Genomic DNA, 57,671 nt, shown 5'->3' on the forward strand with positions numbered 1-57,671 from the left:
TTTTCTATTGGAAAGTCCTTTAGAGAATAATCTCTTAATTTCCCTGTGCTTACACGTTTAATGAATTTTAAAAATGAAGGTAATTGCGGTCCTAGATCGTGATAGTGTAAAAAACCATCTTTCTCATACCCTACGTTAACAAACGCAGCGTTTAGACCAGGCATAACCTTGCGAATCTTGGCGATAAAAATATCACCGACCGCAAAGTCGTTATCCTCTTCGTCTTTGTGTAATTCAATAAGTTTTCCATCTTTTAATAAGGCAAAATCAACAATATCTGAACTCGATCTTACGATTAATTCTTTGTTCATAATGTTAATTTATATCTAGCTCTTCATTGAGTTAGATGGATTCTACTAAATTATTTGACACAGGATGTAATATCCAGCAAATCTAGACGCACTCTATTAAATACTCTAGATTCTATATCAAAGAACGTTTCTTTAAAACTGAAAAAAGTAGTTCTAAAACTACTTTTAACAATTTATTTCTTTTTGTGACGATTAGCGCGTCTACGTTTCTTACGCTTGTGCGTCGCTACCTTGTGTCTTTTTCTTTTCTTACCACTTGGCATAATAAATAATGCTTTTTAGTTAATATTTTCGTTTAAATGCTTTTAGTTTACTTCAACATTAGATTTCACTCCTTCTAAAAAGACTTTAGCAGGCTTAAAAGCTGGTATGTTGTGTGCTGGAATTTTTATTGTAGTATTTTTTGAAATATTACGACCTGTTTTTTCAGCTCTTGTTTTAATGATGAAACTTCCAAAACCTCTTAAATAAACGTTATCTCCGCTTTCTAAAGATGTTTTTACTTCTTCCATAAAGGTTTCTACAGTTGCTTGTACGTCTCCTTTTTCAATACCTAACTTGTCAGATATTTTTGCTACCAAATCGGCTTTTGTCATTATTACTAGTTTTAGGGTTACTATTCTTTTAAGGGTTTGCAAATATAGGTAATTTAATTTCAATTGTTCAAACGTAATTAATTAAAATTTAACACAATAAACAATTAATTTTGCTTTTTTACTTAAAACCTCAAATGGATTTCAAACATAAACTAATTAACTGGTATTCAGAACATAAAAGAGCATTACCTTGGAGATCAACCGAAAACCCATATTACATTTGGCTCTCAGAAATTATTTTACAGCAAACACAAGTAAAACAAGGCTTGCCTTATTACATGGCTTTTGTGAAGCAATATCCTACAGTATTTGACTTAGCAAATGCCTCTGAAGAATCTGTTTTAAAACTATGGCAAGGACTGGGTTATTACTCAAGAGCCAGAAACCTTCATACCACAGCAAAATACATAGCTACAGATCTTAATGGTATCTTTCCTAATACTTATAAAGATTTAATAAACCTAAAAGGTGTTGGTGATTATACCGCAAGTGCCATTGCCTCTTTTGCCTTTAATGAAGTTGCTGCAGTTGTTGATGGCAACGTTTATAGAGTGCTATCGCGTTTTTTCGGAATTAACACGCCTATCAACTCCACTTCTGGAATAAAAGAATTTAAAACTTTAGCTTCAAGCTTAATCGATAAAAAACAACCAGCCACTTACAATCAGGCCATTATGGAATTTGGTGCCATACAATGCAAACCGAAAAATCCGGATTGTAATATTTGTCCGCTCTCCACTGGCTGTGTTGCCCTTCAAAAGAATTTAGTAGATACACTGCCTGTAAAATTGAAGAAAACGAAAGTGACTAAAAAATACTTTAACTTTTTAGTGTGTATCGATCATAACAAACAAATTCTTTTTGAAAAACGGTCTGGTAAAGGCATCTGGCAAAATCTTTATCAATTCCCTTTAATTGAATCTGAAAGAAGTTTAAGCCATGATGAATTTCATCTACTCGATTTAAAGACTGTTATTCCAGAAACTACGACGTCCGATTACTCCTTATATAACGAGCAAGATATTGTACACAAATTATCGCACCAACACCTTAATACCAAATTCTGGATTATTGAAGTTGATGCACTTCCTGAAACAGCTATTTCTATTAAATCTCTTACAAAATATCCTGCTCCGATACTTATAAGCGATTTTATAGACCAATTCGGTTTTTAGAAGTTTAATAAAATCACATTTTTTTATTACTTTTAAAGTAGTAACTGGGCAAAAGACTAACTTTACCCTCTAAATATTAATATTATGTCTGGAACATTAAATAAAGTAATGCTTATAGGAAACTTAGGTGACGAAGTTAAAATGCATTATTTTGATGATAAGAACTGTGTTGGTCGTTTTCCAATTGCTACTAGTGAATCTTATGTAAGTAAGCAAACGAATGAGCGTATTACTAATACGGAATGGCATAATATTGTGGTAAGAAACAAAGCGGCTGAAATTTGTGAAAAATACCTATCTAAAGGTGATAAGGTTTATATTGAAGGACGCATAAAAAGTAGAAAATGGACGGATGATAAAGGAATGGAGCGTTATTCTACAGAAATACAGTGCGATGAATTTACGTTTTTAACACCAAAAACCGATCAACAAAAATCACAACAAACGCAACCACAGACACCAAAAGCTAATCCACAAACGCCAACAGCTGCACCTAATAATATGGTGAATGAAGGCGATGACGATTTGCCTTTTTAACTATTTAATCTCACCTTATTTTGGACCCAGAACCCACGGTTTTAATTTCAAATTTACTCATTACCAATACCTCATTCATCTCTAGTATTGTTGTACTCATTGTATTATTGCTGTGTTCTGCATTAATTTCTGGTGCTGAAGTGGCTGTATTTTCTTTAACGAAGTCTAATTTAGATGAAGGATTAGAAAGTAAATCTGCTGCCATACAGATTATTGCAACACTTTTAGAACGTCCTAAAAAATTATTGGCCACCATATTGGTTGCTAATAATTTTATAAATATTGCTATTGTTTTATTATTCGCTTACATCGGTGAAACCGTTTTTAGTAGTATTACAAACAGTCTTTTTAGATTTTTAGTTGAAGTGGTTTCGGCCACCTTTCTCATCTTGTTATTCGGAGAGATTATTCCTAAAATTTATGCGAGTAGAAATAGTGTAAAGTTTTCGTCATTTATGGCCAGACCGCTTAAAGTTTTAGATGTTTTGTTTTCACCGATAAGCTTGCCGATGCGTTTTGTAACGATTCAAATTCATAATAAATTTGGGAAACAACGGTCTAATCTAAGTGTCGATCAATTATCCCAGGCCTTAGAGCTTACCAATGATGAAGACACGACTAAAGAGGAACAAAAACTACTACAAGGCATCGTATCCTTCGGAAATACAGATACAAAACAAGTGATGCGACCACGAATGGATTTATTCGCCTTAAGCATCAATACTGCTTATGAAACGATTATAAAAGATATTATTAGCAATGGCTATTCTAGAATTCCGGTTTACGAAGAAAATATAGATACCATAAAAGGCGTGCTTTACGTCAAAGATTTATTACCACATTTAAACAAAAAAACATTCGATTGGACGACCATTTTACGTGAGCCGTTTTTTGTACCAGAAAACAAAAAGTTAGATGATTTAATGGTGGAATTTCAAACCAAAAAAGTACATCTCGCTGTAGTTGTTGACGAATATGGAGGCACCTCAGGCTTGGTATCTCTCGAAGATATAATTGAAGAAATTGTAGGTGATATTAGTGACGAGTATGACGATGAAGATTTAGTTTACACAAAATTAGATCATAATAACTATAGCTTTGAAGGCAAAACACCTTTAAAAGATGTTTATAAAATTGTTGGTATTACCGAAGATGCGGAACTTTTTGAAGCTAAGAAAGGAGAAGCCGAAACCTTAGCTGGTTTTGTTTTAGAAATTTCAGGAGGCTTTCCGAGAATCGGTAGTAAAATAAATTTTGAAAATTACGTTTTTACAGTAGAGGCTTTAGAACGTAAGCGCATCAAACAAATTAAATTAACCTTATTAGAAGTTTAAATTCGTTATATTTTAGACGCATAATTAAAAAGATTCTCACTTTTGTGGGAAATAGTTACTGAAATTAATTCATCCCAAGTAAATTGAGCATCAGATGAAAAAAATAATTCTACCAATTTTAAGTGTATTAATGTTAAGCTGTGGAGACGATCCGTTACCAAAACCAAAAGGATATTTAAGATTAGAATATCCGAGTCCTGTTTATACAAAAGCACCTGTTCCATTACCATTTTCTTTTGAAAAGAACCAACTTTCTGAACGTATAAAGTCTGTTACATCGTCTGCCGATATGAAAGGTGTTAACATTAATTATCCGTCATTAAAAGCAACAATTTATTTAACCTATAAAGAAGTTAAAGATGGTAATTTAAATGATTTGCTAAGAGACGCTCAAAACTTAACGCAAAAGCATACCATTAAGGCTGATGAAATTTTTAATATTCCTTTTGAAAATAAAGAAGCCAAGGTTTACGGCATGCTTTACGAAATAGGAGGCGACGCAGCATCACAATCGCAATTTTACGTTACAGATAGTATTAATCACTTTTTAAGTGGCTCTTTGTACTTCTATGCAAAACCGAATTACGATTCTATTTACCCAGCTTCAGAATACCTTAAAAAAGATATTAAGCGCATTATGGAAACGGTACGTTGGCAGGAATAATATATAATTTCATTTAAGCGTATAAAAAAATGCCTATCAAAAATTTTGATAGGCATTTTACATTTATGTGATATTACAAGTTTGTTTTAGAATGTATATCTTAAACCAACTTGCATTTGCCATCTTGATGATTGTAAACCAGAATCATCAATGATGTTTGTTGTTTCACCAGATCTTTCATCAAACGTAAATTCAGGTGTTGTACCGTCAGCTCCAAAACCTTCGAAATCTAACAACTGTACTTGACCAAAGTTAGCGAATGTTCTAACTCCCCATTCTTTATTTAAAAGATTAGTAAAGTTAAAAATGTCTGCTGTTACTTCAAATCTGTGTACTTTTTTACCAAAAGTAATACCAAATTCTTGAGCAAACTTTAAATCAATAATATGGCTCCAATCAGAACGGTCTGCATTTCTTTCTGCAAATTGACCTCTACGTGATCTTAAATAATCGTTTCCTTCAATATAAGCATCTAAAGCTGCCCATTGTGCTGCAGCAGTTACATCTCCGTTGTCCACTAATTGTGCTTGTGCTTCATTACTTGGTACAAAGATTAATGCAGAATCAGAACCTGTATCAGCTAATAAACCATCACCATTATAAACATAACTTAATGGAGAACCTTCTGCCCCTTCATAAAACAAACCAATTCTCGTTTTAATGTTTTCAGTCCATTTAAACTCAAATGTAGAGTTTGCTAAAATACGGTGTCCTGGAGAGAAATCAGATACAGATAAATCTGGAGCGTTAGAACCATTAACTGTTTCTAAATTTCTCCATTGCGAACTGTTTTGTGAACTTGTACCATCTAAAATACCATCTGCTTCACCATAAGAATAGGTTACTGCCGATCTAATATCAAATTTATTAGTAATAAAGTTTTTAGATAGCGTAGCTGCTATGTTATAAGAACTACCAGCACCAGTATTAGAGCCTAAATAAATATCGCTATATGTATTATCAATAGATTGGAAACCGTAATTTGGTCTAGATCCTGCACCTGTAGTATCAAACTGAGGACCAGCTACATTTAAGTTTTCATATATTACAGCTGTGATATTATCATTCCAAATAAAATCAGCTGATAATGTAAATCCACCAGGTAATTTCTGATCTACAGCAATATTCGTTTTGAATACTTGTGGTAACATAAAATCTTTAGCAAATAAATCGATCTGTCCACCTAAACTTCCACTGCCTTGAGCCGGATCTTGAAATTGCGTATTAGGGTTTGGATTAAATTCTGGTGCATTTGAACCAGTTAACTGTATAAACCCAGTTGTAACACCATTGTTATTGTAAGTTCCACCAGGCCATACTAAAGGCACTCTTGATGTGAAGATACCAAGACCACCACGAACTTGAGTCGATTTTTTACCATTAACATCCCAGTTGAAACCAACTCTTGGAGAAATATGAACATTAGCATCAATACCTTGTCCTACTCTAGCACCTTGTAAATCTTTACCTGCATTTTCTAAAAGCTCTACAGTACGTGTATTGAAATCTTCGTTTTCGGTACCATCTTCCCAATAAGGAATATCGATTCTTAAACCTGCAGTTAATTTAAAGTTTTCAGAAACGTTAACTTCATCTTGAACATATAATCCAAATTGAAATAAATCGAACTCAGCGGCTCCTTGAGAATCATCTCCACTTCCTCCTATTAATGAATACCCATGACGGTATCTATTTGGTGTACCTGCATAAAAAGCATCTAAATTATTAAATCTGTAATCTCCAAAATTTTGTCTAAAGAACACATTATTAGCAGATGAAAATTCATTATTAGTACCAATTGTAATGGTATGCTTTCCTGAATAAATCTCAAAATTGTTTGTTAACGTAATGACGCGTTGCTCTAATAAATTAGATGTTGAAAAAGGCTCAGAACCAAAGAATATTGATGTACCAGCGGCATCAAAAATTTGTACTGACGGAAATGGATTCCCCTCAGGACCTCTATCATCATTAACCGTAGTAAAACCAACTACTAAATTATTAGCAAACTTGTTTCCTATTCTTGTATTTAATTCTAAAGCCGTTGAGTTTGTAATAGACTCAAAGTTTATGGCTCTATTAAAGAAATTAATACTTCCTGTGTTAGACGCTCTTGCATTTAACTGAACAGCCTTTACATAACTATGCTTTAATGATAATGTATTGTTATCATTAATATTCCAATCTAATTTTGCAATTAATTTATCACTCACTAAAGAAGATGTGTTATTAGCAAATCCACCTGCATCATACCCATAATTTGTAGATAAAAAATTAGTTAAGGTACCTAGATCTTCAGCCGTAGCATCACCTCTATATGAGTCAATATTAAAAGGCTGTGGAGTTTCTTGATCTTCTCTTTCATAATTTACAAAGAAAAACAACTTGTTTTCAATAATTGGACCACCTAAACGGACACCATAAATGTTGGCTGCAAATTCATCTAATTTTTCTCTAGCATCTTCACCAGCTAAATCAACAGGTGTTTTTCCTGCTAAATCTTGATTTCTAAGAAACGTATAAGCAGATCCTGTAAATGTGTTCGTACCAGATTTTGTAATAGCACTAATACTACCACCAGCAAAACCAGATTGTCTTACATCAAAAGGTGCCACATTAACTTGAAAAGATTCAATAGCATCTAAAGATATTGGACTCACGCCTGTTTGCCCACCATTAGTTCCGTTACCTGCTAAACCAAAAACATCATTATTTACAGCACCATCAATATAAATAGCGTTGTATCTGTTGTTTTGACCTGCAATAGAAATGACATCATCACCAGTTATTTTTGCCTGTGGAGTTAATCTTGCAAAATCAGCAATGTTTCTAGATAAAGACGGTAAAGTATTTACTTGTCTTTGAGATACTCTCGTTTCTGCACCAGTTTTACCTGCATCAAAAATACTATTAGCTTGTGCTGTAATAACAACTTCATCAAGAACACTAGCATCCTCAGAAAGAGCGACACTTATTCTTTTAGATTCACCAAGACCAAGAAAAACAGCCTCGTCCTTAGATTCTTTAAATCCAACATAAGAAATTGTTACAGTGTAAGGACCACCTGTTCTCATGTTTGAAATTCTGTAGTAACCATCGAAATCCGTAACTGCACCATAAGTAGTACCCGACGGAGTGTGTACTGCTACTATGTTTGCACCTGGTAAAGCACTACCAGAAGCCTCTGTTACTTGCCCATTTATAGATGCTGTAGTCACACCCTGAGCAAACGCCACCATAGAGAACATCGTCAATACAGCTGCAAATAAAAATTGATTAAATTTTTTCATATAAAATTACAATTAATTGGTTTTATTTATTAATGCAAAATTACATATTACTACGGCTGTAGCATTACCTAAATGTTAAGATTCTTAACATATTAATAATAATTATGATTTTCATAAGATTTAGTTATAAATAACTAAATTATGAGAATAATTTTCACAATTTCTAGTTATTCTTCTTGTAGAATGCTATTAATTTTTCGGTAGATGCATCATGACTTGAATGTGGAGCCTCTTCTTTTAACTCTGTTAGTATGGATTTAGCTAATTGCTTTCCTAATTCAACACCAAATTGGTCGTAACTATAGATATTCCAAACAATCCCTTGTACAAAGATTTTATGCTCGTACATGGCAATGAGTTTTCCTAAACTTTCTGGAGTCAATTTTTGAATTAATAGTGACGTTGTAGGTTTGTTGCCTTCAAATACTTTGAATGGTACGAGCGTTTCAATAGCTTCTTTGGACAATTCCGATGCATTAAATTCTGACCTTACTTCAGCTTCCGTTTTACCATTCATTAAGGCTTCGGTTTGTGCAAAGTAATTAGACATTAGCTTATCGTGATGGTCTTTATTACCATACAAAGATTCTACATAACCAATAAAGTCCGTTGGAATCAATTTAGTACCTTGATGTATCAATTGAAAAAAAGCATGTTGTGAATTGGTACCTGGCTCTCCCCAAATTAAAGTTCCGGTTTGATAGTTTACTGAATTTCCATCTCTATCTACACTCTTTCCGTTACTTTCCATAATGCCTTGCTGCAAATAGGTCGCAAACTGATTTAAATATTGTGTATATGGAATGATGGCTTCACTTTCAGACTGGAAAAAATTGTTATACCAAACGGTTAACAAGGCTGAGATTACGGGAATATTTTCACTAAAATCTGCGGTTTTAAAATGGACATCCATTTTGTGCGCTCCATCTAGTAAACTTTCAAAATGTTTATAACCCAAAGCTAAACTTATAGAAAGACCTACAGCACTCCATAAAGAAAAACGACCTCCAACCCAATCTTTCATAGGAAAAATGTTGGTTTCATCAATACCAAAGTTTTTTACACTGTCAATATTGGTAGAAACCGCAACAAAATGTTTAGAAACGGCTTCCTTTGGTTGCGACTCTAAAAACCAGGCTCTTATAGAGTTGGCATTAGATAAGGTTTCTTGTGTGGTAAACGTTTTTGAAACAATGACAAAAAGGGTCGTTTCTGGATTTAATTTTTTTATCACTTCTTGATAGTGGTCACCATCCACATTACTCACAAAATGCGTATTTAAATGATTTTTGTAATACTGAAGTGCATCTACAACCATGGCAGGTCCAAGATCTGAACCTCCAATACCAATATTTACCACATCTGTAATGGCTTTGCCTGAATGCCCTTTGTGATCGCCATTAACAACTGAATTTGTAAAATTTTCGATTTTTTTCTTAACCTGATGTATTTCTGGAATGACATTTTCACCTTCAAAAAGAACCGCAGCATCTTTTGGAGCTCTTAAGGCCGTATGCAGAACAGCGCGTCCTTCAGTAGCATTAATGATATCACCTTCAAAATATTTTGAAATCGCATCTTTTAAATCGAGTTCACTAGCTAATTCAGTTAAAATGGCTAATGTTTCTTTGGTAATTCTGTTTTTAGAAAAATCGACATAAAAATCTTCCCATTTTACCGTTAAATCATTTGCACGTTGGGCATCTGACTGAAATAAATCTTTTAAATGCGCAGATTTTAAAGTTTCAAAATGTGCGTGTAATTTTTTCCACGCTGCTGTGGTCGTTGGGTTGGTTGCTTTTAATGCCATTATCTTATATCTCTATTTGGGTCTTCGGTTATTGTATTTTCTAATTCTTTAGGTTCTGCCTCTAAAAAGAAAATATTATCTAGTCTTTGTTTTATGGGCTTAATATGCTCTAAAAATTTCACTTTTAAACTATCGGAAATTGGTTTAGCTTCTGGTAATTTTTGCTTAAATGGATCTACTTGTCGTCCATTTTTCCAGAAACGATAACAGACGTGAGGTCCGCCTGTGTTGCCTGTCATGCCCACATAACCAATAATATCTCCTTGCTTTACAAACTGGCCTTTCTTTACCGCTTGTTTACTCATATGCAAGTACTGCGTGCTGTAAGTATCATTGTGCCTAATTTTTACATATTTGCCATTTCCTCCACGTCTTGTAGATTCGGTAACGGTTCCATTAGCCGTCGCCATAATTGGCGTATTTATTGGTGCGGCAAAATCAGTCCCTTTATGAGGACGTACCTTATAACCGTAAACTGCAATACGCCTTTTAAGGTTGTAACGCGACGAAATTCTACTAAATTGTACAGGTGCTTTTAAAAACGCACGTCTTAAGTTTTTAGCATCTTCGTTAAAGTAATCTTGTATTCTCTTGATGGAATCGGTTTCAAATTGAAACGCATATAATGAATCGCCATTATGTTCAAAATACGCTGCTTTTACATTGTGAACACCTGCATAAATAGAGTCATCAATGTATTTATCAGTGTATATTACTTTGAAACGGTCTCCTTTTTGCAGTCGTCTAAAATCAATCGTCCAAGCATAAATTTCATCAGCCATTTTATGAGCTAACTTTTGACTTAAGCCTTTATCTTGAAGCGTTTCAGAAATACTACTTTCTATAATTCCTGTAGCTGTTTTTTCTATATATGAAATAGGTTTTGTTCGGGTGTAAGCTTTAATAGAATCTTTAAAATTGATCACCACATAGTCTTCTAAATTATTTTGATAAATAAATGTGGTTGGTTTCTGAATGCTATCGCCTTGTCGTTCTTTAGGAAAAAGTAAGGTATATGGTTTACCTATTTGAAGTTTTCTAATATCGAAGGTATCTTTTGCTTTTTCTGCAATCTGATAAATTTTTGGATATCCTATATTATTTCGTTCTAAAATGACACCAAACGTATCACCTTTTTTAATGGTGTCTCGTTTAAATTCATAGTTGTCTAGATTAAAACCAAACTCAATTATTTTTTCTTCTTCAACAATTTCGGCAAGTTCTTTTTCGTAGGCGACTTCAGCCGAATTATCTTCTTTACAAGCCAAAATACTTACAGCAATTAGTATTGCTGCGACTAGTGGTTTTAAATGCATTAATTAAGCTAATTATAAATTATTTCCCCAATTTTCTAATTCTTCTGCACTCCATAATTCCGGAAAGAAAATACGTTTCTGGTATTTTGGATGCATGTATTTTTTCCAATCGCTACCTCCTGTGGCTTCACCATCTCCAATACCACTATCAATATAATGTTTTGCAGCATTGTAATGTGCCATAACCCAACTCACGTTAACCGTATAATCGTAATGACGCATGGCTTTTACAAGCTCTTTGTCTTTCTGATCTTTTTCGGGTAGCTCTTTAAAACGCGTCCAAAGATTTTTAGTATTGTAGGTTTCCATAAACCTTAAAAACTCATCCTTATAGCGTTTTTCAAAATTAACTAAAAGTGTGGATTTCTTTCCTGTTTTATGATCTTTTCCTGCGGCTTGCCAATACAAATGTTCAAAAGCATGCGTAAAAGGTGTGTCTCTATCAATATTTTTTCTGAAGCGATAATCGATAAGATTAATCAGTTCGGTAGATGCAAACTCAATAAAACGATACTGCGCACTTTGAAAACCACTTGCTGGAGTTAGCGTGTATCTAAACTTCATATACTGTTCCACATCCATGCCTTCTCTCATAATATTGAAAGAAGTGGATAACATATCGAAATAACGACTGATGCGCATGAGTTTACTTTCGAAAAACACAACATCTAAATTTTCCTTTTCAGCAACCTGAGACATTTCCCAAAGGATCATCTTAAAAAGTAACTCGTTAATTTGATGGTACGCAATAAATACCATTTCATCTGGAAGCGTGGTGCGTTGAATCTGTAAATTTAGAAGGGCATCTGTTTGTATATAATCCCAATATGTAATTGGCTTACTGTAAAGCAAGCCATATAAATGATCGTCTGTATCTTGGTCTATTTTTATGTATTTCTCTTCTAGAGATTTAATAATATCATCGTAGTTTGGTTGGTCTGACATATGGTGGTTACTCTTAGAATTCTATTTGAAAGGAATGTTTTAAGCCTTTAAACTCTACCAAATCTGCACGAAGTGAACCTACTGCTAAATCTGCTTTAATTCTTAAAGGAATTTTATTTTTATCTGCACTAACCCAAAGGGTTAAACTTTCTTCTTCTTTAAACACACGGCCAGCCATAACATAAGGTCTAAACTTAAGTGTTTTTACATTTACCTCTGATCCGTTGACATCGACTTCAATAGTTTCTCTACCTAAATATTTAAGTTTGAAACCATAGTTTTCTTCATCAAAAAACATTAATGTTTGTATTTCGTCACCTTGTTTTAAAGCTGAAATATCAATGTTGTTTCTTAAATGATAATACATAGAAACCATATCTTGAACCCCTTGCTCAGTAGCAATTGACTTTACCTCCTTGCGCTTTTTATCAGTAACCTCAGCGAGTTTTTTTTCGTGATCAAAATTAATTTCGATGTCTTTTGTATGTCCACCTTCATCTATTTTTCTAATAAATTTATAAGGTGCACCTGTTTCTTTATCAAAATAACTTTCGTAACGGTCCTTAACTTTAAACATCCATTTAATCGCGCCTGTGGTCCAACCTTTTCCTACCACATGGTACACTCCTTTTCCGTCTAAATTGGTTTCTTTTAGAGATAGTGTTGCGTTTCCTGCTTTTACAAGTCCGCTGTAACTCATTTCAAATTTAAACCACTCACCTTCCTGAAAAGCAGATTGCTTTTCAATGTTTGAAGATTGAAACCCTACAAAAAATAATATGGCGGTAAATAAATATTTCATAATCTGTTGTTGTAAATGTAAATAATGTAACGCATTTTTTGTGTTACAATTATCTTAAATACAATTACTATTCCAAAAATCTAAGACCTGTTGCTTTTTCAGTGAACCTGTATTTTTTTAAAGCGTTCCTCTTTTGGCTTGCTCGCGCTCAATAGATTCGAATAAGGCTTTAAAATTACCTGCGCCAAAACCTTGTGCTCCCATACGTTGAATAATTTCAAAGAATAGTGTTGGTCTGTCTTCTACTGGTTTTGTGAAAATTTGAAGCAAATAGCCTTCTTCATCTGCATCTATCATTATCGACAATTTTTGAAGCTCGCCAATATCTTCTTTCATCATATCCATGTGCACTCCGAGACGTTTCGGAATATCATCATAATACGCTTGTGGTGGAGGTGGTAAAAATTCAATACCTCTTGCTTTTAATTGGGCTACTGTTTTAATAATATCATCGGTTGCTACAGCAATATGTTGCACTCCAGAATCTTCATAGAAATCTAAATATTCTTCAATTTGCGATTTTTTAGCCGCTTTTGCAGGTTCGTTAATTGGAAATTTAATTCTACCATTACCGTTACTCATCACTTTACTCATTAGGGCAGAATATTCGGTATGGATTTGTTTGTCATCGAACGATAAAAAGTTAACGAAGCCCATAACGTCTTCGTACCATTTTACCCATTGGTTCATTTGTCCCCAACCCACATTACCAACCATATGATCTATATATTTAAGACCAACAGGTTCTGGATTGTAATCACTTTTCCACTCTACAAAACCTGGCATAAATGTACCAGTGTAATTTTTACGCTCTACAAACATGTGTACAGTTTCACCATAGGTGTAAATTCCTGCTCTTACCACTTCACCGAACTCATCTGTTTCTACGGTTGGCTCCATGTACGATTTTGCACCTCGCTTTGTAGTTTCTTCATACGATTTACGCGCATCTTCTACCCAAAGGGCAATTACCTTAACTCCATCACCATGTTTAACAATATGGTTGTTGATTTCAGATTTACTGTTTAAAGGAGTTGTAAGCACCAACCTAATTTTATCTTGTTTTAAAACGTAGCTTACAGAATCTCGTGAGCCCGTTTCTAAACCTCTATAGGCATAGGATTGAAAGCCAAATGCTGTTTTATAAAAATGAGCCGATTGCTTGGCGTTACCCACATAAAACTCTACATAGTCTGTTCCTAAAAGTGGGAGGAAATCTTGTGCTCCTTCGAATATTTTTTCTAAACCGTAGTTTACATTTTTTACTTCTTTCATATTAAAAGCCCATCCTAACCTTCCCAGAGGGAAGGGACTCTCACTATTGGGATAAACGAGTCTGTGTTATACTTAATGCTTATTTAAATGCTAACTAGATATTTAGTTGCTTAAGCTATCTATTTCTGTTTCTTCCGCTTGTTCAATTCCTGATTCTTCTTCAATAATATAGTCATCGTCCTCCCAAACTTCTAAGGAGTCTGACTCATATTCATCATAATAATCTTCTACTTTATAATCCGGATTATTTAATCCTTCTAAAAACGCAGATGAAATCATAGTCCCATAAAATGCAATGGCCAAAATAGAGACCAAAACAATAAGACCATTCATTACAATTGCTATAATGTTAATTATTTTTGCTGTATTAACATTACTTCGAGATTGTGGATCATAAGCTTCTGGGTTTTCAGCAAAAGCTCGTAAACTTTTATTAGCAGTGACCAAACCTATAATTGCCATAATTAATGGAATTATTGCTGTAATGCCATAACAACAGCAACCAGCAATACCGATGACTAAGGCTAATATTCCTAAAACAAGTGCTAAAGGATCTGCGGATAATTTATTGTAATTCATTTTAAATATATTCTCTTTTGTTTATTAGTGCTCTAACCATGACTTAAAATAATCTTCATCAGCAATTTTCAAGGCTTCTTCAGTTACTTTTAAAGGTTTAAATGTATCTACCATTACGGCCAATTCATCTGTTTTTACTTTACCAATGCTACGTTCCATAGCTCCTGGATGTGGACCATGCGGAATACCTGCTGGATGTAATGAAATATGACCAGCGTCGATATCATTTCTACTCATAAAATCACCATCTACATAATACAAGACCTCATCACTATCAATATTACTGTGATTGTATGGTGCAGGCACTGCTAGCGGATGATAATCATACAGTCTTGGTACAAAACTACAAATCACAAAAGCATCTGTTTCAAACGTTTGATGTACTGGAGGTGGCTGATGTACGCGACCTGTAATAGGTTCAAAGTCGTGAATTGAAAAGGCATAAGGATAATTATAACCATCATAACCGACCACATCAAAAGGGTGTGAAGCATAAACCATATCAAAAATATCGCCTTGCTTTTTTATTTTAATTAAAAACTCACCCGATTCGTTATGTGTTTCTAATTCTTGAGGTTGTCTAATATCGCGCTCACAAAACGGAGAATGTTCTAATAACTGACCAAAATAATTTCGGTAGCGTTTTGGTGTGTAAATTGGTCTGTAGGATTCTACTATAAAAAGTCGGTTATCTTCGGTATCAAAATCGAGCTTATAAATAACACCTCGTGGTACCAGCAGGTAATCTCCATATTTAAAATCTAAATTACCAAGATGTGTTCTTAATTTACCAGTACCTTTATGAATAAAAATTAACTCATCAGCATCTGTGTTTTTGTAAAAATAATCTTTGGTTGATGTTTTTGGCGCTGCTAGTATGATATTGCAATCGCTATTGGTTAAAACAATTTTTCTACTCTCTAAATAGTCATTTTCTGGTTTTACTTTAAATCCATGAAAACGATACGATTGCATATTATTTGCTTTAGCCACTTTTGGTGCAACACTGTATTGTTTTCTTATTTCCTTAACCTGAGTCGGTCGTTGCTCGTGGTAACTGTTGGTAGACATACCATCAAAACCAATGGTACCAAATAATTGCTCGTAATAAAATGTGCCATTTGGCTTTTTAAATTGTGTATGTCTTTTGGGCGGAATTTTCCCTAATTTGTGATAAAATGGCATGTTTTGAGTTTTAGGTTCTAGATTTAAAATTCAAAATCGGCTAATTATGAATTTAAACAATGGTACTAAAATAAGTAAAAAATAAGGAGATTCCCGCTTTCGCTGGAATTGATGCGTATTTATTCTGGATTCCTTTTGATAAGGAAATGGAGATATAATTTTATGTTTGCCCAGAATGGTTTCATGAGTTTATTCTATTATCTTTTAATGGTTACATGGTGCTCGCTGATTCATCATTTCCTTGGGTGATACAATTTTCAGCATGCTCGTTTCATGTGTTACAAAGATGGAGAATTTAAGTGAGACTTAAAAATAATTAATAGACTTCAACATCTTATACATTTAGTCTTATCAACAAAAGTCTGTAAAAACCCTAAACTAAATTGCTAATAAAGAAGTTATTACGAAATATTATTGTTAAAACACGAATAGACAACTGTTAAAGTTTAAACTATTTTGCATTTTCAATTACGGTTTTTCCACAGTTAACATTTCTTTAACAAATAAAGTATTTTTCAACTTGATTATTTGAGTTTTTATTTTTTAAGTTTACGATGTCGAAAGTGTCACTTTGATGATCGGAAGTCACGCAAAGTGATGCGGACGACAAAAATACTTGAGTATCTAGCTTGCGCAAGCTTTTTTATTTTTATCCCTTCAAACCCCTTTATTAGTAGCGCAAAACAAAAGACTTCCACTTTTAAATTGACTTCCAAATTTCATGACTTTGTTATAAAGTAAAAATGACTTCCATAATCAAAGACTTCCATTCCCTAATTGTTTAGGGTACAAAATTATTTATTAATCAACCTATCAAAAAAATGTGATAGGTTTAAAATCTTTAAATTATGAAGAAAAAAGTTTTTAGCCTTATGGCTGCGTTCTTACTTATGGGAGGTACAACTAGTATTTCTGCTGAATCAATTGCAACAAATGAAACAACTAATGAAGATTATGGTTGTGCGTCTGACTGTGTTAGAGCTGCTAGAGCAGTAATACAATTCGCGTCTGACGTATTAGGTGAAGATCCAAATGATCATATTGATGATTATTTGAACTTATACCATAGTTGTTATGCTCAAAATTGCGAATAAATAATCTAAATGAGATTGCCTAAAGTACTATTGTTCCTGCATGGCAATCTCATTTTAAATATGTACCTATGAAAACGATTTATAAAATATTTATAATTATATTATTAATGAATTTCAATGTTGGTTTTTCTCAAGACGGTATTAGAGGAAGAATCACATATACTGTGTCTTTAAATATTCCAAAAGAGCGACTTGACGATTATGAGAAATCAAATAAAGATAAAGGAGTAAGTTCAGAAGCTATAGCTATTTTAAAAAATTCAAAAAATGTTAATAGTATATTGGAGTTCAGTATGGGTGAGTCTAATTATTATGTGTTGGACGAATTAGACAATGATTCATCAAAAAATGAAATTGTTAATTTCGTTAAGACAAGAGCTGGAGGTAGTAAAGTATATTACACTGAAAACAATACTAACTCTATAGATATATTTGAGCAAGATTGTAAATTAGGTGACTGCTTTTTAATAGAAAATGAGATTTTTGACTGGAAGTTAACAAAAGAAACTAAAAAAATAAATATCTATACTTGTTATAAAGCAATTATAAATTACAAAAATAAAGATATTATTTTTTGGTACACACCTGAAATTCCTACCAGATTCGGTCCTAAAAATTTTTCTGGATTACCAGGAGCAATACTAGAGATTCAAGAGGGTTACTTTTCTTATAGTGCAATAAATATTGAATTAAACTTAAAGAGTGATGAACTTTCTATAGAAAAACCTAAAGGTGAGCTAGTTACGAAAGATGCATATGATAAAATGCTAAAAAAAGCATTTCCAGAGTTTTTCGATAAAAATTAAATAAAAGGTTCTAAATCAGTTAATTTTTGTGTCTCAAAAAAGTTTAAGGTTTTTATTCATAACAACTCTGTTTATCACTATAGGATTCTTCGCTTCTAGTCATGCGCAGCAGATTCTAGTTTTAGGTAAGGTGTCGGACACCTTACAAAACCCTTTAGCATATGCAAATATTTTAGCTCTTCCTCAAGCAGATGACCAAGATATAAAATTCGCAATTACAGAAAAAGATGGCAGCTACAAACTTGGCTTAGCTAAAAACCAAACCTACGAAATCACGGTAAGTTACATAGGCTATAAATCACAAACACTCAGCATAACCACCACAGACCAAGACCTCGTTAAAAACTTTGTCCTCAAAGAAAACCCAGACCAATTAGATGAGGTCAACATCAAATACACACCACCAATTACTGTAAAAAAAGATACGATTACCTACGATGTCACAAAATTCGTTACTGGTGAAGAGCGTAAACTAAGAGATGCTTTAAAAAAATTACCAGGTGTTGAAGTCGATCGCCAAGGTAATGTGATGGTTAACGGCAAAAAAGTGACAAAAGTTTTAGTAGAAAACAAAACCTTTTTTACGGGTAGCAGCAAACTCGCTGTAAATAATATACCAGCAGATGCTGTTGAAAAGGTAGAAATTTTAGATAATTACAATGAGGTTGCCATGCTAAAAGGCTTGCAAGACTCTGAGGATATGGCCATGAATATCTTATTAAAAGAAGACAAAAAGAAATTTGTGTTTGGTGATATTGAGGTTGGTGCTGGTGTTGAAGAACGTTATCTGTTGCATCCTAATCTGTTTTATTACAGCCCAAAAACCAACGTTAATTTTATTGGAGACCTCAATAACCAAGGTATAAAGAGTTTTAGTTTTAATGATTATTTAGAATTTGAAGGTGGTTTTGGCAAGCTTTTAGATGATGCTAGTAGTTACTTTAGTCTTTTTAATAGCGATTTTGCCCAATACCTCAATAACCAAGATTTTACGGATAATATTAACCAGTTTGGTGCACTAAATATTCGGCAGTCCGTTTCAGACCATACAGATATTAGTGGATACTTAATTACTTCTAATTCTAAAACAGAAACGGCAAGTACTACTTTAAATGCTTACCAAAATATTGCTGAACCCTTTATAGAAGATAGAACTGTTACCAACAATTTAAATAATTTTTTTACCATTGGTAAAGTGACCATAGATTACGACCCAAGTTTTAAAGAAGACTTTGCTTACAATGCCTTTGTAAAAGTAACTAATAACAACAGTAATGGTCTGGTAAATACCATAAGCCCAAATAGAACAAATACTATAAATACCTTAACGGATATTACATCTCTTAACTTAAAACAGAATGTGACCTATAGTCGTAAACTTTCTAAAGCACATACGGCTACTTTAGAGGCCACCTATAATTTTCAGAATGATAAGCCCATTACAGAATGGCTAACCAACCAACAGATTTTGCAAGGTTTAATACCTTTAGAAGATGATACGGTCTTTAATATTTTACAAACCAAAAAATCAAGATCGCATAACTTTAATGCCATCATTAAAGATTATTGGGTGCTTAATAACTTTAACCATCTTTATACAAGTGTGGGCATCAATACCTCTTTTAACAATTTTTTTAATGAAGATGTACAATTACTAAGTAATGGTAGTGTTAATAATTTCAATTCCGCTGGTTTTGGTAACGATTTTGGGTTTCAATTTATTAATTCTTATTTAGGCTTAGAATATAAATTTCAAATAGGTATTACCACTTTTAAACCTGCAATTTTTTATCATGGTTATTTGTGGCGCACGCAACAATTTGAAAACGCTGAAACGTTTTCTAAAAATCTGTTGTTACCTCAATTTACAACTAAAGTAGAATTTAACAATAGTGAGAAATTAAATTTTCGTTACCGCTTAAATGCGCGTTTTCCTGGTATTAATCAATTAGCTAATAACTTTATACTATCTAGTTTTAATAACGTGTTTAGAGGAAATAATCAATTAGAGAATCAATTGTATCATACAGCATCATTATCTTATTATAAATTCAGCTTATTTAGAAACCTTAATTTTAATCTCAATACCAGTTTTAATAAACGTACCCAAACTATAAAAACGGTGAGTGAACTTAATGGGATAGATGCGTTTAATACCACAATTATGTTTGATCAACCAGAACACAATTGGACCCTTAGTGGACGTATTTCAAAAAAGATTAATAAAATCCGTTATAACCTCAATTCTCGTTTTACTTACAGTGATTTTTTTCAAATTTTAAACGATGATATTAATCTTAATATTTCTAAATCTATTTCTTCTACAATAGGTGTTGAAACAGCATTTAAAAAACATCCAAATTTAGAAATCAATTACACTAAAGATTTTAGCAATTACCAAGCCACTGGCTTAAATAATGAATTTGAAAATGATCGTTTTGAAGTTATTTTAGAATACCACTTTTTAGATGATTTTATATTTAAAGCAGATTATACGTTTGATAATTATAACAATAAAAGTCAAGCTATAAATACCACTTTTGATACGGCAAACGCCTCTTTATTTTACCAAAAAGAAGATAGTCCTTGGGGATTTGAGGTTAATGCCACCAATATTTTTGATGTACGGTTTAGACAACAAAACTCATTTAATGCTTTTGTAATAAGCGATAGCAGAACTTTTATTTTACCGAGGATTGTGATGTTTAAGGTGAGTTATAAGTTGTAATTTACGAGATACTGAAACAAGTTCAGTATAACAAAACTTCGTTTTGTTAAAACCAAAACCCTAAATTAAAAAACCAATAGCTTCTACCTGTGTCTGGCGAAAACGTATATTTTGCTTCTAAAGGCCCTAAAAATGTTTCTAAAGAATAACCCATGGCATAGCCACTGAAGGTTGGTGAAGAGAAAAACTGACCTGTTTCAAAAAGGCCATCTCCAATATTTGCATAGTTAGCCGCTAGTATGATATGATGTTTTTTAAACACCTCATAATCTAAAGTCAATGTTGCTTTCACAAAACTATCTCCTGTAAGGCTCAAATAATCGTAACCGTAAAACGAATAAAAATTATTAATAAAATTGGCTCCATAACCTCCAAGAGCAAAGCCTAATGAGTTTGTAGATTTATCTCCTATTTTAAAGCCGCCATTAGTTTCTGTTTTTAGAGCCAACTTATCATTAAAACTAAAGGCATAACCCAAATCTGCTCTAGCAATGGAGAATTCATCAAAATCTGAGTTAAAATCAGACGCATTTAAGTATAAATGAAAGTTACCATTAAAATAAAATCCACTTTTGGGGAAATAGAAATTATCGTAATTATCAAATTTTAAATTGCCAAATACACTAAAATAATCGGTATTCTCAAAAGTAATTTCATCGGCCAAATCATCATCAATAATAGTTTCCGAAGTGATTTTTAAACGTTTGTGCTCTGCACCTAATTGTAATGCAAAATCGCGTCTAAAAATAGTTTGTAAATACACTTGATTGGTAAAATCTGAAACTTCAGCATCAATTTTATTTAAACCTACTAATAACGGAGAATCTTCTTCTAAGGCCAGCAATGGATTCACATTTTTGTTGAACTGATTGAAACGCGATTTTAAGCCAATACTGACATAGAATCCTTTATCAATAAAATAATCAAAATTATATCTGGTATTATCACCTAAAATGACGTCTAAAGACGCAATATCGTTATTAAATAGTAATTTCTTTTGAGTAAGATTCGCCAATATCGCGCTTTTGTACAAGCCATCGTAATGAATACCTAGTCGTAAAAAGGTACTAGTTTCAGATTCGGATAATTGGCCTTCTAGATTATATTCAGATGTGTTTTCCAAAGGTTCTAATTCATATCTAAACGTGTCAAAGTTATTAGTCGCTAAAAGATTACTGATGCCTTCTTTAAAATCCGTAAAACTGATTTTCTCGTTACCCTTCAATTTTAATTTACCCACAATATAAGATCTTGTATAACGCTCATTGCCTTCTATGGAAATATTATTGATGGTAAGACTATCTAAAATTTTAATTTTTGCTCGTTTAGTCAGCTCAGATTTCTGTTGATTTATGTCTTGTAATTTAGTGAGTTGCGCTCTGGTTGCAGCTTCACCGTTATGAATAATATTCTCGCCTTCATCAAAAGAAATAACGGAGTAATCTGTAATGTCTGGTTTAATATAAATATCAGTTAATTCTATTTTCCTTTTCATCAACTCAATACTGCTAAAACTTCCAGTTTGTATTAAAATATCTGGAGCAGATTTCAATGTCTTACGATCCTTGAGATCGTCTTGCACATCCACACCAATAATAATATCCATGCCTTTGGCACGCAATTCTTCCACAGGATAATTATTAGTGACTCCTCCATCAACCAGAATTCTTTCTCCCATTGTAACTGGCTGGAACAAGGATGGTAATGCACCACTTGCTGTAACGGATTCAGCCAAATTACCTTTGTCTAAGATTAAAGATTCACCTGTTTCTAAATCTGTGGCAACACAAAAGAAAGGAATTGGCAATTTGCTAAAGTCCTTAATATCATTAACAGGAAGCATTAAATGGTATAGTAAATTATAAACGTTTTGGCCTCTTGATAAAGCGGATGGCAGACTGACTTTAAATTTATCGAAAGGCAAGCTTACCGCATATTTTTCAGAATTTTCACGTTCATAAAACGACTTGGAAGATCGCGGAAATTTGTCATTGATTAACACATCAAAATCTTGCGCTTCAAACATCGCCTCCAACTCCTTACCTGAATAACCAGAGGCATACAACGAGCCAATCATAGCTCCCATACTTGTACCAGCAATATAGTCGACCTTTATTCCTAAACTATCAATAACCTTAAGCACACCAATATGCGCAAAACCCTTTGCTCCTCCTCCACTTAATACCAAACCTATTTTAGGCTCGTTTTGGGCCGTATTATTTTGTGCTTTTATTTGAAAAAGCGTTAGACAAAAAAGGATTACTATGAAATGTGTTTTATGCATTAATTTAAACTTACAAGGTTTTGGCTTCGCTCAGCTACTGTAAAACCTTGCTGATTATGATGATTATTTTTATTTTGATAAACCTGATGGGTTTTATGGTCACTGAGCGAAGTCGAAGTGAATCGACTTCAACACCTGTCAAGAAAATTATAATTTACTCTTTATGATAAAAATTATAAACTTTATTCGCTCTAGAGACACCAACGACTTCCTCTAACTCATCTAACTTAGCATTGGCAATACGTTTTACGGTTTTAAATTGCTTCATTAAATCGACTATCGTTTGCTCACCCACACCAGGAATATTTTCTAATTCTGTGGTTAAAGCACCTTTGCTTCTTCTGTTTCTGTGATGTTCTATCCCAAAACGGTGTGCTTCGTTTCTTAATTGTTGAATAATTTTTAAAGTTTCACTTTTCTTATCTAAATACAATGGAATAGGATCATCTGGATAAAACAATTCTTCCAAACGTTTAGCAATGCCAATGATAGCGATTTTTCCGCGCAATCCTAAAACATCTAAGCTTTTTAACGAAGATGATAATTGCCCTTTTCCACCATCAATGATAATGAGTTGTGGTAAGGGTTGGTCTTCATCTAACAAGCGTTTGTAACGTCTGTAAACGACTTCTTCCATAGATGCAAAATCGTCTGGACCTACTACTGTTTTAATATTAAAGTTGCGATAATCCTTCTTGCTTGGTTTTCCGTTTTTAAAAACGACACATGCTGCAACAGGATTTGTACCTTGAATATTTGAGTTATCAAAACATTCAATATGCCTTGGTTCTTCAGACAAGCGTAAATCCGCTTTCATTTGTGCCATAATTCTGTTGGCATGCCGATCTGGATCTACCAATTTTACCTGCTTAAATTTATCCATTCTAAAATATTTGGCATTTCTGATTGATAAATCTAGTATGCTTTTTTTATCTCCAAGTTGCGGAACGGTAATTTTTAAGTCGCCACCTAAATTCACTTTAAAAGGGACATAAATTTCTCTACTCATTGAGTTGAAACGTTGTCGTATCTCCGTTATTGCCAATTCTAATAATTCGGCATCAGATTCTTGTAATTTTTTCTTTAATTCTAGCGTATGCGACCTAATAATAGAACCGTAACTTAATTGTAAAAAGTTAACATAAGCATAGGTTTCATCGCTCACAATAGAAAACACATCTACATTACTAATCTTTGGGTTGACAATGGTAGATTTGGCTTGGTAGTTTTCTAAAACTTCTAATTTTTCTTTAATTTTCTGAGCGTCTTCAAATTGCATGGCTTCCGCACAATGCCGCATTTGTGTTTTAAATTGTTGCAAAGAATCTTTAAAATTACCTTTTAAAATTTCTCTAATGGCTGTGATATTCGCAAAGTATTCTTCTTCGGATTCGTAACCTTCGCATGCACCTAAGCAATTTCCTAAATGGTATTCTAAACACACCTTATACTTTCCGGCTTCAATTTTAGATTCCGACAAATCATAATTACAGGTTCGTAATTGGTATAAGCCTTTTATTAAACCTAAAAGGGTTTTTACCGTTTTCATACTGGTATAAGGTCCAAAATATTCCGAACCATCTTTAATAATGCGTCTTGTTGGGAATATTCTCGGGAAACGTTCTTTTTTAATACAAATCCAAGGATAGGATTTATCGTCCTTCAATAAAACGTTGTACTTCGGCTTGTATTTTTTTATGAGGTTGTTCTCAAGTAGCAAAGCGTCGTTTTCAGTTTCTACCACAATATGCTTTACTGAAGCAATGTTTTTAACCAAAACGCGTGTTTTACCATAATCATGATGCTTATTGAAATAACTACTAACACGTTTTTTTATATCTTTTGCTTTGCCAACATAGATTAAACGCTCGTCTGCATCAAAATATTGATACACACCAGGCTGATGTGGTAAGGTTTTAATTTGTATGTCTAGGGTAGATTCTGGCATCTATCCAAAGGTAATAATTCATTAAAATAATCGTATGTTTTTAATGCACTTTATGACTACCTTGCCCATCTTTTTATAGAACTAATTATTGATGAAAAAGATTTTAGGACGTGTGGATAAGGTTGACTTTCCGGAATTAAAACTCAACACTATCGATGTTAAAATAGATACAGGTGCTTACACCTCTGCCATTCACTGTTCTAAAATTAGAGAAGCAGACGGCAAACTCTACTGTATTTTTGAAAGTAAGGGCCATCCCAACTTTAAAAGTGAAGAAGTGGTCTTTGATACCTATACCTATACTGATGTAAAAAGTAGCAACGGACACAAGGAAAACCGTTATAAAATTAAAACAACTGTCTTATTCTTTGGGAAAAAGTATAAGATTAACTTAACTTTAAGCACAAGGGACGATATGAGATTCCCTGTATTAATTGGTCGCCAATTTTTGAAAAACAAATTTTTGGTCGATGTCGATTTAGAAAACCAATCCTTTAAACAAATTATAACTAAATGAACATAGTCATTCTTTCGCGTAATCCTAATCTTTATTCAACAGCAAGACTTTTGGAAGAAGCCGAAAAAAGAGGCCACAAAGTTGAAGTGATAGATCCTTTAAAATGCGATATCATTATAGAGAAAGAAAAACCCACTATTTATTATAAAGATCGCTATTTAGATTATGTGGATGCAATAATTCCTAGAATTGGAGCTTCGGTTACTTTTTATGGCTGTGCAGTGGTGCGTCAGTTTGAAGAAATGGGAGTGTTTACCATTGCGTCTTCGGATGCGATTTTAAGATCGCGAGATAAACTGAAAAGTTTACAACGTTTAAGCAAAGCCGGAATTGGCATGCCAAAAACCGTATTTACCAATTACTCGCGCGATGTAGAAGAAGTTATTGAGCACGTTGGCGGCACACCTGTAATTATTAAATTACTAGAGGGTACACAAGGCCTTGGTGTGGTTTTAGCAGAAAGTAAAAATGCGGCAGAATCGGTATTAGAAGCCTTTAATGGCTTACAAGCTAGAGTGATTGTACAAGAATTTATAAAAGAAGCTAAAGGCGCAGATTTAAGAGCCTTAGTCGTCGATGGACAAGTGGTTGGTGCTATGAAACGCCAAGGCAAAGAAGGCGAATTTAGATCTAATTTGCATCGTGGTGGTTCTGCAAATATTATAAAATTAGATGCAGACGAACTCAAACTAGCCATGAATGCAGCTAAAGTTTTAAAGCTCCCTGTTTGTGGTGTAGATATGTTGCAATCTGGTCGTGGTCCCTTGTTATTAGAAGTGAATTCCACTCCTGGTCTGGAAGGTATTGAAGGTGCCACACATAAAAATATTGCTAAGGCTATTATTGTGTTTATTGAGCGGAATAGAAAATCGTAGGGACAAGTCGCTACTTGTCCGTACCAAACATTCTTGCGAGAATTGTGCACAATGCAAAAGATATTATAAATGAGTAAAAAAGATATTTTAAATATTTTAGGAGTTGAAGTTGCTCCTGGTAAAAGTGCAACGGTAACCTTTGAAGTTGCCAAATTACATACCAGAAACACCTTAGATGTTCCTATAATTATTGAGCGTTCAAAAAAGCCAGGACCAACGGTTTTAATTACTGCAGGTATTCATGGAGATGAAGTTAATGGTGTTGAGATTGTTAGGCAAATCATTGCCAAGGGTATCAACATTCCTAGAACAGGTACCACTATCTGTGTTCCAGTTATTAATGTCTTTGGGTTTTTGAACATGGACCGTTTGTTTCCAGATGGACGCGATTTAAACCGTGTATTTCCTGGAAACGCTAATGGCTCATTAGCCAGCAGAGTTGCTCATTTTGTTATGACCGAATTGGTACCTCATGTTGATTTTGCTATGGATTTTCATACTGGAGGAGCCGATCGTTTTAATGCGGCTCAAATTAGAATAGTTAAAGACAATCCCAAGCTGACCGAATTGGCGCATGTTTTTGGTGCGCCATTTATTTATTATTCTCAAAACTTAAATAAATCTTACAGAAACGCTTGCGATAAAGTTGGTGTGCCTATGCTTTTATTTGAAGGTGGCAAATCTTTTGATATTGACACCAACATCACCAATACTGGTGTTAACGGAGCAAAACGCGTACTCAATCACTTTGAGATGCTTAGAACTAAATTTAAAGTATCGCGACCTAAAGTAGATGCCGTCATTATTAAAGATAGTAAATGGCTAAGAGCTAAATATTCTGGTATGTTTAAAGCTACTGTAAAAATAAACGCGCATGTTACTAAAGACGATGTTATAGGCAATATTACAGATCCTTATGGTAGTTTTAATTATTTTGTAAAAGCACCGAGAACAGGTTATATCTTTAATGTAAATCAGTCACCTATTATATATCAAGGTGATGCTATTTTTCATATTTCTACAGAAATTGAAGACTAATGACAAAGCAAGAATTAAGAAGTAAGTATAAAGGATTAAGGCAAAACCTGTCTGACACTGACATTGAAAATCACAGTCTCACTATTGCCAACCAACTTCTTAAACTTCATATTTGGAATAAATCCTTCTACCATATTTTCTTAAGTATTGAAGAACAAAACGAAATTAACACCGATTATATCCTCAATATTTTAGCAGGAAAAGATAAGCATATCGTCATTTCTAAAAGTAATTTTGAAGCGTGCAGTATGACGCATTTTCTACTAACCGACAGCACAACTATTAAAAAGAATCACTACAACATTCCTGAACCTGTTGATGGTATCGAAATTCAATCGTCGCAATTAGAAGTGGTATTTATGCCGCTTTTAGCTTTTGATAAAATAGGAAACCGCGTTGGTTACGGAAAAGGCTTCTACGATCGGTTTTTAGCCGAATGTCAACCTGATACTATAAAAATTGGACTTTCTTTTTTTGAAGCTGAAGATGAAATTTTTGAAGCTTCGGAAAATGATGTTAGGTTGGATTATTGTGTGACGCCGAATCAGGTGTTTCAATTTTAGGAGCATCACCAAAAGCCCTCTTATTAAACACAATTAAAATACCAATACCTGTGCTAATGGCCATATCAGCAACATTAAAAACAGGATCAAAAAACGAGAAGTATTTTCCACCAATGAGCGGTAAACTTTCAGGCATTACACCACTCCAAATAGGAAAATAAAGCATATCAACCACATCACCATGAAACACCTTAGCATATCCACCGTTTTCTGGTAAAAATGTGGCGACTTGCATGACACTATCACTAAATAATACTCCGTAAAAAACAGAATCTATAATATTACCCAAAGCACCTGCAAATATTATAGAAATGGCGAATATTAGCGTTTTAGATTTTTCCTTTTTAATAACGTCAACCAACCAAAATGCAATTCCGGTAACGGCAACAATTCTAAATAAAGTTAAAATTAATTTTGCAGATTCATCTGAAATAAAACTAACAAAGTCACTAATTTTAGTGCCCCAAGCCATACCGTCATTTTCTACAAAAGCAATTTTAAACCAAGAAAACACCCTAACATCTTCACCTAATTGAAAGTGTGTTTTTATATATACTTTACTAATTTGGTCTATCAGTAGAATAACAATAATTATAAACGAAGCTTTCTTTAGGGACATTTAAATAAAATAATTTTCACAAAAATAAAGGATTAATCGGTCTTAACAACCGTAATGTTTCCATTTATAGAGGTCAAATTCCAAGTTGAATTTGACATCGAAAATTCATCTAAAATCACTTTTCCGTGATTAGAACTGGCTTCAACATTCGCACTTTTTGTCCAGATAGTAATATCTCCATCGAGTGTATTTATCGTTGCTGTTTTTACGTCACCTTTAACTTTGCATTGCCCTTGTTTTAATTCAACAAATAAGGATTTAAACGTTCCTATTAAATTGACAGAACCGACATCACTTAAAATTTGTAATTTAAGTTGTTCCGGAATTTCAAGATGCAAAGTTGCTGCAATGACCTTATGCGCATTGCGTTTATCGTCTGGTATGGCTTCAAAAGACAACTGTTCTAAGCTTAAATTGAGTGTGCTTTTATCTTCTTTTATTACCATCTGAAAGTCATTTTGATATTCACCATCTAAGGTTGATGTGACACTAATATCATCTGTTTTTGATGTTGTCACCGAAATATTAAAAATTTGATTCCCATTGATTGAAATGAATTCAATATGCTGCGCAGATAGTTGTTTTTGAAATTTGTTTTGACCTACAAGAACAAAAGTTGAAAGACTGAACACTAATAAACAAAAAGACCTCACAGATTTTTGAAACCTGTGAGGTCTAATATTTTTTAAAGCATTTAATTTTTTTATCATAAGATTCCTGCCTACGCAGGAATTGGTTATTGCATATTTTTAGCTTCAATACTCAAAGTCGCATGTGGCACTAATTTTAAGCGCTCTTTATTAATGAGTTTTCCTGTAACGCGGCAAACACCATAGGTTTTATTTTCGATTCTGATAATTGCATTTTTCAAATCTCTGATAAACTTTTCTTGACGAATGGCTAATGCCGAATTCGCTTCCTTACTCATGGTTGCACTGCCTTCTTCAAAGGCCTTGAATGTCGGTGACGTATCGTTAGTACCATTATCATGATCATTCATGTAAGCACTTTTAATTAATTCTAAATCGTGCTCTGCCTTTTTTATTTTATTTTGAACTATAGTTCTAAATTCTTCTAAGTCTTTGTCAGAAAATCTGACGGTGTTGGTGTTTTCTGCCATAATATATTAATGTTTTTGAATAAACAATTTGGTATTTACTTCATCAAAGGCAATTTCTATACCATTGTTTAAAGTATCTACAATTTTTAAGTCTTCGGTTAGCGTTTCCGATTTAATGTACGCTTCGTTTGAAGCCACTGCAGCTGCAATTTGAGCATCATTCTGTAATTGTACGTCAATTCTGTCAGTAACCTCAAATCCTGAATCTTTACGTAAGTTTTGAATGCGGTTTACAAGTTCTCTCGCCACTCCTTCTTTGCGTAATTCTTCATTTATGGTGACATCTAAAGCTACTGTTAACGCACCTTCATTAGCCACAAGCCAACCTTCAATATCTTGCGATGTAATCTCTACATCTTCTAAACCTAAAGTTATGCTATTTCCGTTAATTTCTAATTCTAAATGTCCTTTTTGCTCAATATTTTTTATATCAGCAGCAGATAATTGATTTACAGCACTAGCAATCAGCTTCATATCTTTTCCAAATTTAGGTCCTAAGGTCTTAAAATTCGGTTTGATTTGTTTTACTAATATGTCTGATGCGTCTTGTAACAATTCAATTTCTTTGATGTTAACTTCGTGTTTAATTAAATCTGCAACGGCTTCAATTTCTTCCTTTTGTTGTTGATTATCAACAGGAATCATAATTTTCTGCAATGGCTGACGCACTTTAATCTTCTCTTTAGCTCTCAACGATAATACTAAAGAACATATTGTCTGCGCACTCTCCATTTTACGTTCTAAAACTTTGTCGATAACAGCTGTATCTGCTTTTGGAAATTCTGCTAAATGTACACTTTCAAACGTTTCCTTTTTGGTTACGGCATTTAAGTCTAAATACAAACGATCCATAAAGAATGGTGCAATTGGTGCTCCTAACTTCGCAATCGTTTCCATACAGGTGTACAATGTTTGGTATGCTGAAATTTTATCGGTTTGGTAATCGCCTTTCCAGAAACGTCTTCTGCTTAAACGTACGTACCAATTACTTAAATAATCTTGTGTAAAATCTGAAATGGCTCTCGCTGCTCTCGTTGGTTCATATTCCTCATAAAATTTGTCAACTTTTTGAATTAAGGTGTTCAATTCTGAAAGAATCCAACGGTCTATTTCTGGTCGTTCTTCTAATTTAATATCTGCTTCACTATAATTGAAACCATCAATGTTTGTATATAATGTGAAGAATGAATACGTATTGTAAAGTGTTCCAAAAAATTTTCGACTCACCTCAGCAATGCCTTCGCTATCAAATTTTAAGTTGTCCCAAGGATTCGCATTACTAATCATATACCAACGCGTGGCATCTGCTCCGTATTTTGATAAGGTTTCAAAAGGATCTACAGCATTACCTAAACGCTTAGACATTTTTTGTCCGTTTTTATCTAACACGAGTCCGTTTGAAACCACGTTTTTATAAGCTACAGAATCGAAAACCATAGTGCCAATAGCGTGAAGTGTGTAAAACCAACCACGTGTTTGGTCTACGCCTTCAGCGATAAAATCTGCAGGAAAGGCTTCGTTATTATCTATTAAATTTTTATTCTCAAATGGATAATGCAATTGTGCATAAGGCATAGAACCAGAATCGAACCATACATCTATTAAATCACTTTCGCGTTGCATTGGTTTTCCTAAAGCTGATACTAATACAATTTTATCGACGACGTTTTTATGTAAATCGATGGTATCGTAATTTGCTTCAGACATATTACCCACTTCAAATTCTGCAAAAATATCTTCAGACATTATACCTGCATCAACAGACTTCGTCATTTCGGCTTTTAATTCTGCAACAGATCCGATACAAATTTGTTCTTTGCCGTCTTCGGTTCGCCAGATTGGTAATGGGATTCCCCAAAAACGTGAACGTGATAAATTCCAGTCGTTTGCGTTTGCTAACCAGTTTCCAAAACGACCTGTACCTGTGGATTCTGGTTTCCAATTAATCGTCGTGTTTAACTCGTGCATTCTCCCTTTAACGTCTGTGATTTTAATAAACCACGAATCTAATGGGTAGTATAAAATGGGCTTATCCGTACGCCAACAATTTGGGTAACTGTGCTTATATTTTTCGACTTTAAAAGCCTTGTTTTCTGTTTTTAATTTAATGGCAAGCTCAACATCTACTGAACGTTCTGGTGCTTCACCATCATTGTAATATTCGTTCTTAACATACTTACCTGCAAATTCGCCTAATTCTGGTCTAAATTTACCTTGTAAATCTACTAATGGTACTAAATTTCCATGGTCATCTTTTACTAAAAGTGGTGGAATTTCCGGTGTGGCTTGTTTGGCAACCAAAGCATCATCTGCTCCAAAAGTTGGTGCTGTGTGTACGATTCCGGTTCCATCTTCTGTAGTGACAAAGTCACCTGAAATGACTCTAAAGGCGTTTTGTTTGTTTTCAAATTCGCAACCGTAATCTAAAATTTGTTCGTAGGTAATACCTACTAAATCTTTTCCTTTGAATTCTTTAACCACATAAAAAGGAATCTTTTTGTCTCCTTCTTTGTAGTCTATTAATTCTGGTTTTGTTTCAACCTTTTTGAATTTACCATCAAATTGTTTGTTGACTAAGGCTTTAGCCAAAATAACATTCATTGGTTTAAAGGTATATTGATTATACGTTTCTACTAAAACATAATCAATTTTTGGCCCAACAGTTAAGGCTGTATTACTTGGAAGCGTCCAAGGTGTTGTTGTCCAAGCTATGAAATAGATATCACCTTCGTTTTGAAGAAAATCTGGCAATGAGTCTTCGTTTGCTTTAAACTGCGCTACAACTGTTGTGTCTGTGACATCTTGGTATGTACCTGGCTGGTTTAACTCGTGTGAGCTTAAACCTGTACCAGCTTTTGGTGAGTACGGCTGAATGGTGTAACCTTTATATATTAAATTTTTATCGTAAATCTGTTTGAGTAGCCACCAAACCGTTTCCATATATTTGGACTTATACGTCACATACGGATTGTCCATATCTACCCAATAGCCCATTTTTTGTGTGAGGTCGTTCCAGATATCTGTGTAGCGCATTACGGCTTTTTTACACGCTTCGTTATACTCCTCAACCGTAATTTTTTTGCCAATATCTTCTTTGGTAATCCCTAATTCTTTCTCAACTCCAAGCTCTACTGGTAAACCGTGTGTATCCCAACCTGCTTTTCGTTTTACCTGAAAACCTTTCATTGTTTTGTAGCGTGGAAAGATATCTTTAATAGCGCGAGCTAGAACGTGGTGTACGCCAGGTAATCCGTTTGCTGAAGGTGGTCCTTCAAAAAATACGAATGGTGGTTTGCCTTCTCTAGTGGTGACACTTTTATCGAAGATGTTATGTTCTTGCCAATAGTTACCGATTTCATCTGCAACTTTTGATAAGTTAAGTCCTTTATATTCAGGGAACTTTGTGCTCATTATTCTGTTTTCTTATAAGTCTACGAAATTACAGAATTTTGAGGGAAAAATTAATTTACTTTTTATTAAAAAAAATAACAAGACATAAGTCTAAAATACACCTCTTAAAAACAAATAAAAAAATGCGATTCTTAATGTTATCGTCTTAAATAAACCAACTCATAGAACTTTAATTTATGATTACTCTAAAAGACAATTAAAACCTCCTAACTTCATCATTCTTATCTCATAAATAGTTTGATTTAAAAAAATAGCACCTACTTTCATCACTTTTAACAGGCGTTAACAATTACGAATTACGTTTTTTTGTATCTTAGAAAAAAAATCTGGAGCTATGAAAAAAGGTATTTTAAGCCTCTTGGCTGTGTTTTTGTTTACACAAATAAATTCTCAAAATTTAACGATCGAAGAAACTGTAACGTACATCAATGAAGAATTGGCTAGTATTGGTGCTACAGATGTCTATGGAAATAAAATAGATAACCATACCTATAAATTAACACTGGAAGACGATGGTTATCTTACTCTGGCATACATTCATACTGTAAAAAATAATATTGAAAGTCAGCAAATCATTCATATCAACGATATTGAAAGTATTGGTGTGGATAAATTTAGTGGATCAGTCGTAAGAATAAAATGTAATGAAACCAATTGCTGCCGAAATGAAGATTTTATAGAGGATAAAATTACTAGTCGTAATGATTTAATGTTAAAAGTGCCTTATAATAGAAGCGGAGAACGCATAAAAAATGCGCTTATCCATTTAGTTAGTGAAGCCAAAAAAACATACTCGACTAAAGATCCTTTTGCTCCTGAAAACAGTGATCATAAAATGAAGGCGACAAATAATTGAAGATGAAGTTCAACTCATCATCAGATTCCTTTTGTTTAAAAGAATTTTTTAAACTAAAAATCCAACCAAATCTTCAATCTTAGAGATTAATTGAATCTTAATTACCGTATTCTTCAAAGCTATCTTATTGTATTTCGAGACAAAAATGGTAGAGAAGCCTAATTTTTCGGCTTCAAGAATGCGTTGTTCTACACGTTGTACTGGTCTTATTTCGCCTGAAAGTCCGACTTCAGCAGCAAAACAATAGGTACTTTGCAAGGCGATATCCTCATTAGAAGATAAAATGGATGCTACGACTGCTAAATCAATGGCAGGATCATCTACAGTGATACCACCTGTAATATTTAAAAAGACATCTTTTGCTCCTAAACGGAAACCAGCGCGTTTTTCTAAAACAGCTAGTAACATGTTTAAGCGTTTGGCATTAAAACCCGTAGCAGAACGTTGTGGTGTTCCATAAACCGCAGTACTCACTAGGGCCTGAACCTCAATCATTAAAGGTCTTAAACCTTCTAAAGTTGCGGCAACTGCGTTACCAGACAATTCTTCGTCTTTTTCGGAAATTAAAATTTCGGATGGATTAGAGACTTCGCGCAATCCCGAACCTTGCATTTCATAAATGCCTAATTCATTGGTAGATCCGAATCGGTTTTTATTAGCTCGAAGAATTCTGAAGACATGATTTCTATCTCCTTCAAACTGTAAAACCGTATCGACCATATGCTCCAAAATTTTTGGACCAGCAATATGGCCATCTTTGGTAATATGACCAATTAATAAGACTGGTGTTGCGGTTTCTTTTGCAAATTTAATCAGCTCCGTTGTACATTCTTTTATTTGAGAAATACTTCCTGCTGAAGATTCAATATAGTCACTATGTAAAGTTTGTATAGAATCAATCACCACAATATCTGGTTCTAAGGCTTCTATTTGCTTAAAAATATTCTGTGTTTTAGTCTCTGTAAGAATGTAGCAATTATTGCTATTTGGTTGAATACGCTCAGCACGCATTTTTATCTGCTTCTGGCTTTCTTCGCCTGAAACATAAAGCGTTTTGTATTCTAAATTTAATGCAATTTGAAGTAAAAGTGTACTCTTACCAATACCTGGTTCGCCACCTAAAAGCGTTAAAGATCCATGAACCATTCCACCACCTAATACACGGTTAAATTCGCCATCGCGCATATCTAAACGTGCTTCTTGTGACGTATCTATATCATTAATTAATAAGGGTTTGGAAACGCGTTTTGAAGCAGCTGATGGTGTTTTCCAATCGCTTTTTTCTGGTTTTTGAATTACTTCTTCAGCAATGGTATTCCATTCTTTACAAGACGTACATTGTCCTTGCCATTTGGCATATTGACTCCCACAATTCTGACAAAAAAAAGTTGTTTTTACTTTAGCCATGTTTCTGTTTCAATTTCCTTCCAAATAACTATACCAATTAGAGGTATTACATTTGAAACCGCTAAATTAAAACAATTTTAGTTGATGTCTTTAAACCAAGTAATAATAGCTAAAACTTTAAGTGTTGCCAGTTTTGAAGGTATATTAGAAAACAATAATTGCTTTGTTTTTAAATATAAATCTTCAAAAAAGTAGTCCGTTGAGAATTTGTATTTTTTATTTTTCTTCATTGTCGTCCTCTTCTTCTGATTCTTCTAAATCTTCATCATCAACTTCTACTAAAGCGACGGTCAGTTCTTCAATCTTTGTAGCAATGTAATCTTTATCTATATGATTAGTTTCGTCTAACTCTAACGCAGATTCGTAAAGTTTCTTTGCCTTTTTTGTTTTTCCTAAACGTTCTGCAGATTGCGCTAAATAATAGGTGCCAAGTAAACTTTTTGGATGAATTTTATTAGCTAACTTTCCTAACTTATAAAGTGATTCTAAGTCTTCTCTTTGTTCTGCCACCTTGGCTACTTTTTCAATTTCTTCTTCACTAATCTCTTGTGTAATTCCAAATAACTTCTCAATTCTATCATATCGATCTGTAAGATACTTGTCTAAAGTATCTTCATATGGTAATACTTTTTCTTCAAGTTCTTTTTCACGTAATGGATTGTAGATATCAAAAATCTTATCAAAAGATCTTGAAATTGCACTTGTAACTAAAGTGTAATGCGTTTCATTTTCGAAATCATCAAAATAATAAGTGAGATTTTTATTGTCTACAGTTTCAATAAGGCTGTGCGTAGAAAGAATATTATCTCGTATTTCAGGAATGTCTTTTTCTGAAGTAGCTAAATAATAGAAGATATCGTCTTTAAAAAGTTTTAAACGCTCGTCCACAAAATTTCTTAACGAACCTACAAAATCAGGACTGATACATACAAAAGCCTGAAATGCTAAATCTTCCTTAAAAATATAAGAATTGATAAAATTACCCATACGATCATGGCCAACAGCGACTCTAAATTTACTCGTATTGTATTCATCGTCTATATAAGGTAGGAGTTCTTCTGCAACAAACTCGTGAAATCGAAGACCAGATTCTGTTGGTAGACCTGTAGTAGGATCGAAATAACCATCATAAAAACGACTTTCACCTTGCACTATTCCAACGACAATACTGCTTGGCATATCATCAAAATAAGTTTGATAATCTACTTGACCTGCGACAGGCTCAAATAAATAATCGCCATCAAATACAATAATTACTGGATGTTTTACATTAGAATCACCATCATAGTCCTTGGGTAACTTGATTTTTAGTTTACGATCGGCATTGAGACGCGACGACGTTATTTCCTTATAAATAACTTGTGCAAATGAGGACGTAACGATTAGGTAAGCAAAAACTAATAGTATAGCTTTTCTCATAATTAAGTAGGTTTAAGTTTGGGATATCAAACATACTCAATTATCGCCGTATTGTCAATTTTTTTCGATGAAATGCACTTAATTGTTTAATGCATCTTCTGCATCATACATTTTTTCGAGCATAATTTCCTTATCTATAAACTGAGAAGGTCTTAAAAGTAGGCCTGATTTGTATTGCAATAACGCTTTTTTGTAGTTACCCTCATTTTCGTAATGAAGACCCATGTAGTATGCTCCCATCATGGAATTCGGGAATGTTTTCTTAACGAGCTTGGCGAGTTTTTCTAAAGATTCACGGTCGTCTTTTTTATTACTAGCTGCTGCAATGGCTCTAATATCATTTTCAATTAGTTCTTTTTCAAAACCATAAAAATATTCAATGTCTTCATATTTTTTAGATAAATAATCAAATGGAGAGCCTTCAAACGTGAGTAATTTCTCTTTGTATTCCTTAGCATTAATAGGCTTAAAAAGTGCAAAAATTTCACTCAAGGCTTTCGGAATCCCTCGACCTACTAAAGCGTAATGGTTAGCATCATCAAAATCATCAAACTTATAAAACAACTTTTCATTGGTTATGGTTGAAATAAGCGAATGAGTTTCTAAAGTAGATGCGCGCAAAGCTTTTATATCTCCATCCGCAGTAGCCATATAATAAAATGTTTCTTGTGTTAAGATAGACAAGCGTTGTTTTAATCGGTCTGTCATTTCTGGAGCAAACTCTGGGCTAAAAGCGACATACGATCTAAATAGAGGTTCATCTTTAAACATATAGTAATTAATAAAATTAGCACTTAAATCGTGACCAAAAATTATTCTGAAATTAGACGCTTTAAAATTATCCTCTATATAAGGTAACAGCTCGGCAGCAATAAATTCGTAAAAGTTAGCACCAGAACCTGAAGGAAAATAATTTTCTTCATCGTAGTATAAATCATCTACTCTGGTCTCTGCCTGATTAATACCTACAACAATACAATCTGGAATATCTTCCCAATACGATTGATAATCAATATTGCCAGCAACAGGTTCAAACAAATAATCACCATCTAAGACAAGGATTAAAGGATAGGTGCGTTTTTCATCTGGGTTGTAATTTCGTGGTAATTGTATTTTTAATTCGCGCTCTGTACCAAGCTTTTCAGAATTAATAGTTTTATAAATGGCTTGTGCCTGCAAATTGAACACAATAGCAAATGCGAATAGAATAGTGTAAAAATTCTTCATATTAAATCATATAAAAAGTTAAAGCAAGGTATAAAATAATCTATTTATTTTGATGCTTTCTATTATAGATTGGCAAATATAATAAGGACAAACCGCCAATTACTATGATAACTAAAGTTTGAGTTGACCACATAATCCAGCCAAAAGCTCTACTTGGATCTTCTGCCATATCAAATAACAAAAATGCAACCACAATGGCTTCAGGAAAAGAACCAATACCTCCATTAGTTGCGGCAATACTGAAACTTGCAAGTATAAATCCTATAAGTACAGCTGCAAATGATATGTTTTGTAATTCTGGTAAAGCAAAAGTAGTTACATAAAACATGAGCACATACATCACCCAAATAAATAATGTGTGACCTATAAAAGCCCATTTGTTTTTCATTTTAAAAATACTGAGTACCCCTTCTAATAGTCCAGTAATAAATGTATTCACTTTTAAAGCTAATTTAGAGGTGCTTTTCTTTATGAATAGAAATACAAAAAAAGCACATAACACTAGCAAAACACCACCTATGATTAGTGATATTCCATTGAATTTTTCAGAAAAAAACTTGTATATGAAGTCAAATTCTAAAAAAAACGCCAGCGCAATAATTAAAAGTAACATAATGGTATCTGCGATGCGTTCAGCAACAATAGTTCCGAATCCTTTATCGAAAGGAATATCCTCATAATTTGTGAGAATCGAAGCTCTGGCTATTTCACCTGCTCTTGGGATGGTAAAATTAATAAGATAGGCCGCATAAACAGACATAAAGCTATTGCCAAACTTTGGTTTAAAACCTAAAGGATTGGCCATATATAACCAACGATAAGCTCTTGAGGCATGACTTAACAAGCCAAGAATAACACCAAGGATGATCCAACTATAATTAGCTTCCTTAAAATACTGTACTAAAGTTGGTATGGAAATTTTAGATAAAGAATACCATACTAAGCCTACTCCTAAGAGTAAGGGTAAAACAACTTTTAGGATAGATTTTGGGCTGCCCAACTAAAACCTACTTAAGAAGATTTGTAGCTTCATCAGGAAAAACCAAACACGGCTTAAAGGTTTTAGCATCTTCAATATCCATAAATGCATACGTAATAAGAATTAACGTATCTCCAACAGATACTTTACGTGCTGCGGCTCCATTCAATGTAATTTCACCACTTTTCCTTGGTCCTGGAATACAATATGTTTCTAAGCGTTCACCATTGTCGTTATTAACAATCTGAACTTTTTCTCCTTGAATAATATTAGCGGCCTCCATTAAATCTTCATCAATAGTAATACTACCAATATAATTGAGTGCTGCACCTGTAACTTTTACACGGTGAATTTTTGATTTTACAACTTGAATTTGCATATGACAAAGATAATTAATTTAATGCGATATTATCAATAAGTCTTACATCGCCTGCATATACTGCAATAAATGCACGATATTTTCTATTTTCTTTATGGATATCGAGAGATTTTTGTTTCACAGGTTTTAGAGTTGCTACATCTGCTATTATAAAATATTCCAATTCTAACAGCGGTTGCTCTCTAAATTGTTTCGTTACCCAGTCTGACACCTCTTTTGCGCTTTTAGTACTAAATTTATCTTTAGCACTTTTCAAGGTGTTGTATATGGTAGGAGCTATTTCGCGATGCTCTGGAGATAATCTTGTATTTCTTGAGCTCATTGCCAATCCGTCTTCAGCTCTATGAATTGAACAACCAACGATTTTTACGGGTAAATGATGCAATTCCACCAACTTTTTTATAATTTGTAGTTGCTGAAAATCTTTTTCTCCAAAATATGCCGCATCTGGTGTTACAATTTCAAACAAACGCTTTATAATTGTGCCAACTCCATCAAAATGACCATGCCTAAATGCGCCTTCCATTTCAAACTCTAAACCATCAAAAGTAAACACCTCAGATTCAATAGTATTGCCATAAATATCTTTATCAGAAGGTGCGTAAACGATTATCTTATCCTTACTTACTGTTTTTAACAACTCAATGTCTGCCTCTAGCGTCCTTGGGTACTTAACTAAATCTTCTTCATTATCAAACTGGGTTGGGTTTACAAAGACACTCACCACCACAATATCATTTTCACGTAACCCTTTTGTTACCAATGTTAAATGACCAAAATGCAAAGCTCCCATCGTTGGCACAAAGCCAATAGTGCTTCCCTGAGCCTTTAAAACCTTAACATGAGTCGATAAGTCCTTTTTATTCTTAAATTTTTCCAATGCAGTAACAAAAGTTTAACGCATGCAAACATAATATAATACTGGCAATCTGCACAAATTTTTGTAATTTTGCATGTTTTTTACTATTAATTTCGAAAGCAGTGGATTTATGAAACGAGCAGGTTCAAAGTTATATCGCCTTAGGAAATGATTAATTACGAATAGGACCGATAGTCATCGGAATCATCATAAAGAAACAATAAAAATAAACTCATGAAAGATAAACGAATATTATATGTGTCCTCGGAAGTAGTTCCCTATTTACCAGAAACTGAGATTTCTTCAATGTCATTTGAAGCTCCAAGAATGGTTAATAAACAAGGAGGTCAGATAAGAATATTTATGCCACGCTTTGGAAATATTAATGAAAGAAGACATCAACTGCATGAAGTTATTAGACTTTCTGGTATTAATTTAGTGATTAATGACCTAGATATGCCTCTTATAATTAAGGTAGCATCGATCCCAAAAGAGCGTATTCAGGTTTACTTTATAGATAATGAAGATTATTTTAAAAGAAAAGCAACACTTACTGACGAAAACGGTCAATTATTTTCGGATAATGATGAGCGTGCTATTTTCTTTGCCAAAGGTGTTATTGAAACTGTAAAAAAATTAAATTGGGCTCCAGATATTATTCACGTTAATGGCTGGTTAGCTTCTTTATTACCATTATACCTAAAAGAGTTCTACAAAACGGAACCTTTATTTACTGAAAGCAAAATAGTGACTTCTGTATACAATCAAACCTTTGAAGGAACGTTAGACAAAGGTATGCTCGCTAAAATAAACTTTGATGGTTTAGACGCGGAAGCAACAAAATCTTTAAAAGAGCCAAACTATATTAATTTGATGAAGGTTGCTATTGATAATTCTGACGCCATCATTAGAGGCTCTAAAGATTTACCTGAAGAATTAGACACTTACATTGATGCCTTAGAAAAGCCTGTATTAGACTATTATTCTATTGAAGAATTTGCGGATCCTTACACGGATTTTTATACCAATACTGTATTAAACGGTTAATATTACCTATGAAAAAAAATAAATTTACCTTGCAGATTTCATCAATCTGTTTCATCGTTTTATCTCTAATTGCATGCGATACTGATTTTGCTACTTTAGAATCTGATGTGATCACCAACGATGTTGCTACTAATTTTGATATTATTCGTGAAGCATACGATATTAACACCTTCACAAGAAACTTTGGACCCGTGCAAACCAATGAAGCTGGACTAACAACTTTAGGTATTTATGACGATGTGTATGGAAGAACCACCTCTAGTTTTGTAACACAACTTTCATTAAGTTCTTTTGATCCAGAATTTGGTGATAACGTCATAGTAGATTCAGTAGTCGTTACGCTACCATTCTTTAGTGTAGCTACTGGTGTTGACGATGATGAAAACACGCTTTATGAAATCGACTCAATTTTGCCTAAAAGGGATATCAACCCTTCTATTAGGTTAAGAATTTTTGAAAATAATTTTTTCATTCGAGATTTTGACCCAAGTGCAAGTTTTGATGAAAGTCAAGCCTATTTTTCAAATAAAACAGCCTCTCCTGGCGAGATGCTAGATAATGCTTTGGAAGGAGAAGAACTTGTTTTTATTCCTGATTTTCAAACCTCTTATTCAATAACATCGACTAATAATATTATAGACATTAATAATAAAGGTTATGTTTTAGAAGCAGACGATACAGAAGATGATGATGACACCGAGCCACAAATTATCGCAAGGCAATCCCCCGGTATAAGAGTTAAGTTAGATCCAACCTTTTGGAAAAATAAAATTATAGACATGGAGGGTGATCCTGTTCTCAGTAATCAAAATAATTTCTCCGACTACTTTAGAGGCCTTTATTTTAGCGCTGAAGCGGTTGGTGTCGACGGAAGTTTTATTGTATTGAACATTGGTGCCCAAAGCTCTGCCAATGTTACTATATATTATACCAGAACTGTACCTGCGGAAGTAGCTGGAGATCCAGATGTACCTGAAAATGATACTTATGTCTTAAATTTTAGCCCAAATAAAATCAACTTTTTTGATAATACCTTCCCACAAACCATTGACGATCGTATCGCAGCAACTGGTGATACACGTCTATACCTCAAAGGTGGCGAAGGTGCTATTGCTGGAATACAACTCTTTAATGGGGATGATATTGATAATGCTCCAGAAATGAATTCTTTTGAAGCGTTTAAAAATGAATTTGTAGAAACTGATGAAGAAGGAAATTTTGTCCGTTCGAAGCGTTTAGTCAATGAAGCCAACCTTGTTTTTTATGTTGACAGTGATGAATTAAACCCAGACAACGAACCTAATCGCCTATATTTGTTTGAAATAGAGAATAACAGTTATTTGGTCGATTATATTGTAGATCAACCCAATACTAGTTTACCTTCGTTGTCTAAACTTAATCATCTTGGTCCATTACAACGCGAAGAAACTAGTGGTAAAGGCATTAAATACAAAATGAGAATCACGGAACATATCAATGATTTACTGTTACGAGATTCAACAAATGTTGAGCTTGGTTTAGCGGTGTCTTTAAATGTGAATTTAGAAGAACCAGCTTTATCAGGTTTAAGTCAAAGACGTGTACAAAATTCTGATGATCTCACCATTCCTGTAAGTTCAACATTAACACCAAGAGGGACGATATTGCATAGTAGCACCAGTGAAGATGACACGAAACGTGTGAAATTAGAAATTTATTACACAGAACCAAATTAATTAAAACACAAACCTATGTGTGGAATTGTTGGCTATATTGGCCATAGAGAAGCTTATTCTATTGTTATTAAAGGACTTCAACGATTAGAATATCGTGGTTACGATAGTGCAGGTATAGCATTATACGATGGTAATGCGATTAAACTGTCTAAAACCAAAGGAAAGGTCTCAGATCTTAAAAGTAAAATGGAAAGCGAAACGTCTATCGACGGAACGTTAGGTATCGGCCACACACGTTGGGCAACTCACGGAGTACCGAATGATGTCAATTCTCATCCACACTATTCTAATTCTGGAGATTTGGTAATTATCCATAACGGAATTATAGAAAATTACGATTCCTTAAAAAAAGAATTAATTAAGCGTGGTTATACCTTTAAATCAGATACAGATACTGAGGTTTTAGTCAATCTTATTGAAGATGTAAAGAAAAACGAAAACATTAAACTTGGTAAAGCCGTACAAATTGCTTTAAATCAAGTTATAGGAGCTTATGCTATTGCTGTTTTCGATAAAAACAAACCCAACGAAATTGTTGTAGCTAAACTTGGTAGCCCTTTAGCAATAGGTATTGGAGACGATGAGTTTTTTATTGCTAGTGATGCTTCACCTTTTATAGAATATACCAAAAATGCCATTTATCTTGAAGATGAAGAAATGGCCATAATCAGAAGAGGTAAAAAAATTAAAGTTAGAAGGATTAAAAACGATGCCTTAGTAGATCCTTATGTTCAAGAACTACAACTCAATTTAGAGCAAATTGAAAAAGGAGGTTACGAGCATTTTATGCTTAAAGAAATCTATGAACAGCCAAGTGCCATCTTAGATACGTTTAGAGGACGCTTATTGAGTAATGAAGCTATTATAAAAATGGCTGGTGTTGAGGATAATATGAAAAAATTCTTAGCTGCCGACCGTATTATCATTGTAGCTTGTGGTACCTCATGGCATGCTGGTTTAGTGGCAGAATATATTTTTGAAGATTTAGCTCGAATTCCTGTTGAAGTAGAATACGCTTCAGAATTTAGATATAGAAATCCTGTAATTACAGAAAAAGATGTGGTTATTGCCATTTCACAATCTGGTGAAACTGCGGATACTTTAGCAGCCATAAAACTGGCGAAATCTAAAGGAGCTTTTGTTTTTGGAGTCTGTAACGTCGTAGGATCAACCATTGCTAGAGAAACACATGCAGGTGCTTACACACACGCTGGTCCAGAAATTGGTGTTGCTTCCACAAAAGCCTTCACTACACAAATTACGTTATTAACTCTAATGGCTTTGCGTTTAGCGAGAGCTAAAGGTACCATGTCTAGCTCAGATTTTAGACATCATCTTATTGAGTTAGAAATGATACCTGCTAAAGTTGAAGAGGCTTTAACTTCTGACGCTTACGTAAAAACAATAGCTGACATCTATAAAGATTCTAAAAATTTCTTGTACTTAGGTCGAGGCTTTAATTTTCCAGTAGCCTTAGAAGGTGCACTTAAATTAAAAGAAATCTCTTATATCCATGCCGAAGGTTATCCTGCTGCAGAAATGAAACACGGTCCTATTGCTCTAATTGATGAGCAGATGCCAGTTGTGGTTATAGCAACTAAAAAAGGGCACTACGAAAAAGTAGTTAGTAACATTCAAGAAATTAAATCTAGAAAAGGTAAAATAATAGGTATTGTTACAAAAGGAGATACCAGCGTAAAGGAATTGGCCGATCATGTTATTGAAGTGCCAGAAACTTTAGAATGTTTAACTCCACTATTAACAACCATACCATTACAACTATTATCTTATCATATTGCTGTGATGTTAGAAAAAAATGTAGATCAACCTAGAAATCTGGCAAAATCTGTAACTGTTGAATAAATAGTTAGGGTTATAAAAATCATACTTTTAAGGCTTAAAAATTGTGAGATTCACAATTTTTAAGCCTTTCTTTTTTCAAAAAAATAACCACCATGTGTAATTTTGTGAGAAAAACTTACCTCAATTTCATATATTTATTTAAATTGCTTAACAAATAATTAACTAATTCTCTAAAATGAAGACAATCTTAAAGCTTTTTACATTGCTTTTTTGTGTGGCATCCTTTTCTCAATCCATAATAAAAGGTAAAATCACAGACAATACTGGGCTTCCCTTACCTGGTGCTAATATCGTCGTCCTTGGTACTACTACTGGTACTGTATCTGACTTCGATGGTAATTATTCTCTAACTATTGATCAAGAACCTCCTTTTTCAATTCAAGTCAGTTATACAGGGTTTGAACCTCAAATTATTGAAATCACGGCTAAAAATCAAACATTAGATGTGACAATGAAAGAAGGTAATGAGCTAGATGAAGTTGTTATCTCAGCTTCACGAACTCCAGAACGTATTTTTGAATCACCTGTAACGGTAGAACGATTTGGACTTAAAGAAATTAAAAACACAGCTTCTGTTGATTTTTATGACGGTCTAGAAAACTTAAAAGGTGTAGATATTAACACCAACAGTTTAACCTTCAAATCTATTAACACCAGAGGTTTTGCATCTTTTGCAAACACGCGTTTTATGCAACTCGTAGATGGCATGGATAACTCTGCACCAGCACTTAACTTTCCACTAGGAAATTTATTAGGTATGACGGAAACTGATGTCAATAGCGTAGAATTATTACCTGGTGCATCTTCTGCTTTATATGGAGCCAATGCTTTTAACGGTATTTTATTTATGCGAAGTAAAAGCCCTTTTGATAATCAAGGTATAAGTGGTTACATTAAAAGAGGTATTACATCTCAAGAAGCTGCTGGAGACAATGAATATACAGATTTAGGTATACGCATGGCTTATAAGTTTAGCGAAAAATTTGCGGCAAAAGTAAACTTTGGGTACCTAAAAGGAACTGATTGGTTTGCAACAAATGAAGACGATAGATTTAACAGAGGTCTATCGCGAGCAGATATCGATTATGATGGTGTTAACGTATATGGTGATGAAGTATTTACAAATATCAACGGTGTAGCACAAATTTTGGTAGATCGAGGCATTATTCCTAGCGGAGCAGAAAATTTAATTCCATCTGTTGATGTCAGTAGAACAGGTTATAACGAACGTGATCTTACAAACTACAACGCAGAAAGTATTAAAGCAGACTGGGGCTTATATTTCCGTCCTTGGGAAAATGATTTCGAAATTCAATATGTCGGAAAAGTAGGTTCTGGTAACACTATATATCAAGGAGCTAACCGATATAACATTAGAAATTTCTTTTTACAACAACACAAACTTGAAATAAAAAACGACAACTTTTTTGTAAGAGGTTATGTTACAGAAGATAAAGCTGGTGATTCTTATGATATGGTGTTTACAGGTATCAACATCAACCGTGCTTGGAAAGATGATCAAACTTGGTTTGGACAATATGTTGGTGCTTACTTACAACAAACTCTCGGTGGGGCAACAAGCGATGCTGCGCATCTAGCGGCAAGACAAGTTGCTGATACAGGACGTTTATTACCAGGTACGCCAGAATTTCAAAACACATTTAATAGTATTATCAACGATGCAGACTTAAGCACAGGATCTCGTTTTCAGGATAATTCAAAAATTTATCATGCCGATGCTAATTACAACTTAAGTCACTTAGTAAGTTTTGCTGACATACAAGTTGGTGGTTCTTTTAGAACGTATAGCCTTAATTCTTTCGGAACAATTTATACAGATGTTGATGGGCCAATTAACTATTCAGAAGCAGGTGTATATACGCAAATTCAAAAGAACGTAACATTATCTGATAATGTTGAAATGAAATTAACAGGATCTTTGCGTTATGATAAGTCAGAATTATTTGATGGTTTCTTCTCACCAAGATTATCAGCAGGTTTTACGGTTAATGAAGACCATAACTTTAGAGCGTCTTTTCAAACTGGTTTTAGAAACCCAACCACACAAGATTTATACATTGGTTTAGATGTTGGACGTGCTATATTAATTGGTGGTGCATCAGATAACCCAGAAAGAGATTTAAGAACCTATAATGTTGGTGATGGTGATTTAAGTGCTTTCGCAGCAGCTAATATTTTTGGAGGACAACAGTCTATTACAAGAAACTCTAGCGGAGCATACAACAATTCATTCTTTGCAAGTTCTGTAGTAGATGGCTTTGCCGTTACAGGAAACCCAGCCGATTTACAAGTTGCCAATTCTAACTTAGCAGAACCAGAACAAGTCACTTCATTTGAAGTTGGTTACCGTGGTAAGTTTGAAAATATCATTGTAGATGCTTCTGCTTATTATAATGATTATACCAATTTCTTAGCTAACGAAACAGTAATCAATCCATTTTATGGTGATGTACAGTTAACAGAAACACTTCCAAACGGAACACCTTTAGCCGTGGCTGCAATTGCTAATGGAGATTTTCAAGCGTTTCAAACCTATACTAATTCTGACGCAGATGTCAGTTCTTATGGAGCTGCTGTACAAGTCTCAACTAAAGTATTTAACGGTTTTGATTTAAGTGCTAACTATACTTACGCATATTTAGATTTTGATGTAACAGCAAATCCTGATTTCAGAACACTTTTCAACACACCAGAGCATAAGGTAAAAGTAAGTTTTGGAAAAACAGAAGTGATAAAAAACGTAGGATTTAATGTCGCTTGGAGATGGAGTGATAACTACTTCTGGGAAGCTTCTTTCGGAGACGGTGAAATACCAGCATTCCATGTATTAGATGCTCAAGTGAACTATAAAATTCCAAGTTTAAAGTCAGTATTTAAATTAGGAGCAACAAACCTGTTACAAGACGAATACTTTACAGCTTTTGGTACAGGACTTATTGGTACGCAATATTACCTATCGTGGACAATCAACAATTTGTAATAAACTCAATTTAAAATAAAGATGAAAACATATAAATATATATTATTGTCAGCACTAGCCTTTAGTTTTATGGCTTGTGAAAACGACACGCTCGAAGATTTAAGAGATAAAATTAATACAACGCCAGATCCCTTACCAGAATTAACAGCTGGTTCTGCTGACTTCTCAAATTTTGTTGCTGTTGGAGCTTCATTTACAGCAGGTTTCACAGATAATGCACTATTTATTGCTAGTCAAGAAAACTCATTTCCTAACATTATAGCAAATCAATTTGCTAATATTGGTGGAGGAACATTTACACAACCGCTAATGAGTGATAATTTCGGTGGACTAGCGGCAGGAGGAAACAGAATTACACAACCAAGATTAGTATTTGGTGGTTCTGGACCAGTGCCACTAGAGACCTTGATTGGACCTGTTACTGTAGGAACAGATATCGTTCTTAATAATCCTACAGGACCATTTAATAATTTAGGGATACCAGGTGCTAAAAGTTTTCACTTGGTAGCACCAGGTTATGGTAACTTATCAAATTTCCCAGCTGCAGCCAATCCGTATGCCGTTCGTGTAACTGGCAATGCTCCTAATGCTTCAATTGTTGAGTTAGCTGTAGCACAAAGTCCAACATTTTTCACACTTTCTGAATTTGGAGGTAACGATGTTTTAGGATATGCTACAACTGGTGGCGACGGTTCTAATCCAATTACGCCAACAGCTACTTTTGATGCTGCGCTTAATGCAACTGTCGGTGCTTTAGCCGCTACTGGTGCTAAAGGTGCTATTGGTAATTTACCAAATATTACAAGTTTGTCGTTTTTCACAACTGTACCTCATAATGCCATAAGTCCAGCCGCATTAGGTGCGCAATTAGCCGTGCTAAATGCGCAATTATATGGTCCGTTAGATAATATTTTTACAGCATTTGGCGAACCAGACAGGATTAATTTATTATCTGCAACAGCTGCAAATCCAGTATTAATAAACGATGAAAATGCAGCAGATAGATCAGCTCAAATCACTGGAGCATTAACACCAGTATTAGGTGCTCCAACAGCAACAGCTTTTGGTGCCATTTTTGGAAAAGCGCGCCAAGCCACAGCCGATGATCTTATACTTTTAACAGCAGCGAGCGCTATAGGAAGTGCCGTTACAGGTCCTCCTGCTCCAGTTAATATAAATGGAGTCAGCTTTCCTTTACCAGATAATTTTGTATTAACACCAGAGGAACAAATGGAAATTGCTACAGCTACTGAGGCATATAATGCAAGTTTATCTAGTGCGGCCAGTACCAACAACTTAGCTTTAGTAGATTTAAACTCTATTTTAGTAGAAGCTTCGTCAACAGGTATTACTTTTGATGACTATGTATTAAATACTGATTTGGTATTTGGTGGCCTAATAAGCTTAGACGGAGTACATCCAACAGCAAGAGGTTATGCCTTAATGGCAAGTAGTTTCTTAAAAGCAATTGATGCTACTTATGGTAGTAATTTTGAAGCTTCAGGAAATTTACCTAAAGCAGGAGACTACCCAACTAATTTTTCTCCAACACTACAATAATTATAGATTTCAAATTATTATAAAAACACGCTCTTTTAGGGCGTGTTTTTTTATTCAAAAAAGGCTGTTATTTTTTAAATAAAACTATATCTTTGCAGCGCGAAAAACGTACGTGCTTAACTTGATTGGGTAAGCTGTTTTTCACATTTAAACTATTGCAAAACAAAAACATAAGAGTAATGTCAAAAGTTACAGGTAAAGTTGCACAGATCGTAGGCCCAGTTATTGATGTAGAATTCGCTGCTGGCTCAGAGCTTCCAAAAATTTATGATTCGTTAGAAATTAACAATCAAGATGGTTCAAAATTAGTATTAGAAGTACAATCTCACATTGGTGAAGACACAGTACGTACTATTGCTATGGATTCTTCTGATGGTTTAAGTAGAGGAACAGAAGTTCATGCTACTGGTGCACCGATTCAAATGCCAATAGGAGAAGATGTTTACGGACGTCTTTTTAATGTTATTGGTGATGCTATCGATGGATTAGGGGATTTACCTAAAGCTGGTGATGCTGGTTTACCAATTCACAGACAAGCTCCAAAATTCGAAGATTTATCAACATCTACGGAAGTTTTATTTACAGGTATCAAAGTTATCGATTTAATTGAGCCTTATGCAAAGGGTGGTAAAATTGGTTTATTTGGTGGTGCTGGTGTAGGTAAAACAGTATTAATCCAAGAGTTGATTAACAATATTGCAAAAGGACACGGTGGACTTTCTGTATTTGCAGGTGTAGGTGAAAGAACTCGTGAAGGAAACGATTTACTTCGTGAAATGTTAGAGTCTGGAATTATTAAATATGGTGATGACTTTATGCATTCTATGGAAGAAGGAGGATGGGATCTTCAAAAGGTAGATAAATCTATCATGAAAGATTCTAAAGCAACTTTCGTATTCGGACAAATGAATGAGCCTCCTGGAGCTCGTGCTCGTGTGGCACTTTCAGGATTAACGATAGCAGAATATTTTAGAGATGGTGCTGGTGAAGGCCAAGGAAAAGATGTACTTTTCTTTGTAGATAATATTTTCCGTTTTACACAAGCTGGTTCTGAAGTATCTGCATTATTAGGTCGTATGCCATCTGCGGTAGGTTACCAACCGACATTAGCAACTGAAATGGGTGCGATGCAAGAACGTATTACATCAACAAAAAGAGGTTCTATTACATCTGTACAAGCAGTATATGTACCTGCGGATGATTTAACGGATCCTGCACCAGCAACAACGTTTGCTCACTTAGATGCAACGACGGTATTATCTCGTAAGATTGCTGAGCTAGGTATTTACCCAGCGGTAGATCCATTAGATTCCACATCACGTATTCTTACTGCTGAAATTTTAGGTGATGAGCATTATGCTTGTGCACAACGCGTAAAAGAATTATTACAACGTTATAAAGAATTACAAGATATTATTGCCATCCTTGGTATGGAAGAATTATCTGAAGAGGATAAAATGGCAGTAGGTCGTGCAAGACGTGTACAACGTTTCTTATCTCAACCTTTCCATGTTGCTGAGCAATTTACAGGACTTAAAGGTGTTTTAGTAGATATTAAAGAAACGATTAAAGGATTTAATATGATTATGGATGGTGAATTAGATCACTTACCAGAAGCAGCATTTAACCTTAAAGGTTCTATTGAAGAAGCTATTGAAGCAGGAGAGAAAATGTTAGCTGAAGCGTAAGTCAAAGCAAGTGCTGAATTTATTTCAGCATCTCATAAATTGAACCTCGAATAAACATTAAAAAGACCCTGAAACATATTCAGGGTAGTTAAACAAGTTTAACTATGTATTTAGAAATTGTATCACCAGAAGCCACATTATTTAGCGGAGAAGTTAATGCTGTAGCAGTTCCTGGAGTTAATGGTGAATTTGAAATGTTAACCAATCACGCACCTATAGTGTCTATCTTAAAGAAAGGCCATGTAAAAGTTGCTGGTAATATTCAATTAGACGAAGCTGTTGAAGATAAATTTACGAAATCGGATAAGGGAGTTTGGTTAGCTATTAATTCTGGAACATTAGAAATGAAAGATAATAAGCTGATTATTTTAGCTGATTAATTTATTTTCAATATTATATATAAAGCGCGAAACTATTAAGTTTCGCGTTTTTTTATTACATCCGTTTTATAGCCTCAAGTTCTACTTTAAGTTCTTGAAACATCATCATAATACTACTTAATTTCAATTCCTTTTCGTCATACTCTTGCGTATTGATGCAACAGGTAAACTCCCAAAGTTCTAAGATATTTTCTTTAGAAACTAAATAGGGTTGATAGGATTTATTATCTGAACTCAAAAGCAAGTCTGCATTATCAATATCAGTTGTATAAACACGTTTATAAACCAAACCATCATTTTTAGTTAAGACGATATACGTTCTTCCATTCTTAACATCACTAATATCCTCTAAAAATTTTGCAACTACAAAAGCACCATCTTTTACAGGTAACATAGAATCACCTTTTATAGGAAACGCTCTGTGTGTGCCTGTTGGTAAAAAGGGCAATTTAATTTTCTGAAGTTGTTCTATGTATTCTGGATCGTCATAACCAGACAAATAACCAGCCGAAGCTTTTGCAGGTATAATTTCAATTAAATCTTCATTGTTTTCATTAACCGTTACCGGAAACAAAACCCGCTTATTCCCTACTTCTATAAATGAGGTGTCTTTTGCTTTGCGTAAATCATTCTTCACCAAGATATCAATAGGAATATCAAAATAATTAGACACATCGATTAATCGATCTATTGGTGGCTCAGAACGGCCTTCTTCGTAAGAACCCACCATGGAACGACTCCAACTTAATTCGTCTGCAAAACGCTCTTGAGACATTTTTTTAAGCGTTCTTAAATGTTTAATATTAGCTTGTATAGGTTTCATGTATTTATATCTATTCTTTTTTTATAGGACACATGGTATATCCATATAATCATTGTCCTTAGGTATTAGCCTTCTCGTTATGGATGTTTCATTGAAATTTAAGTTTTAACATTATTTACTACAAATGTAAGCAATAAAAACTACATATAGTAGCTAATTTTACAAACCAATTATTAGTTATGTATTTAAATTGTCACACTTATTACAGTCTACGCTATGGCACTATAAAGCCCGAGCAATTGCTCGCTATTGCTTCAGAAAATGGTGTGCAAACATTAGCATTAACAGACATTAATACCACCTCAGCATGTTTAGATATTGTTCGACTTTCAGAAAAATATAAAGTAAAACCTGTACTTGGTGTCGATTTTAGAAACAGTGCACAACAGCAATTTATTCTCATTGCAAAAAACAACAAGGGCTTTAAAAACATTAATGATTACCTATCTAAATTTCTTCATAATCACGATTTAAAAATACCTGAACAACCAGATGAAATTTTAGAAGATTGCTTCGTGATTTATCCCTACAAAAAAGGGCAGCATTTCGAATTAAAGTCGAATGAATTTTTAGGTATTGCTCCAAAAGATCTTAACCATTTAAAATTTTCGAAATGGAATCAATTCAAAGAAAAACTCGTGGTTTTAAAAACAGTATCCTTTCAAAATAAAAAAGGATTTAACACACATCGTTTACTTAGAGCTATTGATAATAATACCTTATTAAGTAAACTTTCGAAATCTGAAGAAGGCTGCGAAAATGATATGATGTTGCCCTACAACCAAATTTGTGAAGCTTATGAAGAATTCCCACACCTCATCAGTAATACAGAACAACTTTTAGACGACTGCTCCATTCATTTTGATTTTAATAGTGAAACCTCTAAAAACTTACAATGCCTAACGGAAAATAAAACTTCGGATTATCAGTTGCTAGAAAAACTAACCTACGATGGTATTGCTTATCGCTACGGAGAGGATATTCCACAAAAAGTCTACGACAGAATTAAAAAAGAACTCGGACTGATTAAAGAAAAAAACTTTGTATCCTACTTTTTAATCAACTGGAAAATTTTAGAATACGCACGTAGCAAAGACTATTATTACGTTGGTCGTGGTAGTGGAGCCAATAGTATTATCGCTTATTTACTCAGAATTACAGATGTAGATCCTATTGAACTCGATTTGTATTTTGAACGCTTCATAAATCTATTTCGTCAAAATCCACCTGATTTTGATATTGATTTTTCTTGGCGCGATAGAGATGATATTACCAATTACATTTTCAAAACCTTTAAGCATACAGCCTTAATAACGGTCTATAATACGTTTAAATTTAAAGCTTCGGTACGCGAATTAGGCAAAGTATTTGGACTGCCAAAGTCGGAAATGGATCGATTAACCAGAGGAAAATATCACATCAACCAACTCGATAAATTATCGCAACTCGTCATTAAATATGCAGCATATATTCAAGGGTTTCCAAATTATTTAGGGATTCATGCAGGTGGTATTTTAATTTCAGAAAAGCCAATTCATAATTATTGTGCCACATTTATGCCTCCAAAAGGTTTTGCTACCACGCAGTTTGATATGGTCGTTGCCGAAGATATTGGGCTTTATAAATTCGATATTCTAAGTCAACGTGGCTTAGGTAAAATTAAAGAAGCTGTAGAAATTATTGATGCTAATTACACAGAACAATCACCAATTGATATCCATGATATTAAGCGCTTTAAACAAGATGAACGTATAAAAGACTTATTGCGAAACGCTAAAGCTATTGGCTGCTTTTATGTGGAATCTCCTGCCATGCGAATGTTGCTAAAAAAGCTTCAAGTCGATGATTATTTAGGCTTGGTAGCTGCAAGTTCTATTATTAGACCTGGTGTTTCTAATAGTGGTATGATGCGCGAATATATTTTACGCCATCGCCATCCTGAAAAACGAAAAGAAGCACATCCTGTATTGCAACGTGTAATGCCCGAAACTTACGGAATTATGGTCTACCAAGAAGATGTGATTAAAGTGGCACATATTTTTGGTGGTTTGGATTTAGGTGAATCTGATATGTTGCGTCGTGGCATGTCTGGTAAATTTAGATCGCGAGAGGAATTTTTAAAAGTGAAACAAAAGTTTTTTGATAATTGCGAAAAACGAAGCGAAATTTACGAAGTCGTTGCCGATGTTTGGCGACAGATTGAAAGTTTTGCTGGCTATGCTTTTGCCAAAGGCCATTCTGCGTCTTATGCCGTAGAAAGCTATCAAAGTCTATTTTTAAAAGCCTATTATCCATTGGAATATATGGTCGCCACTATTAATAATTTTGGTGGTTTTTATAGTACCGAACTTTATGTACACGAAGCAAGAATGCATAATGGAAAAATTGAAGCACCATGCATTAATCAATCCTCTATACAGACCATTATAAAAGGAAAAACGATTATTCTAGGGTTCCTATTTTTACAATCTTTTGAATCTAAAACGATAGAACGTATTCTCAAAGAACGAAATAACGTTGGTACATTTAAATCGCTTGATGATTTTATAGAACGTGTGCCTATTTCTATTGAACAAATTTCAATTTTAATTAAAATAAACGCTTTTAGATTTACTGAAGTTAATAAGCGTGAATTGCTTTGGGAAGCACACTTAAAAATCAGTAAAACCGTAATTCAAGAGAGCGTTATCAACCTATTTAAAACCGAACGGATTAGTTACAACACACCAGAATTACCAAGTACCGCTTTAGAAAACGCATTTGATGAACTCGAATTATTAGGTTTTGCTTTATGTAATCCGTTTTTACTTTTAACCACAGCAACTACAGGTAATTTACGCGCTAGACATCTCGAAAAATTAAAAGGCAAACTCATTATCATTGAAGGTTACTTAATCACTGTGAAAAAGACAAAAACGAAACAAGAAAAACTGATGCATTTCGGAACCTTTTTAGATCGTGATGGTGATTTTTTAGATACGGTTCATTTTCCACCTATCGCTGCAAAATATCCTTTTAGAGGTAAAGGCATTTATAAAATCACTGGTAAAGTAATGGTAGAATTTAATTGTGTAAATATTGAGGTTTCAGCATTAGAACGTTTGGCTGTTGTTGAAGATCCTAGGTATTCTCTACGGACAACTCCTAATACATATGCAACTCGCAAAGTACGGACAACTCGCGAGTTGTCCCTACGCGCAACAACCTAAAATACCTACAAGGTTTTCAAAACCTTGCAGGAAACCCAAAACACAACATGAACAACAACCGCAGCATCGTACACATGGATTTAGATACATTTTTCGTGTCTTGCGAACGCTTGCTCGATAGCCGACTTAATGGCAAGCCAATTCTTATTGGCGGCACAAGCGATCGTGGTGTTGTGGCGTCTTGTAGTTATGAGGCCAGAACTTTCGGAATCCATTCTGCTATGCCAATGCGTATGGCAAAACAACTCTGTCCCGAAGCCATTGTACTTAGAGGGAATTCTGGAATTTACAGCAAATTTTCAAATGATGTTACAGACGTTATAAAAGAAAGCGTACCACTTTACGAAAAAACATCTATCGATGAATTTTATATGGACCTCACCGGAATGGATAAGTTTTTTGGCTGCCATAAACTAGCTTCAGAACTGCGCCAAAAAATTATGAGAGAAACGGGCTTACCGATTTCGTTTGGCTTGTCTATGAATAAAACCGTATCTAAAATAGCCACTGGAGAAGCCAAACCGAATAATGAAATTCGGGTTATTTATGGTGATGAGAAACCTTTTTTAGCTCCACTTTCGGTTAAAAAAATACCACAAGTTGGTAATGTCACCTACAAAGCCTTGTGCGATTTAGGTGTGAAGCGCATAAAAACCGTACAAGAAATGCCTATGGAATTGATGCATAAAGTGCTTGGTAAAAACGGTTTGGGTATTTGGAAAAAAGCCAATGGTATAGATAACTCTCCTGTAATACAATATCACGAGCGCAAATCCATTTCTACAGAGCGTACCTTTGGACAAGACACTACAGATGTGGCTAAACTTAAAGGCTTAGTCATTGCAATGGCAGAGAATTTAGCCTTTCAATTACGTCGTGGTCATAAACTCACGGCTTGTGTGACGTTTAAAATTCGATATTCCGATTTTCAAACTTATACGCAACAGCAACGGATTCCTTACAGTGCAATGGACCATGATATTATTCCTGTGGTATTGAGTTTATTTAAAAAATTATATCATCGCAGACTCTTAGTACGACTTGTTGGTGTTCGCTTTAGTCATTTGGTGGAAGGTGGTCATCAAGTCAATTTATTTGAAGACAACGAAATGCACCTCAACCTCACACAAGCTATGGACAAAATGCGCGAACGTTATGGAGACAGAGCGGTTATGAGTGCTGCTGGTATGGAAGCAAAAACCATTAGCCGTTGGAATCCTTTTAATGGAGAACCGCCTCCTTTATTGGCTAATCGGCATCAGTAAATATTTAGTTTTACCAACTTTCAAAATGTTTCCTGTCTAAAAAAATAAAAATATGAAAGAGAAATTGTATCTTTATTTTATAATAGTATCAAAATTATGAATTTAGAAGCGCGCAAATATAAGTTTATACAACAGCTATCTGAGGTCAATGAAACACTTTTAGATAAGTTAGAATATGTGCTAAAAAAAGGAACTGAAAACTCTGAAAGAATTACTATAGAACAATACAATAAAGAGCTCGATGAAGCTATCGAAGATATTGAAAAAGGTAACTTTCACACACAAAAAGAAGCACAACAAATAGCCAATACATGGTAAAAATTGTTTGGCGAAAATTGGCTTTAAAACAATTAAAAGAAGCTTACGATTATATCAAAGAAGATTCTTTAAAATCTGCTAAAAAAGTACAAAAAGATATTTTTTTAGCAACCGAAAATTTAAAACACAATTCTAAAATTCATCCCTTAGATAAGTACAGAAAGAATAATGATGGCACCATTAGAGCTTTTGAAGTCCATAGTTATCGCATAGCCTATCAAACAACAACATCCGAAATTAGAATTCTACGTATTAGACACACAAAACGAGAACCTTTAGATTATTAAAAAAAACCTTTCAGGTTTCCTTTATTCACCGTAGCTTTAGAATAAGTTAAAAACCTGAAAGATCTAAAATTAGTTAAGCAATTTCAAATACTCATAAATCTCTTTTTGCTCGTACTTTTTAGCATAAGCCATGGCTGTACGACCACTACTATTTTCAAATTTGTAATCTGCTCCAGATTTTATAAGTGCTTTTACCATATCTAAATTGCCATATTTAACGGCATACATTAAGGGTGTTTTACTAGCGCATGCTTTCTCAACGTCTGCTTTCTTGGTTATTAAAGCTTCAAAACAGTCTTTAGCACCAAACTTAATGGTTAACGCTAATAACGTATAATTGGAATTTCCAGCTTCATAACAAGAGTTCATATTATCCGCAGACAATGCTTTTGAAAACGCTTTGGCATCATCGTTTTTTAAAGCATACTTAAAATCATCTGGAACTGATTGTGCTGAACTAATTGATGTTGCAGCAAGTAAAATTGTAAATAGTAAATGTTTCATGTGTATTGCCTGGTTCAAAATTTCTTCTTGTTAAAAATAAGCCATAAGAAGTGCTACAAATAA

47 protein-coding genes and 1 pseudogene are annotated in these 57,671 nt (G+C 34.0%); 23 read left to right on the plus strand and 25 right to left on the minus strand.

Annotated features, from left to right (window positions below):
• Both AB8B52_RS06315 and AB8B52_RS06320 read right to left on the minus strand, forming a co-directional pair.
• Positions 1–311, minus strand: a pseudogene (locus AB8B52_RS06315) (ribonuclease E/G); the annotation flags it as partial.
• Positions 312–616: 305 nt separating this feature from the next.
• Complete coding sequence (locus tag AB8B52_RS06320; protein ID WP_008270198.1) at positions 617–907, minus strand: HU family DNA-binding protein; 291 nt, start codon at positions 905–907, stop codon at positions 617–619.
• Positions 908–1,041: 134 nt separating this feature from the next.
• On the opposite strand from AB8B52_RS06320, the gene mutY reads away from it, so the two are divergent.
• From mutY to gldD, 4 genes are all read left to right on the plus strand, one after another.
• Positions 1,042–2,082, plus strand: coding sequence for an A/G-specific adenine glycosylase (gene mutY, locus AB8B52_RS06325; protein WP_406026320.1), 1,041 nt, complete (start codon positions 1,042–1,044; stop codon positions 2,080–2,082).
• Between the two features lie 84 nt (positions 2,083–2,166).
• Positions 2,167–2,619 (plus strand): single-stranded DNA-binding protein, encoded by a 453-nt coding sequence (locus AB8B52_RS06330; protein WP_406026322.1) that lies wholly within the window; start codon positions 2,167–2,169, stop codon positions 2,617–2,619.
• Between the two features lie 20 nt (positions 2,620–2,639).
• On the plus strand, positions 2,640–3,953 hold the full coding sequence (locus AB8B52_RS06335; protein ID WP_406026324.1) for a gliding motility-associated protein GldE: 1,314 nt from the start codon (positions 2,640–2,642) through the stop codon (positions 3,951–3,953).
• A gap of 94 nt (positions 3,954–4,047) precedes the next feature.
• Positions 4,048–4,617, plus strand: a complete 570-nt coding sequence (gene gldD / locus AB8B52_RS06340) for a gliding motility lipoprotein GldD (protein ID WP_406026326.1) — start codon at positions 4,048–4,050, stop codon at positions 4,615–4,617.
• Positions 4,618–4,703: 86 nt separating this feature from the next.
• Here gldD and AB8B52_RS06345 read toward each other — a convergent pair whose 3' ends face one another.
• The 8 genes from AB8B52_RS06345 to AB8B52_RS06380 all read right to left on the minus strand — a co-directional run bounded on the left by AB8B52_RS06345 (position 4,704) and on the right by AB8B52_RS06380 (position 15,819).
• The gene (locus tag AB8B52_RS06345; RefSeq protein WP_406026328.1) at positions 4,704–7,907 is read right to left on the minus strand and encodes a carboxypeptidase regulatory-like domain-containing protein; all 3,204 of its coding nucleotides are present in this window, start codon (positions 7,905–7,907) and stop codon (positions 4,704–4,706) included.
• A gap of 163 nt (positions 7,908–8,070) precedes the next feature.
• A complete protein-coding gene (gene pgi, locus AB8B52_RS06350) occupies positions 8,071–9,717 on the minus strand; it encodes a glucose-6-phosphate isomerase (RefSeq protein ID WP_406026330.1) in 1,647 nt (548 codons plus the stop codon).
• Entirely contained in the window at positions 9,717–11,033 is a 1,317-nt protein-coding gene (locus tag AB8B52_RS06355) for a peptidoglycan DD-metalloendopeptidase family protein (protein WP_406026332.1), read from the minus strand. The genes pgi and AB8B52_RS06355 overlap by 1 nt, the downstream gene beginning before the upstream one ends.
• A 12-nt stretch (positions 11,034–11,045) precedes the next feature.
• Positions 11,046–11,978, minus strand: a complete 933-nt coding sequence (locus AB8B52_RS06360) for a tryptophan 2,3-dioxygenase family protein (protein WP_406026334.1) — start codon at positions 11,976–11,978, stop codon at positions 11,046–11,048.
• A 13-nt stretch (positions 11,979–11,991) separates the two neighbouring features.
• A complete protein-coding gene (locus tag AB8B52_RS06365; RefSeq protein ID WP_406026336.1) occupies positions 11,992–12,780 on the minus strand; it encodes a DUF3108 domain-containing protein in 789 nt (262 codons plus the stop codon).
• Between the two features lie 117 nt (positions 12,781–12,897).
• Entirely contained in the window at positions 12,898–14,055 is a 1,158-nt protein-coding gene (gene hppD / locus AB8B52_RS06370; protein WP_406026337.1) for a 4-hydroxyphenylpyruvate dioxygenase, read from the minus strand.
• 102 nt (positions 14,056–14,157) lie between these two features.
• Positions 14,158–14,634 carry a CCC motif membrane protein gene (locus tag AB8B52_RS06375; RefSeq protein ID WP_406026339.1) on the minus strand — a complete coding sequence of 159 codons (477 nt, stop codon included), beginning with the start codon at positions 14,632–14,634 and terminating at the stop codon, positions 14,158–14,160.
• 24 nt (positions 14,635–14,658) lie between these two features.
• The gene (locus tag AB8B52_RS06380) at positions 14,659–15,819 is read right to left on the minus strand and encodes a homogentisate 1,2-dioxygenase (RefSeq protein ID WP_406026341.1); all 1,161 of its coding nucleotides are present in this window, start codon (positions 15,817–15,819) and stop codon (positions 14,659–14,661) included.
• 848 nt (positions 15,820–16,667) lie between these two features.
• On the opposite strand from AB8B52_RS06380, the gene AB8B52_RS06385 reads away from it, so the two are divergent.
• The 3 genes from AB8B52_RS06385 (at position 16,668) to AB8B52_RS06395 (ending at position 20,447) form a co-directional block, all read left to right on the plus strand.
• Entirely contained in the window at positions 16,668–16,913 is a 246-nt protein-coding gene (locus AB8B52_RS06385; protein ID WP_406026342.1) for a hypothetical protein, read from the plus strand.
• Between the two features lie 68 nt (positions 16,914–16,981).
• A complete protein-coding gene (locus AB8B52_RS06390) occupies positions 16,982–17,719 on the plus strand; it encodes a GLPGLI family protein (protein ID WP_406026344.1) in 738 nt (245 codons plus the stop codon).
• Between the two features lie 28 nt (positions 17,720–17,747).
• Positions 17,748–20,447 (plus strand): carboxypeptidase-like regulatory domain-containing protein, encoded by a 2,700-nt coding sequence (locus AB8B52_RS06395; RefSeq protein WP_406026346.1) that lies wholly within the window; start codon positions 17,748–17,750, stop codon positions 20,445–20,447.
• A gap of 46 nt (positions 20,448–20,493) precedes the next feature.
• Here the strand turns inward: AB8B52_RS06395 and AB8B52_RS06400 are convergent, their stop codons facing one another.
• A complete protein-coding gene (locus AB8B52_RS06400) occupies positions 20,494–22,731 on the minus strand; it encodes a patatin-like phospholipase family protein (RefSeq protein ID WP_406026348.1) in 2,238 nt (745 codons plus the stop codon).
• Positions 22,732–22,885: 154 nt separating this feature from the next.
• Positions 22,886–24,679, minus strand: coding sequence for an excinuclease ABC subunit UvrC (gene uvrC / locus AB8B52_RS06405; protein WP_406026350.1), 1,794 nt, complete (start codon positions 24,677–24,679; stop codon positions 22,886–22,888).
• A gap of 88 nt (positions 24,680–24,767) precedes the next feature.
• Here uvrC and AB8B52_RS06410 point away from each other — a divergent pair, with 88 nt between their 5' ends.
• From AB8B52_RS06410 to AB8B52_RS06425, 4 genes are all read left to right on the plus strand, one after another.
• The gene (locus tag AB8B52_RS06410; protein ID WP_406026352.1) at positions 24,768–25,196 is read left to right on the plus strand and encodes an ATP-dependent zinc protease; all 429 of its coding nucleotides are present in this window, start codon (positions 24,768–24,770) and stop codon (positions 25,194–25,196) included.
• Positions 25,193–26,071: a 30S ribosomal protein S6--L-glutamate ligase gene (rimK, locus tag AB8B52_RS06415; RefSeq protein ID WP_406026354.1), complete on the plus strand. Its 879-nt coding sequence runs from the start codon at positions 25,193–25,195 to the stop codon at positions 26,069–26,071. The genes AB8B52_RS06410 and rimK overlap by 4 nt, the downstream gene beginning before the upstream one ends.
• Before the next feature lie 69 nt (positions 26,072–26,140).
• Positions 26,141–27,109: a succinylglutamate desuccinylase/aspartoacylase family protein gene (locus AB8B52_RS06420; RefSeq protein ID WP_406026356.1), complete on the plus strand. Its 969-nt coding sequence runs from the start codon at positions 26,141–26,143 to the stop codon at positions 27,107–27,109.
• On the plus strand, positions 27,109–27,672 hold the full coding sequence (locus tag AB8B52_RS06425; protein WP_406026358.1) for a 5-formyltetrahydrofolate cyclo-ligase: 564 nt from the start codon (positions 27,109–27,111) through the stop codon (positions 27,670–27,672). Before AB8B52_RS06420 ends, AB8B52_RS06425 begins: the two co-directional genes overlap by 1 nt.
• Here AB8B52_RS06425 and AB8B52_RS06430 read toward each other — a convergent pair.
• From AB8B52_RS06430 to ileS, 4 genes are read right to left on the minus strand one after another with little or no spacing between them, the layout of a single operon-like run.
• Complete coding sequence (locus tag AB8B52_RS06430) at positions 27,626–28,291, minus strand: lipoprotein signal peptidase (RefSeq protein WP_406026360.1); 666 nt, start codon at positions 28,289–28,291, stop codon at positions 27,626–27,628. The genes AB8B52_RS06425 and AB8B52_RS06430 overlap by 47 nt on opposite strands.
• Before the next feature lie 32 nt (positions 28,292–28,323).
• A complete protein-coding gene (locus AB8B52_RS06435; protein ID WP_406026362.1) occupies positions 28,324–29,001 on the minus strand; it encodes a hypothetical protein in 678 nt (225 codons plus the stop codon).
• A gap of 26 nt (positions 29,002–29,027) precedes the next feature.
• Complete coding sequence (locus tag AB8B52_RS06440) at positions 29,028–29,411, minus strand: TraR/DksA family transcriptional regulator (protein WP_406026364.1); 384 nt, start codon at positions 29,409–29,411, stop codon at positions 29,028–29,030.
• 6 nt (positions 29,412–29,417) lie between these two features.
• A complete protein-coding gene (gene ileS, locus AB8B52_RS06445) occupies positions 29,418–32,822 on the minus strand; it encodes an isoleucine--tRNA ligase (RefSeq protein WP_406026366.1) in 3,405 nt (1,134 codons plus the stop codon).
• Positions 32,823–33,156: 334 nt separating this feature from the next.
• Between ileS and AB8B52_RS06450 the strand changes: the two genes are divergently transcribed.
• Positions 33,157–33,678, plus strand: coding sequence for a hypothetical protein (locus AB8B52_RS06450; RefSeq protein ID WP_406026368.1), 522 nt, complete (start codon positions 33,157–33,159; stop codon positions 33,676–33,678).
• Positions 33,679–33,726: 48 nt separating this feature from the next.
• On the opposite strand, the gene radA is transcribed toward AB8B52_RS06450, so the two are convergent.
• From radA to panC, 7 genes are all read right to left on the minus strand, one after another.
• Positions 33,727–35,085 carry a DNA repair protein RadA gene (radA, locus tag AB8B52_RS06455; protein ID WP_406026370.1) on the minus strand — a complete coding sequence of 453 codons (1,359 nt, stop codon included), beginning with the start codon at positions 35,083–35,085 and terminating at the stop codon, positions 33,727–33,729.
• A 77-nt stretch (positions 35,086–35,162) separates the two neighbouring features.
• The gene (locus tag AB8B52_RS06460) at positions 35,163–35,315 is read right to left on the minus strand and encodes a hypothetical protein (RefSeq protein ID WP_406026372.1); all 153 of its coding nucleotides are present in this window, start codon (positions 35,313–35,315) and stop codon (positions 35,163–35,165) included.
• Positions 35,302–36,504 (minus strand): alpha/beta hydrolase-fold protein, encoded by a 1,203-nt coding sequence (locus AB8B52_RS06465; RefSeq protein ID WP_406026374.1) that lies wholly within the window; start codon positions 36,502–36,504, stop codon positions 35,302–35,304. The genes AB8B52_RS06460 and AB8B52_RS06465 overlap by 14 nt, the downstream gene beginning before the upstream one ends.
• A gap of 78 nt (positions 36,505–36,582) precedes the next feature.
• The gene (locus AB8B52_RS06470; RefSeq protein ID WP_406026376.1) at positions 36,583–37,731 is read right to left on the minus strand and encodes an alpha/beta hydrolase; all 1,149 of its coding nucleotides are present in this window, start codon (positions 37,729–37,731) and stop codon (positions 36,583–36,585) included.
• 40 nt (positions 37,732–37,771) lie between these two features.
• On the minus strand, positions 37,772–38,731 hold the full coding sequence (locus AB8B52_RS06475) for a YbhN family protein (protein ID WP_406026378.1): 960 nt from the start codon (positions 38,729–38,731) through the stop codon (positions 37,772–37,774).
• Between the two features lie 7 nt (positions 38,732–38,738).
• Positions 38,739–39,089: an aspartate 1-decarboxylase gene (panD, locus tag AB8B52_RS06480; RefSeq protein WP_406026380.1), complete on the minus strand. Its 351-nt coding sequence runs from the start codon at positions 39,087–39,089 to the stop codon at positions 38,739–38,741.
• Between the two features lie 13 nt (positions 39,090–39,102).
• Positions 39,103–39,969 (minus strand): pantoate--beta-alanine ligase, encoded by an 867-nt coding sequence (gene panC / locus AB8B52_RS06485; protein WP_406026382.1) that lies wholly within the window; start codon positions 39,967–39,969, stop codon positions 39,103–39,105.
• Between the two features lie 213 nt (positions 39,970–40,182).
• Here panC and AB8B52_RS06490 point away from each other — a divergent pair, with 213 nt between their 5' ends.
• From AB8B52_RS06490 to AB8B52_RS06520, 7 genes are all read left to right on the plus strand, one after another.
• Positions 40,183–40,995 carry a glycogen/starch synthase gene (locus AB8B52_RS06490; protein WP_406026384.1) on the plus strand — a complete coding sequence of 271 codons (813 nt, stop codon included), beginning with the start codon at positions 40,183–40,185 and terminating at the stop codon, positions 40,993–40,995.
• Positions 40,996–41,003: 8 nt separating this feature from the next.
• Positions 41,004–42,710 carry a DUF4270 domain-containing protein gene (locus AB8B52_RS06495; protein WP_406026386.1) on the plus strand — a complete coding sequence of 569 codons (1,707 nt, stop codon included), beginning with the start codon at positions 41,004–41,006 and terminating at the stop codon, positions 42,708–42,710.
• 15 nt (positions 42,711–42,725) lie between these two features.
• Positions 42,726–44,573, plus strand: a complete 1,848-nt coding sequence (gene glmS / locus AB8B52_RS06500) for a glutamine--fructose-6-phosphate transaminase (isomerizing) (protein ID WP_406026388.1) — start codon at positions 42,726–42,728, stop codon at positions 44,571–44,573.
• Between the two features lie 175 nt (positions 44,574–44,748).
• On the plus strand, positions 44,749–47,574 hold the full coding sequence (locus AB8B52_RS06505; protein WP_406026389.1) for a TonB-dependent receptor: 2,826 nt from the start codon (positions 44,749–44,751) through the stop codon (positions 47,572–47,574).
• A gap of 21 nt (positions 47,575–47,595) precedes the next feature.
• Positions 47,596–49,134, plus strand: coding sequence for a G-D-S-L family lipolytic protein (locus tag AB8B52_RS06510; protein ID WP_406026391.1), 1,539 nt, complete (start codon positions 47,596–47,598; stop codon positions 49,132–49,134).
• 179 nt (positions 49,135–49,313) lie between these two features.
• Positions 49,314–50,822, plus strand: coding sequence for a F0F1 ATP synthase subunit beta (gene atpD / locus AB8B52_RS06515; protein WP_406026393.1), 1,509 nt, complete (start codon positions 49,314–49,316; stop codon positions 50,820–50,822).
• Between the two features lie 104 nt (positions 50,823–50,926).
• Positions 50,927–51,202 carry a F0F1 ATP synthase subunit epsilon gene (locus AB8B52_RS06520; RefSeq protein WP_406026395.1) on the plus strand — a complete coding sequence of 92 codons (276 nt, stop codon included), beginning with the start codon at positions 50,927–50,929 and terminating at the stop codon, positions 51,200–51,202.
• Positions 51,203–51,257: 55 nt separating this feature from the next.
• Here the strand turns inward: AB8B52_RS06520 and AB8B52_RS06525 are convergent, their stop codons facing one another.
• Positions 51,258–52,025 (minus strand): XRE family transcriptional regulator, encoded by a 768-nt coding sequence (locus AB8B52_RS06525; RefSeq protein ID WP_406026397.1) that lies wholly within the window; start codon positions 52,023–52,025, stop codon positions 51,258–51,260.
• A gap of 179 nt (positions 52,026–52,204) precedes the next feature.
• Here AB8B52_RS06525 and AB8B52_RS06530 point away from each other — a divergent pair, with 179 nt between their 5' ends.
• From AB8B52_RS06530 to AB8B52_RS06545, 4 genes are all read left to right on the plus strand, one after another.
• On the plus strand, positions 52,205–55,234 hold the full coding sequence (locus tag AB8B52_RS06530; RefSeq protein ID WP_406026399.1) for a DNA polymerase III subunit alpha: 3,030 nt from the start codon (positions 52,205–52,207) through the stop codon (positions 55,232–55,234).
• Positions 55,235–55,281: 47 nt separating this feature from the next.
• Complete coding sequence (gene dinB / locus AB8B52_RS06535; RefSeq protein ID WP_406026401.1) at positions 55,282–56,499, plus strand: DNA polymerase IV; 1,218 nt, start codon at positions 55,282–55,284, stop codon at positions 56,497–56,499.
• A gap of 96 nt (positions 56,500–56,595) precedes the next feature.
• The gene (locus AB8B52_RS06540; RefSeq protein ID WP_406026403.1) at positions 56,596–56,817 is read left to right on the plus strand and encodes a hypothetical protein; all 222 of its coding nucleotides are present in this window, start codon (positions 56,596–56,598) and stop codon (positions 56,815–56,817) included.
• Complete coding sequence (locus AB8B52_RS06545; protein WP_406026405.1) at positions 56,811–57,104, plus strand: type II toxin-antitoxin system RelE/ParE family toxin; 294 nt, start codon at positions 56,811–56,813, stop codon at positions 57,102–57,104. The genes AB8B52_RS06540 and AB8B52_RS06545 overlap by 7 nt, the downstream gene beginning before the upstream one ends.
• A 69-nt stretch (positions 57,105–57,173) precedes the next feature.
• Here the strand turns inward: AB8B52_RS06545 and AB8B52_RS06550 are convergent, their stop codons facing one another.
• Positions 57,174–57,608 (minus strand): ankyrin repeat domain-containing protein, encoded by a 435-nt coding sequence (locus tag AB8B52_RS06550; RefSeq protein WP_406026407.1) that lies wholly within the window; start codon positions 57,606–57,608, stop codon positions 57,174–57,176.
• Positions 57,609–57,671: the final 63 nt, after the last annotated feature.

The sequence above is a fragment of the Winogradskyella sp. genome (assembly GCF_045105575.1).
Classification (GTDB): Bacteria; Bacteroidota; Bacteroidia; order Flavobacteriales; family Flavobacteriaceae; genus Winogradskyella.

What these genes read in the sequence shown, in the direction of transcription:
- AB8B52_RS06320 (WP_008270198.1), bottom strand. Translation starts at nt 907, where the DNA reads ATGACAAAAGCCGATTTGGTAGCAAAAATATCTGACAAGTTAGGTATT.
- mutY (WP_406026320.1), top strand. Translation starts at nt 1,042, where the DNA reads ATGGATTTCAAACATAAACTAATTAACTGGTATTCAGAACATAAAAGA.
- AB8B52_RS06330 (WP_406026322.1), top strand. Translation starts at nt 2,167, where the DNA reads ATGTCTGGAACATTAAATAAAGTAATGCTTATAGGAAACTTAGGTGAC.
- gldD (WP_406026326.1), top strand. Translation starts at nt 4,048, where the DNA reads ATGAAAAAAATAATTCTACCAATTTTAAGTGTATTAATGTTAAGCTGT.
- AB8B52_RS06345 (WP_406026328.1), bottom strand. Translation starts at nt 7,907, where the DNA reads ATGAAAAAATTTAATCAATTTTTATTTGCAGCTGTATTGACGATGTTC.
- pgi (WP_406026330.1), bottom strand. Translation starts at nt 9,717, where the DNA reads ATGGCATTAAAAGCAACCAACCCAACGACCACAGCAGCGTGGAAAAAA.
- AB8B52_RS06355 (WP_406026332.1), bottom strand. Translation starts at nt 11,033, where the DNA reads ATGCATTTAAAACCACTAGTCGCAGCAATACTAATTGCTGTAAGTATT.
- AB8B52_RS06360 (WP_406026334.1), bottom strand. Translation starts at nt 11,978, where the DNA reads ATGTCAGACCAACCAAACTACGATGATATTATTAAATCTCTAGAAGAG.
- AB8B52_RS06365 (WP_406026336.1), bottom strand. Translation starts at nt 12,780, where the DNA reads ATGAAATATTTATTTACCGCCATATTATTTTTTGTAGGGTTTCAATCT.
- hppD (WP_406026337.1), bottom strand. Translation starts at nt 14,055, where the DNA reads ATGAAAGAAGTAAAAAATGTAAACTACGGTTTAGAAAAAATATTCGAA.
- AB8B52_RS06375 (WP_406026339.1), bottom strand. Translation starts at nt 14,634, where the DNA reads ATGAATTACAATAAATTATCCGCAGATCCTTTAGCACTTGTTTTAGGA.
- AB8B52_RS06380 (WP_406026341.1), bottom strand. Translation starts at nt 15,819, where the DNA reads ATGCCATTTTATCACAAATTAGGGAAAATTCCGCCCAAAAGACATACA.
- AB8B52_RS06385 (WP_406026342.1), top strand. Translation starts at nt 16,668, where the DNA reads ATGAAGAAAAAAGTTTTTAGCCTTATGGCTGCGTTCTTACTTATGGGA.
- AB8B52_RS06390 (WP_406026344.1), top strand. Translation starts at nt 16,982, where the DNA reads ATGAAAACGATTTATAAAATATTTATAATTATATTATTAATGAATTTC.
- AB8B52_RS06400 (WP_406026348.1), bottom strand. Translation starts at nt 22,731, where the DNA reads ATGCATAAAACACATTTCATAGTAATCCTTTTTTGTCTAACGCTTTTT.
- uvrC (WP_406026350.1), bottom strand. Translation starts at nt 24,679, where the DNA reads ATGCCAGAATCTACCCTAGACATACAAATTAAAACCTTACCACATCAG.
- rimK (WP_406026354.1), top strand. Translation starts at nt 25,193, where the DNA reads ATGAACATAGTCATTCTTTCGCGTAATCCTAATCTTTATTCAACAGCA.
- AB8B52_RS06420 (WP_406026356.1), top strand. Translation starts at nt 26,141, where the DNA reads ATGAGTAAAAAAGATATTTTAAATATTTTAGGAGTTGAAGTTGCTCCT.
- AB8B52_RS06425 (WP_406026358.1), top strand. Translation starts at nt 27,109, where the DNA reads ATGACAAAGCAAGAATTAAGAAGTAAGTATAAAGGATTAAGGCAAAAC.
- AB8B52_RS06430 (WP_406026360.1), bottom strand. Translation starts at nt 28,291, where the DNA reads ATGTCCCTAAAGAAAGCTTCGTTTATAATTATTGTTATTCTACTGATA.
- AB8B52_RS06435 (WP_406026362.1), bottom strand. Translation starts at nt 29,001, where the DNA reads ATGATAAAAAAATTAAATGCTTTAAAAAATATTAGACCTCACAGGTTT.
- AB8B52_RS06440 (WP_406026364.1), bottom strand. Translation starts at nt 29,411, where the DNA reads ATGGCAGAAAACACCAACACCGTCAGATTTTCTGACAAAGACTTAGAA.
- ileS (WP_406026366.1), bottom strand. Translation starts at nt 32,822, where the DNA reads ATGAGCACAAAGTTCCCTGAATATAAAGGACTTAACTTATCAAAAGTT.
- AB8B52_RS06450 (WP_406026368.1), top strand. Translation starts at nt 33,157, where the DNA reads ATGAAAAAAGGTATTTTAAGCCTCTTGGCTGTGTTTTTGTTTACACAA.
- radA (WP_406026370.1), bottom strand. Translation starts at nt 35,085, where the DNA reads ATGGCTAAAGTAAAAACAACTTTTTTTTGTCAGAATTGTGGGAGTCAA.
- AB8B52_RS06460 (WP_406026372.1), bottom strand. Translation starts at nt 35,315, where the DNA reads ATGAAGAAAAATAAAAAATACAAATTCTCAACGGACTACTTTTTTGAA.
- AB8B52_RS06465 (WP_406026374.1), bottom strand. Translation starts at nt 36,504, where the DNA reads ATGAGAAAAGCTATACTATTAGTTTTTGCTTACCTAATCGTTACGTCC.
- AB8B52_RS06470 (WP_406026376.1), bottom strand. Translation starts at nt 37,731, where the DNA reads ATGAAGAATTTTTACACTATTCTATTCGCATTTGCTATTGTGTTCAAT.
- panD (WP_406026380.1), bottom strand. Translation starts at nt 39,089, where the DNA reads ATGCAAATTCAAGTTGTAAAATCAAAAATTCACCGTGTAAAAGTTACA.
- AB8B52_RS06490 (WP_406026384.1), top strand. Translation starts at nt 40,183, where the DNA reads ATGAAAGATAAACGAATATTATATGTGTCCTCGGAAGTAGTTCCCTAT.
- AB8B52_RS06495 (WP_406026386.1), top strand. Translation starts at nt 41,004, where the DNA reads ATGAAAAAAAATAAATTTACCTTGCAGATTTCATCAATCTGTTTCATC.
- glmS (WP_406026388.1), top strand. Translation starts at nt 42,726, where the DNA reads ATGTGTGGAATTGTTGGCTATATTGGCCATAGAGAAGCTTATTCTATT.
- AB8B52_RS06505 (WP_406026389.1), top strand. Translation starts at nt 44,749, where the DNA reads ATGAAGACAATCTTAAAGCTTTTTACATTGCTTTTTTGTGTGGCATCC.
- AB8B52_RS06510 (WP_406026391.1), top strand. Translation starts at nt 47,596, where the DNA reads ATGAAAACATATAAATATATATTATTGTCAGCACTAGCCTTTAGTTTT.
- atpD (WP_406026393.1), top strand. Translation starts at nt 49,314, where the DNA reads ATGTCAAAAGTTACAGGTAAAGTTGCACAGATCGTAGGCCCAGTTATT.
- AB8B52_RS06520 (WP_406026395.1), top strand. Translation starts at nt 50,927, where the DNA reads ATGTATTTAGAAATTGTATCACCAGAAGCCACATTATTTAGCGGAGAA.
- AB8B52_RS06525 (WP_406026397.1), bottom strand. Translation starts at nt 52,025, where the DNA reads ATGAAACCTATACAAGCTAATATTAAACATTTAAGAACGCTTAAAAAA.
- AB8B52_RS06530 (WP_406026399.1), top strand. Translation starts at nt 52,205, where the DNA reads ATGTATTTAAATTGTCACACTTATTACAGTCTACGCTATGGCACTATA.
- dinB (WP_406026401.1), top strand. Translation starts at nt 55,282, where the DNA reads ATGAACAACAACCGCAGCATCGTACACATGGATTTAGATACATTTTTC.
- AB8B52_RS06540 (WP_406026403.1), top strand. Translation starts at nt 56,596, where the DNA reads ATGAATTTAGAAGCGCGCAAATATAAGTTTATACAACAGCTATCTGAG.
- AB8B52_RS06545 (WP_406026405.1), top strand. Translation starts at nt 56,811, where the DNA reads ATGGTAAAAATTGTTTGGCGAAAATTGGCTTTAAAACAATTAAAAGAA.
- AB8B52_RS06550 (WP_406026407.1), bottom strand. Translation starts at nt 57,608, where the DNA reads ATGAAACATTTACTATTTACAATTTTACTTGCTGCAACATCAATTAGT.